This is a genomic window from Photorhabdus namnaonensis (assembly GCF_001684335.1).
GTDB classification, from domain to species: domain Bacteria; phylum Pseudomonadota; class Gammaproteobacteria; order Enterobacterales; family Enterobacteriaceae; genus Photorhabdus; species Photorhabdus namnaonensis.
Window position 1 is genome coordinate 1 of the sequence record NZ_LOIC01000005.1, and the last position, 57,671, is coordinate 57,671.

A 57,671-nucleotide genomic window follows, 5' to 3' on the forward strand; every position below is an offset into this window, starting at 1 on the left:
ATGTTGATGCCTTTTTGGCATCGTTTTCATCACAGCAAAAGCCAGGAAGACAAAAAATGAGTGTAGCACTATTATGAAATCTTATTTAAATAAATGTTCAAAATGACTATATTTGTGATACCCATCTTAATAATAAAATAAAAAAATCCTTATTGCTGAAACATAATTAAAATTGACGAAAAATATAACTATGATTAGGTTAAGTGATGAAAAAAATTCCTTTTGATTTGAATGGTTACGAAATCTCTTTTGGCCATGCACGCAAGACAAGAATTCCAATTATAAAAATAACCCACCCCAAAAATGGGATTTCTATTAAACCATTTTATAGCGTCAATAGAACAAATTTACTTGAGAGAATTCAATATGAAACTGGTTTAAGTGAACAATATATTGAATCTATCAATGAACATTTTCAAGAAATTAATTATCCTTAATAAAGATAAATATATTCTAATTATTATATACCCTGTTTGCTGGTAAAATTGCCTAAACAATTCATCAGCAAACTAGTAAAAGGTATTTATAGACTTCCTGTGATAATACCATTGATAATAAGAAAGCCCTCCCTGAAAAATGTACTTATTAGTCGAATCCACCTTGGTAAAGAATAACTATTCTATTTACTAATTATAACCTATTGGAATAATATGTATTTTTCTTTTATTTTTTCCGTTATATAGTAAAAAAACGCAGAAAGCGCCAAGCATATACCTGCAACTATCACATACTGATATCTATTTTCCAATGTTGACATCAAGGTAAAATAAACTAATCCTATAACTGAAAATACACTCACCGCACCAATTATCCCTTGGATTATATGCATCACGATTTTCATTAATATACTTACTATCTTCATTGATCTAACCCTACAGAGAATTCATCAAATATTTCATTAAATAAATTAAATTTGACATATTCACCTCGTTTATTTTTTCAATACTTCGATGCATACTGCGGTTGGCAGGTCAATATTGTCAAGGGTAAATGGTCTTAAAACACACAATTTCTTATTCCAAGTACTCAAAATGTTAATAACCAATTTCCGATCATGGAGCAAAAAGTAAGAAAATATGTACACAATAGTACTATGATAAATACCAAAATGTTTTGCAATCAGTTTAGCGCCAAGAGTACCTGACAGGAAATACTCAGCAACCTGAATCCTAGAGGCAACGGGATATTTTTCTTCATAGAACAGCCCCCTTAAGTCAGTAATCTGGCGTCCAACTTTTAGGATACAATTCAATAGGACAAGGAACCGTCACATATACCTGCTTCACATTAGCAAAGCATTGCAAAAACATAACAAATTTGTTATTTTTGGCTCATGAAATATACTATTGATTACTATAGCACCGAGATGGAGAATGAGATCCTTGCTCTCCCTGACACACTTCAAGCCCGTTACATCAGGTATTCCGAAAGAATGCGAGAACATGGCGCCAACCTCGGAGAACCACACACAGAAGCATTTGGTAATGAGTTGTTTGAACTCAGACTCAAAGGGGCTGAAGGGATTGCTCGCGTGTTCTATTGCACAATGGTTGGTCACCGTATAGTGATGTTGCACAGTTTCGTGAAGAAAACGCAAAAGACCCCACTTAAAGAACGCAGGAAAGCCGAAATCAGAATGAAAGAGGTAAAAAATGACTGGTAAATATACCCCTCCAACTATGACACACGATGAAATGGTTGCAAAAATGCTGTCAAATCCGGCTGTAAAAGCTGAATACGAGAAACTGGAACAAGAATTTGCATTGCTTGATGAGCTGCTAGCTGCACGCAAAAAAGCCGGGCTAACACAAGCGCAAGTAGCTGAACGCATGGGAACCAAAGCAACGGCCATCACACGGCTTGAAAGTGGACTAGCTTCTGGTACACAAGGACCTTCGTATAATACATTGAAAAAATATGCAGCAGCTGTCGGTAAAAAATTACAGATACGTCTAGTATGACTTTGTAATCTGATAGATGCCTGTATAAATAACCAGACACTATCAGACCTGAATTAACACTAAATAATAAATTACCATTTTATTTGGACATTAAAGCTGATTAAAACCAAACTACGCGGTAAAAAGATAATTAATCAACAACCTTGGACATTGAACAACAGTGAAAAATAGCAGCGAACAACCCACTTTCTACATTCATGACTACGAAACTTTTGGTCAACATCCGGCCTTGGACAGACCGGCTCAATTTGCTGGTGTTCGTACTGATATGGATTTCAATATTATTGAAGAGCCATTAGTTATTTACTGTTCACCCGCTGATGATTACCTTCCACAACCAGAAGCTGTCATGATTACCGGCATTACTCCGCAAATTGCCTTAGAAAAAGGGGTCAATGAAGCGGAATTTGCCCGCCAGATTCATAATGTATTCAGTGTACCGAACAGTTGTATCCTCGGTTATAACAATATTCGGTTTGATGATGAAGTCAGCCGGAATATCTTTTACCGTAATTTTTATGATCCATACGCTTATAGTTGGCAAAAAGGTAATTCCCGTTGGGATTTGCTTGATGTATTGCGTGCCTGTTATGCCTTGCGCCCCGAAGGTATTGTCTGGCCAGAGAATGAAGATGGTCTACCTAGCTTTAAGTTAGAACATCTGACTAAGGCAAATGGCGTTGAACATTCACATGCTCACGATGCTATGTCCGATGTCTACGCCACGATCGCAATGGCAAAATTACTCAAAGAAGTACAGCCAAAGATGTTCAATTATTTCTTTCAGTTAAGAAATAAGCAGAAAATTAGCGCCCTCATCGATATCCCCCAAATGAAACCGCTGGTTCATGTTTCCGGGATGTTTGGCGCTGCTCGCAGCAACCTCAGTTTAGTTGCGCCTCTTGCCTGGCATCCAGTAAACCAGAATGCGGTTATTATGTGCGATTTAGCTGGAGATATTTCACCATTACTGGAATTGGACGCAGATACATTACGTGAACGTCTATATACCCGCCATGACGAATTGCAGCCAGATCAATCACCAGTCCCTATAAAACTGGTTCATATTAATAAGTGCCCGATAATCGCCCCCGATAATACTTTGCGAACAGAAGACGCTGAACGTATTGGATTAGATCGTAATCACTGCGAAAAAAATCTGGCTATTCTACGGAATAATCCACAAATCAGAGAAAAAGTTGTAGAGCTGTTTGCAGAGGCCGAACCTTTCCCTGAATCCGATAATGTTGACGCTAGACTGTATGACGGCTTCTTTAGTAGTGCCGATAAAGCAGCAATGAATATTATCCGTGAGACTCTGCCTCAGAATTTACCGGCACTCGATTTGACTTTTCAGGACCCACGTATTAAAACGCTGTTATTCCGCTACCGTGCCAAAAACTATCCCGCTACTCTAACTTACGATGAACAACAGCACTGGTTACGTCATCGTCAAGATATCTTAACTCAGGATAAACTGAATGAATATTTCTTTATAATTGAACAACTCTTCATTGAACACCAAGGTAATGAAGAAAAATGCCGCCAACTTAAAGCACTCATGGAGTATGCAGCCAAATTAGTTGGATAATTAGATAAATGAAACGGCGAGTCATATATACTCGCCTGAGAATATTGACATTAAGATCCCTCGCCCCAATTTTTCAGCTTGGATGTTTTTCCAATTCCTGGGTTGAGAGTGTTAGTGGGATCAGTCATCCGATAAAAAGCCTTAAGTTGGGGTTTAGCTTGATATACATGCCCCACATTATGCTCTGCCGGGTATTCCGCCCCTCGTTTATCAAGCAGTTCTATCATTCTTTCTTTCAATGCCTGTACATCTACCCCCTTTTTCACAATGTAATCCTGATGGAATACGTAGCACATAAAATGTCCACAATAAAGTCTGTGAACCAATACATCATCAAACTCTGGGGGTAATTGTTCAAACCATTCACGATCATTACGGCGTAGAGCGATATCAAGTGACAGGATATTCTCTACTGTGTTGCTATGCACCGCTTGATAACGGATCGCTGAGCCGCCAGCAGAAAAACGATGCAAGAACGCTTTAGCCCCTTCCTCCGGTGTACAAGCAAAGAAATCGCCTTCTACCTTACTAAAATATTTTTCCAACCAGCTTCTGGCTTCCTCAACCCCATCACCGGACATCTTTAATATCAAATGGTGCTCAAAACGATTACGATATTCTTTCAAACGCTTAGGCAAGTGGGAAGGAAGTAAGCGACTTAATCCCTGCATAATACGATCGACAAGATTGGTAGGCAAAAATGGGACCCGGTTGAAAATAGCGTCCATTTTCCCTTTTAAAGTAAAATAAGCCGGCATTTTATCGGTACCAAGCTTATCAATCATGATGAAAGTATCTTTACCGTAAGTTTCCGCAATATCGAAAATATCCCGGTGCATATATTCACCCGCCACCGGTAAATTATGAAAATTTGCTAATATATGGCGACGTAATTCCGTCAATACGCCAGTTTGGTTGGTACCGATATAAAATACTTGAGACAAGGGTTCTGCCGAAAAAGTATCGAGCCGGACTGCAAACACAACCAGCTTACCCGCACAACCTGAGGCCTCGAATAAACGGCGTTCGTCAGAATTGAAACGAGATGGAGTATCAGCATCTACGTCACGCACTCGTTGGGCATATTCATGATCAGATGCTTTACGCTGCCCCTGTTCAACATCCTGATCACTGTAACGCTGTTCTTCCAGACAAGTGAGGATCTCTTCTGGCGTTTCTCCCAAATAGATACCCAGATGATTAATCAACTCTGGCTTACCGCGCTCATTAACTCGTCCATACAATGCCATTTCGGTATAAGCCGGCCCACGATGAACTAAAGAACCTCCTGAGTTATTACAGATGCCCCCAACCACGGAAGCGCCAATGCAGGAAGAACCGATAACTGAATGAGGTTCACGCCCCAGAGGCTTGAGCGCACGTTCAAGTTGCCATAATGTACTGCCCGGTAACGCAACTACCTGATCACACGATTTTAAAACCTGAATTTTATTCATGCGCAACGTGCTAATGATCACGATGTCACGATCGTAATCCTTGCCATTCGGAGTAGAACCTTCGGTTACCCCCGTGTTGGCCGCTTGCATTAAGATGATTTTATCTGCTTCAACACAGACCTTAAACACACGCCACTGTTCCACTAGTGAACCAGGAAATACGACAGCTAAAGCGTCTCCCTGGCCGGAGCGAAAACCTTTACGATAACGTTCAGTTTTATGGGGGGCAGTCAGGATATGAGATTTACCGACAATATTGGTCAGGGTAGTAATGAATTGTTGATTTTGAGAGGTTTCTGTACCATTCATAGTCTCTTCCTTAATAATAATCACCTCTCAGAGCATAGATTGTTTTTCTCCGTTTACCGTTGAAATTTTTCTTATCTGTAAGCTACCTCGCTGTTTTTTTTCCTAAGCACCCTTTTCTTCACTATTACGGTAAATTGGCAACATAGGAAAAATAATGGCGCCAAATTCGGCGCCATTATTCTTTTACTCGATATTAAACCATTTCAGAGCATTGCGGCATCGGCTGACGGAAGCGACGGGTCAGGAATACCATGTAAATCAGACCAATTGCTCCCCAAGTTAGCCCCAACTCCATAGAACTTTGTTCCAGATTCATCCACAGTACACTAACAGTACAAGCACCTATTATAGGTAATACTAAGAAATTAATTGTATCTTTTAATGTACGGTTACGACGTTCACGGATATAGAATTGAGAAATGACTGACAAGTTTACAAAGGTAAACGCTATCAACGCGCCAAAGTTAATCAGAGCTGTCGCAGTCACCAGATCAAAGGTAATCGCAGATAACCCTATAATACCTACCAGCGACACGTTGATTACCGGAGTTCGCCATTTTGGATGCACATAGCCAAATACTTTCTCAGGAAACACGCCATCACGCCCCATAACATAGAGCAGACGGGAAACCCCTGCGTGAGCCGCCATACCAGAAGCTAAAACGGTGACACAAGAGAACACCAAGATAATGGCTTGGAACAGAGTACCCGCTACATACAGCATAATTTCTGGCTGAGATTCATCCGGGTTCTTGAACCGAGAGATATCCGGAAAATAGAGCTGCAAGAAATAAGAAACCGCAATAAAGATGACACCACCGATTAATACCGTCAGGAAAATCGCTTTCGGGATCACCTTACCAGCATTCGGTGTCTCTTCGGACAACGAGCTAATGCCATCAAACCCCAGGAATGAAAAGCACAAAATCGTGGCCCCAGTAATCATCGGGATTAAATTGGCATCCTCAGAAACGAATGGTTTCGCACTCCATAAAGTTCCCGCGCCTTCCCCGTTGTACACACCGTGGATCAGTAAGCCCACAAATACAACCATAATGGCAACCTGAACAATCACAATACCTGTGTTGAGATTAGCAACAACGTTAATGCCACGCAGGTTAAAAGCTGTCATCAGTAATGCGAAACCCACGACGAAGATCCACGGATCCACGCTAGGAAAAATGGCCTGAAGATAAATTTTCGCTAACAAGACATTAATCATCGGCATGAACATATAGTCCAATAGCGATGACCAACCCACCATAAAGCCAACATGCGGACTAATGGATTTTTGTGCATAAGTATATGCAGATCCGGCGGATGGGAAACGTTTTACCAATTTCCCGTAGCTCAAGGCAGTAAACAAAATCGCGATCAAAGCAATAGCGTAGGATGTCGGTACGTGACCGTCGGTCAAACCAGAAACAATGCCGAAAGTATCAAAGATGGTCATAGGTTGCAGATAAGCAAGACCCATCATCACCACCTGAATCAAAGTCAGTGTTTTTCTGAGTTGAACACGATTGTTCGCACCAGTCTGGTTGGTGCCTAGTGGGATTACAGTATTATGCGACATGAGCGAAACCTCCCATAACTTCGATTCGCGTTATGACACTACTTAATCGACAGTTACTGGGAAGACTTCGCTTCTGCCTATAGGCAGGAGAGTTAGAGGCTGGATTATACGCAGAGCGCAACGCTCCGTAGTCATCAATGCAGCAGCATGTACCGATTGGTACAAGTGCGAAAGAGAATAATTGCTCCATATTAGCGTTCCTCATTACGGCAACCGATCCTCGTTACGGTTGCTCGTGGGCCAATTATCTATCCGGCTCAGAGTCCGGCCTCTGGTATAGTAAAAAATAAGTCAAAGCAAAAAAAATAACCGACACATAATAAACGCATCAGTTATTCTCTAGTGGGCGAATTCTGCACTTGAAGACCTGAAATAGCAATACTCGCCGCACCAAAAGTTCATTATTTTTTACCACACTCATTGATAGCGCTATGGAGCTTAGCGGTGTCATATACATTTCTTTGACATGGGCTAAGTTTTAACACAACACAAAACGGATTGCTATTCAGTTTTTACCGGTATAAGTAAAAAACAAAAATCCCCTCTGTCAGCAACAAACAAAGAGGATTATGACGCTGTTAGTTAGAACACGTTATTAAAAGTCGTAATTGATACCAATGTTATAGCGGCGACCATCCAGTTGTGCCCCATAATTCTCACTGGTCACACGTTTGTCAAATACGTTATACACGCCGCCCAATACACGCAAATCTTTGGACAAATTATAAACAGCACCTATATCCACAAAGGCATAAGACGGCGTTCCTTCACTCATTCTTTCACCACGATCTAAATAATCTGAAGTTTTACCACGGAAATTAACTCGAGTCCAAGTTTGTATTTCGGGTAAGGCTTGCCAATTCAGAGTCGCATTCACCATATGTTTAGGCATTTTATTCAAAGGTTTTCCTTTGTTTTTCCCACTCTTCTGTTCTGAATCGGTGTAAGTGTAGTTTGCAGCCAATGACCAGTTTTCAACGATATCCCAATTCATTGTCGCTTCTACACCACGAATATTAGCTTTTTGTACATTTATACGTTCACTGATAAATGTATATACATGCGGGTCTGTTCCGACAGTGCAAGGTTTTGAACTCCCCCTACTACAAGCTGTGACTTCTGTAATTTTATCTTTAAAATCAGTATTAAATACAGTCAGCCCAACATTAAAATTGTCCCGATTGTTCCAGATAACACTAATTTCTTCATTGACACTTTTCTCTGGTTTCAAATCCGGGTTACCCAGAATAATACCATTTCCAACATAACCACCTGTTTGCTGCCCCCAATCCGCCGAAATATAACGCAAATCCGGAGAACGGTAACCAGTAGATACACCACCTTTAATTGTCCATTGTTCATCTACATGCCACACACCATATAAGCGTGGAGTCCAATGACTACCAAAATTCTCGTCTTTATCCATACGGATACCACCAGTCAAGGAAAAGTCATTGGTCATCTGCCACTCATCCTCAGCAAACAATGCCCAACTCCAGCGAGTCAATTTATCCAAGCCATTAGTAGAAGCTAGTCTATTATCACCACCATGTAAGTTCTCATAACGATATTGTCCCCCGATACTCACAGTATGATCATCTAATAACTGAAAGACGGTTTGGTTATTAAACACCGTATCTCTATACCTCATATCACGCCCAGGGTTACGTGAATCATCATGTTGAATATATGAAGTCATGGTGCCGAAATCATAAATACCATTATGCGTAATAGAATAGTTATTACGATCATAATCATTTTTCGAGTCACTATAACGAGACGATTTTCCTTTAATAGCGTTACGCTTCTGCTCATAACGACCCGCTTCAAAATCAAAAGTATTCTTATCATCAGGTGTCAGAGAAAGAGTTGCTGAACCGTTACGCATTTCTTGCTCGCTAAAACCATCAATAAATTTATCTTCGTTGCGGTGAGAATATAGACCAGTGACTTTCAAGCCGAGTAAACCATCAACAACTGGACCTGCTGAATAAACACTGCTCTGATAACTGTTACCAGAATTTTTACTTTCAGTTAATGTCGTATCGGTACGGAAATTGGTTTTCCACTCTTTCTGAACTTTACGGGTGATCACGTTAATCACCCCGCCCATCGCATCAGAGCCATAGAGGGAAGACATAGGACCACGCACCACCTCGATACGTTCTATCGCGGCCAACGGTGGCAACCAACCCTGCTCAATACCCGAATTATCACTGTTTGGACGAGTACCACGGGTATCAACGCGCTTACCATCGATCAGAATCATAGTATATTGAGACGTCATACCACGAATGCTAATATCACTGTAACTACCACCCCCTGTAACAACAACCCCCGGTACATCTTTCAATGCATCAGTCACATCACGATAAGCCTTAGTTTCCAATTGCTCACGGCTCACCACAGAAATAGACGCTGGCGCATCTTCAATTTTCTGTTGAAAGCCTGCCGCTGTAGTCACAACAATAGTGTCATTATTGCTACCAACCGCAAAGACTGAGCTAGATGAAATTGCAGCAATAACACCTAACGTGATTTTTCTTTTATTAAAAACACCCATTCTCGATTCTCCAAGAGATATAATTTCACTTTATTCATCTATAAAAATGGATAATCAACATGTGCTCAAATAACGAGGATAAAATATTCACCTCTGTGTGGTTTTATTATTTTTTTAGTTTGCTTATATCTTATTAACTTATTCCATTTACTATCCTTTGCGGTTAAAGAGTCAATCTCTGCATTAGCCAGACAAAAACTGTAGCTTTCAAATACAGTTAGCTTTTAAACACACAGTAATATAAGGTAAATAAACCACTCCCCATGTACGATGATGCACATTCTGATCTTTGTGCGCATTCCACGTCTATGCTTTATTAAAAATATAATTTAAACAATAAGTTAAAATTAATCTTCAATCTTTATCTTTAAAATCAATACCTGTAAAATATCCCTCCGATAACTGTGCTTAATTCCTTACCATGTCACAAAACCGTATTAATATCATAAACTACCCAAGATAATAATATTACAACAATATGTTTCCCGTGATACCAACACTATTGCGTGATATTGATCACTGAGATTCAGCTCACTAAGTAGCTCATTTAATAAAAATGAACAATCAGCATATGCTAAGATAACATGAATAAAATATTTATCCCTGTGTAGTTCTATTAGTTTACTGACATCTTATTACCATAAAGTATAAAAATATATTTTTATTGGCTATAATAATCTATCTTATTAAATCATTTTATTTACTACCCTTTACAATAAAGAGAGGCGCTCGGCATTAGTCAGACAAAAAATGTCGCTTTTAAGACATCCTAGTATAAGAAAAATAGATCATTCCCCCACGTACAACTATGTACATTCCGTTTTTGTGCGCAATTTATGCCATATTTTGTAAAAAATATCATTTAAATAACAAGTCAAAATGAATTCTCACTCACTAACTTTGAAACCAATCCATCAACTAATACCTGAGGAATACCCTGAGAACAACGTTCAATTCTGCCTTTGACACCATAAACCTGTGCCAGACTCTCTGACGTAATAACTTGCTCTGGAGTTCCTTCTGCAATTAAATGACCTTTTTGCAACATTAATACATGGTCACCATGACGCAATGCGATATTAATGTCATGAACAACAACCACCGTAATAATATTCCGCCGATACGTTTCTTGCGCCACCAACGCCATTACATGATATTGATAATTTAAATCCAACGCACTAAGCGGTTCATCTAACAATAATAACGTTGGCTTACGAATTAACGATTGAGCCAATCCGACCAACTGTTTTTGACCGCCAGATAACTGATCTAAATAACATAACGCCAGATGTTCAATCCCCAACTGACGTAATAACGACATCACCTCTTCTTCACTGGTTTCAGAATGACGCCATCCGGATGCCCGTTGAGCAACGATAATCGATTCTAGTACATGCAAATGAACACCAGCAGGTAAACTCTGTGGTAAATAAACCACATTTTCCGATCGCTGGGCAAAACTCATCTGCATCAAATCTTGACCATCAAGCCAAAGTTGACCTGTTGCACGATTTAAACCAGCCAAAGAACGCAGAAGTGTTGATTTACCGCTACCATTTGGCCCCAACAGTACCGTAATTTTCCCTCGCGGCAATGGAGCAACATTCAGGTTTTCAATAACCGAATGTTTCGGATAACCCGCAAAAAAATTGCTAATGGTTAATCCCGGGCTCATATATTCCCCCTATGACGTAAAATTATGCTAAGGAAGAATGGAACCCCAACTAACGCAGTAACGATCCCAACCGGAATAACAACACCCGGGATAAGATTCTTCGAGGCAATGGACGCCATAGAGAGCACCAATGCACCAATTAGGGCACTGGCTGGCAAATAGAAACGATGATCTTCACCAAACATCATACGGGCAATATGTGGCGCAATTAAACCGACAAAGGCAATTGGCCCAACGAATGCAACGGCTAAAGCGGTAAGAATACTGATACGCAATAATGTCCCCAAGCGCAGACGATGAACATTGATACCAAAACTGATTGCACGATCTTCACCCAAGCGCAGCGCTGTCAGTCTCCAGGAATTCATCATTGAAATAGGAAAAACAGCGGTAAACACCAACAACATAACACCCAATTTTATCCAGGTCGCTCTGGCAAGACTACCCATTGTCCAGAGTACTAACCCCTGAAGGGTATCTTCCGTTGCGATAAATTGCATCATGGAAACCAATGCTTCAAAGGTAAAGACCAGTGCAATACCAAACAATACTACCCCAGACGTAGCAACGCGGGTCAAACGAGTAATCGTATCCAGCACCAATGCGGCCAACAAAGCGAAAATGAAAGCATTCGCAGAGATGAACCATTGATCAGGCACGCCAGGAATACCAATACCAGATACAATCGCCAACGCAGCACCAAATGCAGCCGCCTGAGCAACCCCTAAAGTAGAGGGACTGGCTAATGGGTTATTTAAGATCGTCTGCATTTCCGCGCCAGCCAGCCCAAGAGACAGGCCAATCACTACCGCCATCAGGGCGTAGGGTAAACGGATATCCCAAACAATTACCCGCGTACCCGCGTCCACACTCTCTGGCGACACTAAAGTCTGCCAGAGAGATGACAAAGATAAACCTGATGGCCCTATCGTAAAATCTAATACCAATGACACACCAATAATCAGCACGATGAATACCATCATCACAATACGGCGGCGTAAAATATATCGGTAATGGACTTTTACACTGCTGTCATCTAATTGTTGTTTCACCATTGGCTCAGTAGTGGCGCTCATTATTCCCGTTACCTGACTTACCAATTATTTCTCACTGATCCAGTAAACCCCTGATGGATCAACCGCCAGGAATTTACTGTGTAATTCATTCAGTGTCTTTTGCGGATCTAAATCTGCAAATTGCTTAGGATAGAACCATTTAGCAAATACTTGAGTCGCGACCACATTATATGGAGAGTTGTAGTAATTATGCCAAATCGCATAATCTCTGCCCTCTTTGACCGCAGTCAACGAGCTAATACCTTTACGTTCAGTCATTTGCTTCAGACTGGCTTTTGCTAATTCAGGCGTAGATTGCGCTCCCAGTTTTACACCAGGTTCATTACTGTCTGGCGCTTTTGCACCACTAGCAATGTAAATATAAGGGTCAACTGCAATAATTTTTTCGAGGTTCATATTACCAAGTACGCCTGGCAGAACACCTTTAGCGATGTTTTTACCACCAGCCAAATCGATAAAGTTACCCATATTACCGTCACCGGCAGTTGCACAGCAGTCTTCAAAAGCACCCGCTCTCAAATCGATAAATACTGTTGGTTTTTTCTCTTCCGGGATTTTATTAGTGATGTCAGTCACCAGTTTTACATTTTTTTCGTAAAAATCAGCATATTCCGCCGCTTGTTTTTCACGATTTAGTACTTTACCTAGCATATGAATGCTCGGCAGCGTATTCTTTAACGGCTCAGTACGAAAATCGACAAATACAACCGGAACACCTGCCTTTTCAAGTTGAGCGACCAATTCGCTGTCTTTACCAGGACCATGACCAGACAAACCAAAAATAGCGATATCCGGGTTGAGAGTTAATACTTTTTCAGAGCTGACACTATCAGCACTGGTATTACCAATCAAAGGAACCTTGTCAATTTCAGGGAATTTAGCTTTATAGACAGCATAAGACTGTGGGTCCAATTTGCGGAAATCACCTTGCCAACCTGCGATACGGGCCAGTGGTTTATCGCCTTCAAGTAAAGCGATAGCGTGGAACAAACGGCCCTCGCCCAACAAAACACGATTTACATTCTCAGGAACTTCAACCGTGCGACCAACTATGTCGGTGACCGTTTCAGCCCATGATGCGAAGCTTGCCATGACTGCCGAACCCGCTAACAGGCCGACACTGATACTCTTTGCTACAGATCGAGATATAAATTTCATTTTGCTAGCCCTTTGATATTAATAATTATGGCATTAACAATAGGCCAAATGAGAATACTTATCAATATGATCTACACAAATTTTGGTAAATTACGTGATTAATTGTATGATTAACTCTATGAAAAATAAAAAACACCCATTTGATCACAAAATGGGGGTTTTCTTTTAATTTCCTATCAATAACGGCTGATCTACTCAGATAAATAAAACATTAAGATAATAATAAATTAACCGCGAATCGAATTAAAAAAACCATAAAAACCAGACGGGCAGGAATTTTTTCAAAGATTCCTGCCCGTCTGCTAATCACGATTTAACATATTCACATTCACTGGTTTGTGATATCAGGAAATTTCATCTCGCTATATTTAATAAAGTGAGTTTTCTTCACTAACTTGTAACCAAACCAAATCAACAGGAATAGTGGAATACCAATATAAGTAGCAATGACACCATACCAATCAACTTTATCTTGTAGAAATGCTTGATAATTCTGTCCTAGTGTGATCGTCAGACACAAAACAAACGCAAAGATTGGGCCAACCGGGAAAAATCCCGAACGATAAGGCAACCTACTTAAATCCAATCCCTGAGCTATATAGCCACGACGGAAACGATAATGGCTGATAGCAATCCCCAACCATGCAATAAAACCGGTCATCCCAGAGGTATTCAACAACCACAGATAGACGGTCTGATTACCGTACATTGAACTGAGGAAACACAATGCGGCAACTACTGTTGTTGCATACAAGGCATTACGCGGTACACCACCTTTGGATAATTTGCTAAAAATCTTTGGCGCTTTACCCTCTTTTGCCAATGTGAATAACATACGAGTTGATGCATACATGCCTGAATTACCCGCAGATAACACAGCCGTCAGAATAACCGCATTCATCATAGCCGCGGCAGATAATAAACCGGCGTTTTCAAATACCAACGTAAACGGACTAACACTGATATCACCGACCTCATTACGCAGTAGGCTTGGATCAGTATAAGGAATAATCAGACTGATAATCAGGATTGCAAAAATATAGAACAACAGAATACGCCAGAATACCTTACGTACAGCACTGGGAACATTTTTCGCCGGATCTTTTGATTCACCCGCTGCAATGCCAATCAGCTCGGTTCCCTGGAAAGAAAACCCAACTATCATTGCCACGCCAATCATGGCTGAGAAACCACCGGCAAAAGGTGCATCATCCACAGTCCAGTTATGCCATCCAGCTCCTTCGGCTCCTTTCATGATACCGGCTATCATCAGCAATCCGACCACAATAAAAACAATAACCGTGCTGACTTTAATTAAAGAGAACCAGTACTCAGCTTCACCAAATCCTTTCACTGAAATAAAATTCAATAGGAAAATCAGCGCGAGAAATAGCGCACTCCAGATCCAACCCGGCATATCCGGCAACCAGTACCCCATAACCAATTGAGCAGCAACCAAATCCACCGCGATAGTCACCGCCCAGTTGTACCAATAGTTCCAACCCAAGGCAAAACCAAACCCTTCTTCAACATATTTGGAACCATACGTTGAGAAAGAGCCGGAAACCGGCATATAAGCGGCCAGTTCACCCAAACTGGTCATCAGGAAATAAACCATCAAGCCAATTAATGCATAGGAAAGTAATGCTCCGCCAGGCCCTGCCTGTGAAACTGTCGCACCTGAAGCCACGAATAACCCGGTGCCTATTGATCCGCCAACGGCAATCATCGCCAGATGCCGAGCTTTCAATTCACGTCGCAAATGTTGCGCTACTGGTTTCCCGGAAACACTTTTTTGTTGTTGAGACATTCTGTTCCTGTTAGCTGCGAATAAATCTGATGGCGGATTGTAACAAATCCTCACTATCAAAATAGCGAGGAAGCGCTGTTATAAGATACCTTCATAATTTAGAGAAAATTATAAGTAACACAGCTAATTCTGGATTTTAGACAGAACGTAAGCCTTACCGGCAATAACTGAGCAATTTTTGCAATGCGTTAGACATGTGCTTTTGCCGATGATGAATTAGGTACAATGTTCTGAAAAGCCTTAATCCAGGCACTTTTAACTCCAATAAAGTATGATTTTGCAATTGTTCTGCAACGACTCGTCTGGATAAGCAACTGATACCCATACCAAATTTGACCGCATGCTTTATCGCTTCAGAGTTTCCCAATTCCATCAAAATCTTGAACCCAGGTAAACGGGCAAACAACAGATGATCCAGCACTTCTCGTGTACCCGATCCGCTCTCCCTTAATATCCATGATGCCTTAACTAAATCATCCAATTTTAAATCCCACTTAGCTAGCGGATTTTCGGGAGAAGAAAAAACAACTAACTCATCCTCCATCCACAGCTGAGTTATCAACTCAGGGCTATGACAGGGACCTTCAATCAAACCAAGATCAACACGGAATTCCAGCACAGAATTGATCACATCCTGCGTATTACTGATATTTAACTCTAACGGCGTATCAGGAAAATCGTGACGATAATTTGCCAGCATTTCCGGCAACATATAATTACCAATGGTACTACTGGCAGCGATACGTAACGCTCCCAACTCCTGTTTAAATAACTGCTGAATTTCCCCTGCCTGCTCTAACAATGCCAAAGCCTTGGGATAAAGGAGGCGGCCATGTTCATTAGTCACCAACCGTTTTCCTACCCGATCAAAAAGCTGTACGCCAAGCTGGTTTTCCAGATCCGTTAATGAGGCGCTCACTGCGGACTGAGATAACGCCAATTGCTGAGAAGCTTGCGTTGTTGAACCGCTTTTCAATACCTCAGTAAAAACTTCCAACTGCCTCAATGTGATGTGCATATTGCCCCGCAAAATATGGTGTCAGTCAAAGTTAGCTTGTTTTAATTTTATACAGTAATAAACAACTTAACAAAAATCCTCTTTTTTACCACTTTTTCAGATTACATATAAAAATATTATCAATTTTAATGATAACTTAGTCTGCTATATGCTTATGTTTAAAACATATAAGCAAAGTGAGAAACATCTATGTCTGATATTCGTGCTGAAAGATTCAACAAACAATCATCTATCCCCGGTATCAAATTAATACCAGGGTTAATATTGGCGGCAATACTGACTGCAATTTCAATATATGCCGGAAATATCCCGTGGTTTATTAATATGGGACTGAGCACATTAACGCTGGCGATCCTCGCGGGGATGATTGCCGGTAATACTGTCTACCCTTTACTCAAACCTTATTGCGATAAGGGTATCCATTTCTCAAAACATTATCTCTTGCGAGCCGGTATTATTCTTTACGGTTTTCGTTTAACATTTCAACAAATTGCCGATGTTGGCATTACCGGCCTTCTGATTGATGCAGTGATATTATCTTCCACTTTCTTTATTACAATCTGGCTAGGCAAATCACTCTTTGGATTAGATCAACAAACGGTAATACTAATTGGCGCCGGTAGCAGTATCTGCGGCGCAGCAGCTATTATGGCAACAGAGCCGGTAGTCAATGCCCCTGCCAGTAAAGTTGCTGTTGCGGTATCGACAGTTGTCATTTTTGGCACTATCGCTATTTTCATTTATCCGTGGTTTTATCAACTCAATGAGTATTATCAGTGGTTACCACTTACTCAGGAAACTTTCGGTATCTTTACTGGCTCTACCATTCACGAAGTCGCTCAAGTTGTTGCTGTTGGACATGCGATTAGCGATCAAACGGAAAACGCAGCCGTTATCAGTAAAATGCTCAGGGTTATGATGTTGGCGCCATTCCTGTTGTTATTATCCCGTTACATTAGCCAAGCCAGCACTAAAAATGGAAAAAACCGTCAGGAAAAAACACCAATGACTATCCCCTGGTTTGCGGTGATGTTTATTGCAATAGCGGGTTTTAATTCTTTCAATTTACTACCTGCCGCAATAGTTCATTTTCTGATTAATATCGATACTATTATGCTTACTATGGCAATGGGGGCGTTGGGTTTAACGACTCATGTGAGCGCCATCCGTCAGGCCGGATTTAAACCCATTTTATTGGCTCTAATTTTGTTTATCTGGCTGATGGTAGGTGGTTTTTTGATAAATCTGGGCATCCAACATTTATTTGGTTAATCAAAGTCCACACGGAGAAATTTCAGCAACATATAACCTCTCCATTCTTAAGGTTCATTGAGTGATTGAACAATGTCATAATGACGTAAAGTAGGAAGGAGAAAAATATGAAATTTGTTGGAGCACATGTCAGCGCTGCCGGCGGAGTTGATCAAGCGGTTATCCGGGCATACGAATTAAAAGCTACTGCCTTTGCCCTATTTACAAAAAATCAGCGCCAGTGGAATGCTCCACCTTTATCCGCTGATGTTATCGATAAATTTAAAGAAAATTGTGAACGTTATGGATATGGCCGTCGGCAAATTCTCCCTCACGACAGTTATCTGATTAATCTCGGCCATCCAGAAAGTGAGGCTCTGGAAAAATCCCGGCTAGCTTTTATTGATGAGATGCAACGTTGCGAACAATTAGGGATCGATCTATTAAATTTTCATCCTGGCAGCCATCTCAATAAAATAGATGTGGATAAATGCCTGGCACGTATTGCAGAATCTATTAACATTGCTCTCAATAAAACCCAGGAAGTCACTGCCGTTATCGAAAATACGGCAGGTCAAGGCACTAATCTGGGTTTCAAATTTGAACATTTGGCGGCAATTATTGACGGAGTTGAAGATAAAAGCCGAGTGGGTGTCTGTATTGATACCTGTCACGCCTTTGCTGCTGGCTATGATTTACGTACGGATGATGTTTGTAAACAAACTTTTCAACAGTTTGAAAAAGTTGTTGGTTTTCAATATCTATGCGGAATGCATTTAAATGATGCCAAAAGTGAATTCTCCAGCCGTGTTGACCGACATCATAGCCTTGGAGAAGGAAATATTGGCAAAACACCTTTCAGTTATATTATGAAAGATGCTCGTTTTGATGGTATTCCACTCATCCTTGAAACGATAAACCCAGATATTTGGCCGCAAGAAATTGCCTGGCTGAAATTACAACAATATTAATTATTCTTTAATTAAAGGCATCATTCAATGGGTATCAGTTCAACGTTAGCCATCATGGCCGCTAATTCGGGGCGATTACTGATACCTACATTAGGCTGGCTAACGGCAAGCGCAGATACAGCCGTCGCCAATCGCAACGTATGTTCACTGGGTTCTCGCATCAGCAAACCATAAACCAAACCACCAACCATTGAATCACCAGCCCCAACAGTGCTGACGACTTTACAATACGGTGGTTTTGCCAACCATGCTCCAGAAGCATTAACCCATAGTGCCCCCTGCTCACCCAAAGATATGACAACATGAGCAATTCCTTGATCCCTAAGTTGATGCGCAGCCATGATGATATCGGATAATTCAGGTAACAGGCGCCCTGCCCATATTTCAAGCTCATGGCGATTCGGCTTAACTAACCAAGGGGATGCTTTTAATCCTGCGACCAATGCTTCACGGCTGCTATCGAAAATAATACAAGGGCAAAGCTGACGCAGACAGGTCATCCAGTCAGTAAACAATTCAGCAGAGACACCAACAGGTAAGCTTCCACTAACAACCACCATATCAAACTGCCCAAGCCATGAAAGCGAATCATTAACAAATCCTGACCATTCAGCTTCACCGACATAAAAACCAGAGAAGTTAAAATCTGTCACTTCGCCGCTTCCTTCTGTCAATTTGACATTAATCCGTGTTCTACCCGGTACTAAATGAAAACGATTGACCATACCATTTTCATTGAAGAATTGTTGAAATCCTTCCTGATTTTCCTTACCCAAAAAACCACTCACCGTGACATCAATACCTAAGTCGCGCAAAACTTTAGCAACATTATTGCCTTTTCCCGCAGCATGTAGTCCGGCGGTTTGCACTCGATTGATCGCCCCCTTGACGATTTCCGGGCACAACCCCACTAAATCATAAGCAGGGTTTAGGGTGATAGTGGCAACTCTACGGCTCATATTCGCCCGATGTCTCCTAAGTAGATAATCATCATTACTACGAATTTTCAGTTCTATTTATACCACTTTATATCACTAAAATTGAATCGTTTCAGTTAAATTCCGTACTTTATTGATCATTGCCTTAAACTGATTTACGGATAAGAATAGCGTTAAGCTTTTCTCAAAATGAGATGTAGATTTGCTGAAATCTAGATGAAGGAATAAACCAAATGTCTGTCATTGTGGGTGTTGGCGTTGTTATTGTAAATGAACATGGACAAGTATTACTAGGAAAACGCAGCAGTAAACATGCACCATACTGGTCAATCTTTGGTGGTCATGTTGATGCAGGAGAAACTTTTGAGCAATGTGCAATCCGTGAAATTGCAGAAGAAATAGGTCTGACGATTCAGTCACCAAAAGTCTACGGGATTTGCAATAACCTTCAAACTTATCAACAGGAAGGAAAACATACTATTTCGGTGTGTTTACTGGCAAAACATGCAGGAGATGAACCGAAATTGATGGAACCAGAAAAATGTGAACAACTTATGTGGTGCAATCCCGATAATCTTCCCGAACCTCATTTTGAAGCCAGTCGGAATGCAATAAAAATGTGGCAAGAAAATAAATTTTATCTGACCGAATAAACTAACTTATGTTAGTTCAGTTTCAAATAATCCTTTATGACATCTATTTACACTCTATAGACAAAAATGTATCTTTAAGCTAGTACAAAGAAACAATATACCAGCAGGAGTTAAATATGTCCATTGAGACAACCCAGAGTTTAAAGCGCCCTCCCATACTGGGAGGTGCAATGATAATTGCCGGAACTGCTGTCGGTGCAGGAATGTTCTCTACTCCTGTGGTAACTTCTGGAGTCTGGTTTACTGGCTCAATTATTTTGCTGGTTTACACATGGGCGTGTATGTATTTTTCCGGCTTGATGATACTAGAAACCAACCTGAACTATCCATCAGGCGCCAGCTTCCATACCATGACTAAAGATTTACTCGGTAAAGGATGGAATGCCATCAATGGTATCTCTATTACATTCGTACTTTATATATTAACCTACGCCTATATTTCAGCGGGTGGCTCAATTATTGTCCACAACTTTAAAGATGTTCTCCCAATATCGCAGACAAATGCGGGCTTTATTTTCGCCTTTATCGTTGCATTTATTGTCTGGTTATCGACTCAAGCTGTGGATCGTCTGAGCACAATTTTGATCGGCGGTATGGTGATTACTTTTTTTATGTCCGCTGGCGGCATGTTTACCGAAGTTAAATCTGTCATCCTGTTTAATCAGACGGATGCTATATCAAACGATACAGCAACAAGTTATATGCCTTATGCTTTAGCCGCTCTACCCTATTTATTGGTTTCATTCGGATATCACGGCAATATTCCAAGTTTAGTAAAATATTATCATAAAGACAGCAAAGCCGTTATTCGCAGCCTATTATTAGGTACGCTAATCGCATTGGCTATTTATATCCTATGGCAATATGTCATTCAGGGAAATATTCCCCGCGAAGTATTCAAACAGATTATTGCTGATGGCGGGAATATCGATGCTTTATTAAAACACATGGATAACACAACAAATAGCGAAGCCGTTCACCTGCTTCTAAATGCCTTTTCTTACATGGCATTAGCAAGTTCATTTCTTGGTGTCTCTTTAGGGCTATTTGATTACATAGCTGACTTCTTCGGTTTTAAAGATAACAACACCGGCCGGTTAAAATCTGCATTAGTGACATTTATTCCACCAACAGCACTAGCTTTACTGTTTCCCAACGGTTTTCTATATGCCATTGGTTTCGCTGGATTCGCTGCAACTATCTGGGCTGTCATTATTCCAGCACTTATGGCTCGGGCAAGTCGTCAGCGCTTTCCAGAAGCCAGCTACCGAGCGCCAGGAGGAAAATTCCTTATTGGGTTTGTCATCCTGTTTGGTCTGATAAATGCTATAGCTCATATTTTGTCCTCCCTTGATTTATTACCTGTGTATCGTTGATATAAAACATTCTTACTACAACCCCAATGTAAAAAAACAGCGGGGTTTTTTAATCCCTACTTGCCTAATGCTCTGACTGCGAGTAATTTTGTCGCCGATTATTCTCTTGCAGTTTTATGGAAGGTTACATATGGCTAAAGCCAACGAAATTAAACGCGGTAGTGCCGTCAGTTATAATGGTAAATTACTGCTAGTCAAAGACATTGATATTCAAGCACCAAGCGCCCGGGGAGCTAGCACATTATATAAAATGCGCTTTACTGATATCCGCACCGGTCAGAAAGTGGAAGAACGTTTCAAAGGCGATGATATCCTTGATACGATAAGCCTAACTCGTCGTAGCGTTAACTTTTCTTATATTGATGGTGATGAATATGTTTTCATGGATGATGAAGATTTCACACCTTATCACTTTAAAAAGGAACAAATCGAAGAAGAGTTATTATTTATTCCCGAAGGTGGCCTGCCGGGCATGCAAGTTCTGACAATAGAAGGACAAGTCATTGCCCTTGAACTGCCACAGACAGTCGATATGGTTATCGAAGAAACAGCCCCTGGAATTAAAGGCGCTTCAGCCAGTGCACGGACAAAACCTGCCAAAATGAGCACCGGACTCACCGTGCAAGTACCTGAATATATCAGTAGCGGGGAAAAAATTCGTATTCATATTGCAGAACGTCGCTATATGGGACGTTGCGATTAACAATAGTAGCTAATTCTGAGTTGCCCGGTATAAAACAGGGTAACTCATTTTACCTATTCCATTAATTAAATCAGTCACCTACTTTCCCTTTAGCATTTAGCATTTAGCATTTAGCATTTAGCATTTAGCATTTAGCATTTAGCATTTAGCATTTAGCATTTAGCATTTAGCATTTAGCATTTAGCGATAATTTAAATTCTCAAATAAAATACAACATAAATTTGTCACTCATTCATTTTAGCAATGACAAATAAAATCCTTACTCCTTTCCTAAAATTTTTCTTAACATCAATTATAGAAAATTGTAACAACACCGATTTTATCTTTTCCTTTTATCCATTTAATCTCTGTTACCCCCATTTGGTGTGGTAAATAAAAATAAATATCATTTTGCAAATCAAGCTTTCGTCGTTGGGTAATTTTATGTCCCTTTCGCCAACAAGTGGTGTCAGCCCAGTTATCACGCCAATCAAAACGACAAGGTGATTCAACGATCGCACCTGAAAAGCGAATAACCCCTGTATTTGATGTTGTTTCTGATCCGCTATTGACAAAACCAGGAATCATCAGAAAAAAGCAACCCATCATAACCCGGAACATAGACATAAAGCCCTCACCATAAAACAACATCATTCGCTACGATTTCCAAAAATGAAATCAACCTAGAAATCGTAAAAATTTATGAGTCTATGTATTGGTAACGGCTATTTTCGTTGTTTATTTATGATTTTTAGCGATTAAAGCTGATTAAGATATTTATATCTTCCAATATTAGAATTATCAGAGATAACTCTCAATAAATTAAGAATTTACAACCTTAAACACCACAACATCACTCAATAAAAACCCGCAGAATTGAACAGATATAATTACCAAAGTAAATAAAAAATGAAGGAAAAAGCACAAAATAGATAAAAAAAACAACAAATTAACTTATGATTAAGAATTGTGACATTATTACTCAATATTTGTTATATTAACCGACATAATTGTAAGTTCAGTTACCACTTATTTTATTTTTAACAAATAGGTCTCCCATGACACGCAGTCACTCATTTACCATATTTATATTGAACCTGTTGGGTATTACTCTGTTTCTCTCTTGGTATTTACCAGAACAGCACGGTTTTTGGTTCAAAATCGACTCTGCAATCTTCTACTTCTTTAATGAGAAATTAATCCCAGGTTCAATATTCACAGAATTTGTAGCATTTGTGAATATCAGGGCTTTCGATGCCATTTCGCTTTTATGTATGGGATTACTATATTACAACGCTTTTCGTAAACAAAATTACGATGGCAAACGCAGATTATTCATGATTGGTTTGGTCATGATAATAAGCGCAATTATACTTAACCAAATCGGTCATCTACTCCCGGTTATCCGTCCAAGTCCAACATTAACCTTTGATCATATCAATCGTATTAGCGAAATGACCAATCTGGCGACAAAAGATGCATCAGGGGATAGCTTCCCAGGCGATCACGGATTAATGCTCCTGATTTTTAGCTGCTTTATCCTTCGCTATATCTCAGGCAGAACATTCTGTACCGCATTATTGATCATGGTAATCTTTGCATTACCTCGTATCATGGCGGGAGCGCATTGGTTTACTGATATTGCCGTCGGCTCTTTATCACTGGTGCTAATCGGAACAAGTTGGCTACTATTAACACCATTAAGTGACATCATGATTAACTGGCTGGATAAAAATCTGCCACAAATTGGTCGCACAATTTAAGATCTTTCCCTTAAGCTCTTTTTACCGAATAATATTGGGGAGATATTTAACCTTCCCAATAGCTCATAAAACCCACATAAATAACATAAATTAGCAACACTCCTGATCTCTCCTACTTAGAAATCTAATTTTTTGTAAATTATGTCATTAAATACTCGCCTTTTCCTGATTGTTTCTGTACTCTCGGTCTGAATGACATTTATTGTAAATATCGTTATAAAACGTGGCATCAGACGCGTTTTTTCACCAAACGCGTTGTTTACTCATTGTTTTTTCTAACACCAAGCTTCGAAGCGTTTGATATTTCTCAATAATAGCGACCAACTAAGGTAAGGATAGCAAGGGAAAACAAAAATAATGGTCAAGTCTCAACCGGCTCTGAGATACATTACGCGGCTGATACCCGCGCTGTTCGTAGCGATCACTTTATCCGCGTGCAGCTCGCCAGATTCATCAAGGTTTCGTAACACACAAACTGATACGCATGCAGTAAACGGTAAGAACGGCTTCTTACTTCAAGCGTCTCAGGATGAATTCGAAGCGCTTGTTCGTAATCTGGATATAAAATCTAAAATTCTTAGCCAATACAATGGCTGGAAGGGCGTTGCGTATCGACTTGGTGGCGATACTAAACGCGGTATAGATTGTTCTGCCTTTGTTCAACGTACTTTCCGTGATCAATTTGGTATGGAACTGCCACGTTCAACATTTGAACAACAAAATATTGGCAAAAAAATCGACCGCTCAAAATTGCGCCCTGGCGATTTAGTCTTATTTAAGACAGGTGCACGAACCAGGCATATTGGCATCTATGTTGGCAATGACCAATTCGTCCATGCTTCTACCAGCAATGGCGTCGTCGTTTCCAGATTAAGCAGCACATACTGGAGTAAACGTTATTACGGCGGTCGTCGAGTCATCAGCAATAGCATGGTACCTAACGGCTAATTGTACCTAACGGATAAAAAGCGCCTAACGGCTAAAAAATTTTTCCCTTGCCCACAAAAAAGCGCCTCCATCAAAGGAAGCGCTTTTCGCGTTTATATCAGAATGGATAAAGCGCAGTTATCTTTTCAGCAATGGCAGCGCCAAGTGTCTTCAAACGACACATAACCGCACTTTCATCTTCACTATTAATAAATAAGCACGGTTGACCTTCCAACTCAATCACAGTGCTTCCGATTTGCATATCAGCAAGTGATTGCTGCAATTTTTGCATGACATTCCACGCAGCCCCGTCCTCGTGGCTGAGTAACTTCAACCCCATCAGGCTGCTCTCTGCATTCACTTCATCAACCGGAAGCGGCTCAACTTTGATACCCACAAAACCGGGTGACCACCTGTAACTTTGCGGCAGCCGATGTACCACCGAAAGCTGAATATTATTCACGAATCATTCCTACCTGAAAGAACATAGATACAAAAGTTAAAGTTAGCGGCTATCTTCAGGTGTTCTACTCGCCAAAACCGAATAACTAACCCCCAAAAAAGGTAAACGAAAAGTTAAATTTGTGTTTATAGTATTACATTAATTCCAAATTTCACCTTAGAAAAAGTGAGATCAATCTCTCATTTCTCATATATTTATACTTTTTTTAAAGAAAACTCAACTAATTTTTATGCAAAAACCCAACTTTATGTTTAATGATTGTTTACATATTTTATTTTTTCAACTCAACACTTTAACATAAAAATCAAATAAGAACTGTAAAAACAAATAGATAACAATGTGTTTTATAAGGTATAATTAACGACAACCTAATAATAACGCCATTTAATATTTGTTAATTTAACAAAAATACAACAAAGACTTATAATTACTATCAATGCATCAACAACAACTTATTCTCATGGCAGAACATTTCGGAATTTCCTTACAGTCAAAAGTTAGCCTGTTAGCCCAACGGGAATACAAAAATCAACAGCAATAATAAAAAACAATGAAGCAACAATAGCTTCACCTCGCCATAAATAGATCAGTACCACTATTTATAGCTATTAAGCACAGCCAACTTTCAATTCCCCCAAATATTCAGGAAAAATACCCTCTTTAATAAAATTATCGTTTTTAATGATAATTCCAATGATACAGAAAATGCTACTGATACCACAAACTTATTACAGCCTCATTACTTAATGGTAAATATTAAAATAAAAAAACGCCATGAAAATAAGATTTAATAAATCATATTAAATCTTACCACTATCAATCAAGAATATATCAATGAAAGAAGGCATACATTTTAGAATAAAATGGTTATTCAATAATCTCTCATAAAATTATAACCGTAAAATATCATCAAAAATATTTTTCGCTTACAATAATTTTCTTTTTAAAGAAAAGGCTGCACATGAAAACAGCCTTCTGTTTTTATTTACCGACTCTTTTTTACATAGATAATAAGTAGCACAGCTAAAATAACAGATAAAACCATAGAGCCAACCATTGGCCAGGCATTTTGTGCTGGTAACATGGCAAGTAATGCACCAACCAAGGCACTAATACCATAACGAATTGTACCCGCAAATGAAGACACCGTTCCGGCCATATGTGGGTAATCATCTAAAACCACCGCCATGACATTAGATGTAATCATAGAAATACCACATATATACGCGGCAACACCGATGACCAGAGCAATAAAGCCAAAATCGAGTATGGTAGACAGTAACAACCAGATCCCCATCACAAACTGCATACTCAAACCAAAATACATCATCTTCAACGCACCAAAACGTCGGACATAGCGACTATTTATTATCGTCATCACAAACAAAAATACGATGTTAAGCGCAAAATAATAACCAAAGTGCTGAGGAGAAACACCATTTAACTCAATATAAACAAATGGCCCCGCACTAAGAAAAGAAAACATTCCCGCAAATGAAAAACCGCTGGCAAGCATATAACAAAATACACGACGCTGGCGAAATAACATAATAAACTGACTTACAGTTGTACGAAGATGAAATTTTTGTCTTTTCTCTCTTGGCAAAGTCTCTCTTATAAAGAAAGCAACGAGGAATACGGTAATAACAGCAGTTACCGCAATACTCCAGAAAATAGCATGCCATGTGAACCAAATCATTATCATGCCACCAAGAATTGGAGCAATTAATGGAGCAATAGTCATTACCAATATTACAAAAGACATGCTGCGTGAGAATTCATCTTTGGTGAACAGATCTCGCATTAGCGCATTAATGACAACCCCTGCGGCGGCAGCGGAGAAGCCATGTAAAAAGCGCATATAAATAAAATCATCGATATTCTGAACCATTGCGCATGCAGCCGAAGCTAGAGCAAATACAGTAACCCCACCCAGAATAACCGGCTTACGCCCCAAACTGTCAGCCATTGGACCATATACCATCTGACCGATAGCAAAACCAAGAATATAACTGCTCAGCGTCATCTGAACCTGCCCGCTATCTACACCGAAATCTTCGGCGACAGTCGGCAAACTCGGTAAATACATATCAATGGCAAGAGGCATTAACATAGAAAGCAGACCAAGGATTAAAATCAGTCCTAAATAGGATGATCGTTGTTGTTGCACGTATATTGCTCCAATAATTTAAAATAACTAACTAAAACTAGAATTAAGAAACATTGACACTGGCAATTTCTTGCTTAGTCAATGGCCGATACTCTCCTGGCGCCAATTCAGGATCTAAGATGATTTCGCCGATTCGCTCACGATGAAGCGCTGTTACCCGATTACCTACTGCGGCAAACATACGCTTTACCTGATGATAACGCCCTTCACTAATCGTCAGGCGGACAACTTGAGGTTCCAGAATTTCCAATTGGGCGGGTTTTGTCAGTGTCTTTTCACCATTAAGTTGCACACCTGCAAGAAATTTATCTGCCGTCTCTGCTGCAACCGGACATTCAAGTGTGACTAGGTATGTTTTTTCACAATGATGTTTTGGGAAAGTAATGCGATGAGACCATTGACCATCATCAGTTAGCAAAACCAGACCGGTGGTATCCATATCCAACCTACCAGCCGTATGTAATTTATGCGCTGCCGATTCATCAATAAAATAGAGAACCGTCGGATTTATCGGATCATCAGTGGAACAGACATACCCTTGCGGTTTATTTAGCATAAAATAACGAGGCCCTTGCTGCTGTTCCAATAACGAACCATCAAACATGACCTGTTGCTCTGGAGTTAATTTATAAGCTCCGGTTTTTATAATCTCATCATCAACAGTGATACGCCCCGCACGCAGCTCGCGTCCTACGTCATTTCGACTGATACCAAGCTGTTGTGACAAAAATTTATCCAATCGCATGGATGAAGACACCTGTATTAATTAATTTAAAAATGAACGTAATCCACGACTATTTTGGCGCTACCTCGGCACTACAACACAATGTCATCAAACAGTGCCACCAAACCGTGCCACCAAAAAAGAAGATGTGAAATTAACCCAAAAAATTTGAAAGCTAATCATAACCATGTTTACTATAAACAACAATTATCTATTTGTTATAACCAGTTATAGTTTCTCTCAATCAGATAATTATCTTACCTTGACTTCCGCCCACAGCAAATTAATAAGAAAAATGTTACTCTTTTACGAATATTTTTCTGTTACGGAACGATCATGACTTTTACTTTACGTCCCTATCAGCAAGAAGCCGTGGATGCCGCTGTTCATCACTTCCGGCACCATCATGAACCTGCGATCATTGTATTACCAACGGGAGCAGGTAAAAGCCTGGTTATTGCTGAACTGGCAAAATTAGCGCGTGGGAAAGTATTAGTATTAGCTCATGTAAAAGAATTAGTTGCACAGAACTACAGCAAATATTGCGCATACGGTTTACCCGCAGATATTTTTTCCGCCGGATTGCAGCAAAAACAAAGCGCAGGAAAAGTGGTGTTTGGTAGTGTTCAATCTGTCGCCCGTAATCTTGAGCATTTTGACAATCAATTCTCGTTGCTGATAATTGATGAATGTCACCGTATCAGTGATGATGAAAACAGTCAATATCAGCAAATTATTCATCACCTTCGGCAAAATAACCCTCAACTACGTATTCTTGGCTTAACAGCAACACCTTATAGACTGGCTATCGGCTGGATATATCAATATCACTATCACGGAATGATCCGTGGTGATGAAAACTGTTTTTTCCGTGATTGCATATATGAATTGCCCCTGCGTTATATGATTAAACACGGTTTCCTGGTCCCCCCAAAGCGGTTAGATATGCCGGTTATGCAATATGATTTCAGCCAAGTTCGCTCCAGTCAACAAGGTATTTTCAATGAAACTGATTTAAATCACGAAATCAAACGACAAAAACGCATCACACCTCATATTATAAAACAAGTCATTGAATATTCCGCTGATCGCAAAGGCGTTATGCTTTTTGCGGCAACTGTCGAACATGCCAAAGAGATTTTTCAATTACTCCCTTCCGGCCAAGCCGCATTAGTCAGCGCCGATACATCAACCACTGATCGCGATCTGTTCATCGAAGCCTTTAAAACTCAGCAATTGCGCTATATGGTTAACGTCGCCGTATTGACAACTGGATTTGATGCTCCCCATGTTGATCTGATAGCCATTCTGCGTCCTACTGAATCCGTCAGTCTATATCAGCAAATTATCGGTCGTGGTTTACGATTATTTCCCGGCAAAAAAGATTGCCTGATTCTCGATTATGCAGGAAATCCTCACGATCTCTACACACCAGAAGTTGGCAGCAATAAACCGGATAAACAGAACCAACCGGTTCAAGTATTCTGCCCTATCTGCAACTTCGCCAATATATTTTGGGGAAAATGCACCTCCGACGGTGAAATTATTGAACACTTCGGCCGCCGCTGTCAGGGTTTGGAACAGGATCAATATGGCAAACGCCGTCAATGTGAGTTCCGTTTTCGTTTTAAACTTTGCCCTCATTGCGGTGCAGAAAATGATATCGCCGCACGGCATTGCCACAGTTGCCAAGAAGTGCTGGTTGATCCCGACGATATGCTGAAAGCCGCATTGAAACTCAAAGACGCTCTGGTGCTGCGTTGTGGTGGTATGCAGCTCATCCCTGAAATTGACAGTAAAGGAGAATGGCTGAAAATCATCTATTACGATGAAGATGGCGCTGACGTTGCCGAACGTTTTCGGTTGACAACCCCTGCCCAACGACGGCTCTTTGAGTACCAATTTCTTCGTCAACATCAGCGTGCTCCGGCTATACCTTTTAACTGGAAAACAGCCTCAGATATCGTTCACCAGCAACCTCTATTACGTCATCCAGATTTTGTTGTCGCTCGTAAAAAAGGTCGATTCTGGCAGATTCGTGAAAAAATCTTTGATTACCAAGGACGTTTTCGGCGAGCGGACGAATTATATTAATAGGTTCCGATTGGCCTATTCTATTTGCTGTAACCGCCATTTTTCGCTAGAATGCCGCCCGCTTGACGCTTTGCTACTATGTTAAATGTTAAGCCAAATCTCGAACCTGCTGCTGGGTCGCCTGTAGCAGGATTTATTTTCTTCTTAAAGAGAAAAAATAATGTTTACTATTAATGCAGAAGTACGTAAAGAGCAGGGCAAAGGTGCGAGCCGCCGCCTGCGTAGAGCTAACAAGTTTCCAGCTATCGTATACGGTGGCAACCAAGAGCCAGTTTCTATTGAACTGGATCACGATCAGGTTATCAATATGGAACACAAAGCTGAATTTTATAGCGAAGTTCTGACCCTGGTTATCGACGGTAAAGAAACTAAAGTTAAAGTGCAGGCTGTACAGCGCCATCCGTTTAAACCAAAACTGGCACACATTGACTTCCTGCGTGCTTAATTAGCCACAGCCGAGCTTTTCGGGACGCCGAGTAAATAACGCCGCAAATGCGGCGTTATTTATTTTTTGGCCTTAATGACCACCACTCTTAATGATCATTACTACGGCGCTGTAACTGGTCACGTAAATTTGGCGGCGTACCTTTAATGGTTAAAGTATCCGTTGCCGGGTCCCAGAAAATTCTTTCACCAAATAACATCGCATCAAAATTGATTGTTAATCCGCCACCACTGCCGGCAAATTTAGTTAACTGACGCAACGTACTGCGATCTGCCGGAAAACTCTCTTCCAATTCATATCCCTGCTCCTGAGAAAACTGCTGGAAATTCTGTTCTCCAAACGCAGGTAATGCCTGAGACAACTCCTTAATTTCGATTTCCTCTCCCGCCTGCAATTGCTCATTGCAATAGCTGTATACTTGCTGGCGATACTCCTGACGCTCATTCTTATCAAGCTGACCTGATTCACAATAATCATCAACTGCTTGTAACAAGCCTTTATTCTGAACTTTCGCATTCATACCTTCACTGGCGGCAAGAAAATCCATAAAGAAATCTGAAACTTTACGCCCTACTCGGCCTTTCAGGAATGTTAAATAACGGCTTGATTCAGGATTAGTTTCCCACTCCGTCAAATCTATACGAGCAACAATATCAGCGTGAGGAATATCCAGATAATGCGTCGTATTTAAATCCAGATTATCGTTAACAGACATACTGTTACAGCTATTAAGCACAGCAATCAATAAATACTCTACCGCCAGATAGCGATACTGACAAAACAGGACCGTTCCTCCCTCGGCAAATGGATATTTCGCCAGTTCATCCCGCAAACGTGCTGTTGCCGCGCGACTAAACCCAAGAAAATCTTCATCACCTTTACGCTGATGCCTGAGCGCTTCTGCCAATTCACTCTCTTCATTAAATAAGCCGTAAGCTTTACTTTTTGCGCTGTATACCCGGTGTAATTCAGCCATCATATCTTCCACCACTTGATCGGTGGCGAGTAAAGAATCACGCAACACGACATCTAATGTCTGTTCATCACGCTTGATTAATTGATGCAAGGCAATCTGATCTATTTGCAGACTCATTCTTTCTACTCCTTTCGCGGCTGACTTCATGCGTTTTTAAACACGCATTCAAACACCGATAACACACGACTGCAATAAAAAACCCCGAAAGAAAACAACGTTTCGTCATCTGTCATCAACTATAATTTACTGGCAGATATCAAAAAATTGCTAAAAATAGGTTATTACTGCAACATAATCTTAACCGTGAATTAATTTGCCACAAAAGAGCGGAAAATCACGCATCTATACGGTAAGATAATGTGCTTTGTTAGTTCAGGAAGTTTAAATCTATGCCACAGTCATCTCGTTACAGTGACGAACACGTTGAACGCTTATTAACAGAACTCGTTAGTGTTCTGGAAAGAAACCGTACGCCGACAGACCTTTCTTTAATGGTACTGGGCAATATGGTGACAAATTTAATCAATACGAGTATATCTCCTGCACAGCGCAGACATATTGCTGACTCGTTTGCACACGCGCTTAAATCTTCGGTAAACGAAGATAAAGCCCATTAATTTTTAACTAAGACGACAATGTAAACAAAATATGGTAACTAGCCGTCAGCGTTATCGTGAAAAAGTTTCCCAAATGATTAGCTGGGGGCATTGGTTTGCCCTATTTAATATTCTGTTCAGTCTTGGATTAGGTAGTCGTTACCTGTTTGTTTCTGACTGGCCGAGCTCACTGTTCGGCCGAGTCTATGCTCTGGCGAGTTGGCTTGGGCACTTTAGTTTTATTGTTTTTGCCGCTTACTTGCTGATCCTATTTCCACTGACATTTATTGTCATGTCACAGCGCCTGCTAAGGTTTCTTTCAGCCATTTTCGCCACAGCCGGGCTGACGCTGTTAATATTCGACATTGCCATATACAACCGTTTCCATCTTCACCTCACACCGTTAGTGTGGGATTTAGTGATCAATCCTGATCAAGGGGAACTCGCGCGAGAATGGCAACTCATGTTCATCTGTATTCCAGTTATTTTTCTGATACAGATGTTATTTGGCACCTGGAGTTGGCAGAAACTACGCAGCCTGAATCGGCAACGGTTTGGTAAACCACTGGCTGCCGTCCTTATTTCGGCTTTTTTAGCTTCCCATTTGATATATATCTGGGCTGACGCTAACTTTTATCGTCCGATTACCATGCAACGTTCTAACCTGCCGCTCTCCTATCCAATGACAGCGCGTAAATTTCTTGAAAAACATGGTTTGCTCGATCAACAAGAATATCAGCGCCGCCTTATGCAACAGGGTGATCCTGCCGCGCTGACAGTGGAATATCCACTTAACGATCTGATTTACCAAGATAAAGGAAGCGGACACAACCTGTTAATATTGGTCGTCGATAAGCTGGATAATAGAGATATTGTGGAGAATATGCCTGCGCTCTCTCATTTCAGAGAAACCAACATTCAGTTCAATCAACATTTCAGTACCGGGATTCAAAATGATACTGCCCTATTCGGGTTGTTTTATGGCATTTCCTCAGGTTATCTGGATGGAATACTGGCTGGACGTAAATCATCAGCTCTGATTGACGCTCTGACTCATCGGGGATATCAATTTGGCCTATTCTCTTCTGTAGGGTTTGATACTCCACTTTATCGTCATGCATTACTTTCCGATTATTCATTACCTACCGAAGTTAACCAAAGCAACCAACTCACGGTGGAACAATGGCAGCAATGGCTAAATTTACCCAATACTAACGCTCCTTGGTTCTCCTTCTTGAGGCTAAATGGCTTGGATAACGTGGATGCAGTAGATAATGCCGCTGCGCTTGATGTTCAAATTAATGCTGTACTAGAGACACTAAAAAACAAAAACGCATTGAACAATACTGTCATTGTTATTACCGCTGAACATAGCGAAATCGCCGCGACACATCCACCTAGATGGATAAACAATGGCAGATTTAATCGTGCGCAAATGCACGTTCCACTGCTGATTCATTGGCCAGGAACACCATCACAGACAATTAATAAACTGACAAGCCATCAGGACGTCATGACAACATTAATGCAACGTTTGTTGCATGTCAGCAATACTCCTGCTGATTATTCTCAAGGCCAGGATCTATTCGCGGCACAACGTGATAATCCGTGGGTAATTACCGGTGATGATGGTTCCCTAATCATTACAACCAGCGAAAACACCTTATTCCTGGATAAAAATGGTGACTATCACCTATATGACCTGGAAGGCAACGAAATCAAAGATGCTAAACCCAATCTGGCGCAATTGTTACAGATACTAACCGAGGTTAAACATTTTATAGCTAATTAAATGCTTAAAAATCAATCGGTCACAAAATTCAGCACTTGCTTTTAGATAAAAAATCAGTACTATAATAGGAATTATCGGCATGTAGCGCAGCTTGGTAGCGCACCGTCATGGGGTGTCGGGGGTCGGAGGTTCAAATCCTCTCATGCCGACCAAATTTCCCCAAAAAAACCAACCTGTTAGGGTTGGTTTTTTTATGGCTAGGATTCAGTTGGGGCAAAATTAGAGAAAAACTGGGGGAAAAACCCAACTTCAAACCTGATATTTACCGCCATTAACAAATCAGTTCCTCTCACCCCAAAATATAAAATTATCTAATTATTACTGTCCATCACTTCGGCACTCGCGGCCACTCAACATCAGGAATAAATAAAGTATTTTGTTAATAATAAATATCTACTCACTATTACGGTATTTATCCTCAAAGAGGAACAATATATTTTTAGTATCCAATAGCCATCCAATGGATCGCTCGTGGAAAGAAATCAGTATTGTATGCCCGAATAGTTCTTGCTACAAAAGATGTTGGTTTAATATCACCAACTTCAATAAAACAGCGATGTATGCTAGGAGAGTGATATTCTGCATCGGCTGCCGCAACCACAGATGTACATACATTAGGAAATCTAATGGGAAAGTTAACCAAATAATTATCACGTCCTCCTACAAAACCCCACTGGTAGACTATCCCTGTATCACCACATTTCCACCATCCATTAACATCCTTATTCGCTGTATTCATATTAACTTTAGTATTAACCCGGCTATCTACTTCCGCTTTAGTATACGCTCCTACATCCCCAGCACTCAGACTAATATCTGTACTTAACGCTTTTCCATTCACCTTCCGGGTATTAGGTACTCTATTATTAATATCTTCACGCAATAAATTTATTATTTCCTGAGCAAGCTTTTGTGTAACCGCCAATGTATCGCTATTACCCACCACATCCGTAAGCTGAACAACGCCCTTTTGGGTTAACGAAGCATCTGGAACTTTTGTTGTGGTTTTTTGTTCTAAAGCTCTATTGAATTGTGCGGTGAGTTTAGCTATATTCCCATCATCGAGAACATCCTCGCCAGATTGTGTCGAGATGAAATCAGCCAAGACAGATGATATGGTTGATGATTGACGTAACGCCTTATTTAATAAGTGGGTGGGAACATCATTTGATGGAAACCCAGTCAGTAAATCCTTACTTTCTTCATATAATCTCTGACTCACGACATTAGCATTATTACTAATAGAAAAAGCCTTAAAATCATTCTTCTGACTCATATATCCCCCTGGAATTAAATAATGTTATTTCATAGACGACTTATCACAATTCAGTGTATTTCAATAAAATAATAATAAAACACCCTTATAACTCAGAAGGCTAATTATTTTTATATAATTCAAAGAGTAAAAGATATAATATTCTCAACCAAAAAAACACTAAATCCATTTATATTTAACATCTGGAAACTATTTTTCTCTTATTCCTTATATCTTTCCCTGCAACTCTCTCTGTTTAACGCTTCACACTGAATCTTTACCCTAATACCTAATCTACCGTGTTCAAGAATATCGAAATTTCATAAATGAACTTGAGTTTCCGGTTCTGAAAATAGGTGGTAAGTAAGAGCGCTGTCTGTGAAAGGTTTCAATGATAATAGAGCCATCACATTGAACATGGCCATCAACAAAAATCAGTTCAAGATTGCTATTGTCTTCAAGTACTCAGATACCACTATCCTTGAATCGTAAGACTGTTCTTGAACGAAACTAGTTTGTCGATCACCGAAATGTGCTTTGTAAACTGTGTTCATAACGTCCCTTCTCATCGCTTACTACCGTTTGGTAATAATAGTCCACACAATAAAGATGATTATTAAAACCATCCGTGGAGTGGTCATTTTACCAACGATTTTCTATATTCATAAGGTCGTTTTTATGAATGATAAGATAACCAGCCTTCTGAGCGAGAAACATGAATTCGTTAAACGTTAAGAGACGCTAATCGTCCCTAAGTTCCTCAGCTTTAACTGTTACGCCGTTTTCGATAGTTGAAAGAATTTCAGCAAATAATGACCGGTAATAGCTTCCCGTCTTACTAATTACCGGTAGTACTTCGCCAGTTACCTACTGTTATTACTTCCAAATTATTTAGCAGCTTCAATTCGTTGGGTTTCAAGCATTATCGGTGTATGGTGATGTCCAGTAACCGCGTACATAATGGTTCCGGTTACGCGCACGCGGTGCCCAATAAGGCTTCGATACACGGTATAAAACTCATCCTCAACCACCAGTTGCATCAGACTACGATCCCCCCATTCTGGGGCCCCTGTAGCGCATTTTATCGCCTTATCCGGTTGCAACACCCAATAAGTTTCAGGGCTATCCCCGTTTTCCACGCTTTCGTAATTTGGTGGGCCGGGATAGGTAATCCTTAACAATGTGCCATCAAGAGTAATTTTTTGCCTTTCTTTATAACAGTTCTCTGTTGCTTTATCTGCGGCAATCTTTCTGTACATTTCCGATGACCGGTGATACCAGTCTTGAAGACATTCAACTGCCACGCATTTTTCTCGAAGTTCCCAATTCTGCTTTACCAGAGCCTTAAAGTCCGCATCGTTGTTTGTGGCCAGTTTGGCCTGAAGGTAATTAATATATAAGTTGTCATCAGCTTGGGATAATACCGGGGTCGAGCAGATTAACTTTTCAGCCTTACTGGTAGCTTTTGCGCAATCAAAGCTCGCACCGAATGATAGGAATGACACACCACACAATATTAATGCCAAAAAACCTATTAGTGTTCTCATACACTACTCCTATTGGTGATTTCTCAGCATTATTTTAAATACATTAAAGTTAAAATCACAACCTGAATTTTTGCTAATTCGTCATTCCCTCCTCAGGAGATTAATTGTGTTTTCAACTCTTGATTTCCTCGAAGTTATCCGGAAATAATCAGCCAAATTCTACACGACTGTGAATAATCCGAGCACATCTATTTACGCCCGCGCTACGGAATTAGATAAGCTCTTCAAGCACCGCTAATTCGATATTAAAATTAAAAAATCCGAGTCCTGTTAAATACAGAACTCAGACTTTGATAACAATTTGATTTAAAATATCCAACTTCTGGTATCATTGTATGAATAGTCTACTTACTCAGACCATTCTCGTTATTTTGGCTGTTCCGGCCATTCAATACCGGGAACCTGTGAAATATCAATCCTGTTCAGCATTACTCTATATTTCTTCCATACCAATAAAGCCGCGTCCTCTTCTTTAGTTGCAATCCCTAAATCAACAGCATCTTGTAATGGTGCTATTTTCTGGCTAGCTTCCAAAATAAATTGTTGCTTTTTGCTTTCAACATATTGCTGCAATTCTTCCTTCGTTGGTGGAGGAATATCTGCCCATTCTGGTAAACCATTCTGACCTGCTATACGATACTTTCCTTCTGGCGCATTATTCGCGGCGTATTCTTGATAAATATCAAGACTAACCTCAATAATATCATCGGGCAATGAACCAGAAGCAATATAATTTTGTTCCAATTCTATAGGATAGAATGAATTTGTCTTCGCGCTATAAAAATACATAATTAATACCCTATCGCCAAATATCTTACAAAATTACCTGCTAACTGGGATGCACCATTTCTGCATGTTATAATAAATTGACTTGCAGAAATAGGTAAAGCAGCAACTCCAGCGCCAGCATTTTCAAACTCAGAATATGTTGCAACAATCTGGAAACAAGCATTAGGGAATGGAATCGGAAAATTTCTATAATCATTTATATTCATAGAGCCGTTTGCCTGGCCCCACTGGATAATTATTCCAGTATCACCACATTTCCACCAACCATTCACAACCTTGTTAGCCGTATTCACATTAAGATTACAACATTTGGCAATTTTTTGTTCTAATACGCTTTTGAAGCGTGAGGTGATTTTGGGTACATTACCATCATCCAAAACATCAGTGCCAGATTCTGTCGCAATAAAATCAGCTATAGCAGATGATATAGTTGATGTTTGACGCAATATCTTATTTAATACGTGATTAGGAATATACTGATTGTCTGGAAACCCAATTAACAACTCTGGATATACTTCATAGCCTTGTTGACTCAACACATTAGCGTTATTACTAATAGCAAAGGCTTTAAAATCATTTTTGGCACTCATATATATCTCCTTAAATTAAATGACATTATTTCATAATAAACATATTGAACTATCACTAAAGATGATTTCTCACAATTCATATCGATAATAGTCTAGTTTAGAAAAACAATAATGAAATATTTTTATAACTAAAAGGAGTAACTATTTTTATATAATTTCCAACAATAAATAATACGATATACTGCAATCAAAAACATCCCTAAAATCATTATATTCAACATTCTTAATTATTATTTTTCATATCTTTATTTTTTCCTGAAATTATTTTATCTTTAAATCAAGAATATAATTTTACAATATTTTAATTATAGCAACAAAAAATGGCCTGAATAAAAATCCTATTTATTCAGGCCCGTTAACAGAGATTTTTCTTTATAACTTTCCATATTATTAATATATAGCCAAAATCCATATTTAAATTCTGGCTATATTCTTAGGGCATTTATCAAAGAATTACTGCATCAGACTAACCAATAAATAAGTGCTAGCTTATACTCTACACACCCAAATAAATTACCGGTATCATATTAACCAATTTCTATGTCTCTTCATAATTAGCATTATTACTAGTATAAAAAGCCTTAAAATCATTTTTTATGGTCATATCTCCCCCTTAAACTTAATGATATTATTTTACAATTAATATATTAAATTGTTACATAGATGATTTACTTAAATTCACGCCTATTAGACCAAAATTTCTTATTACAGATTTTTCATTTCAAGTTTTAGACTGAATATTTCAATATCTTACTCCCAATATCAACAAAACCATTGTATGAATAACCTATTTATTCAGACCATTATTTTGGCTGCTCCGGCCACTCAACATTAGGAGCCAATGAAATATCAGCTTTGCTCAACATTACCCTATATTTCTTCCATTCCAGTAGAACTGCTTTTTCTGCTTCGGTGGCAATGCCTAAATCAACAGAGTCTTGTAGTGGAGCGACAAGATTATTAGCTTTAATCAATAACCGAGACTTCTCATGTTCTGCTTGCTGTATTAATTCCTCTCCAGTAGCAATATACGTATTATCAGATTCTACTGCCGTATTTTCCCCAACAACCTTGTCAGAGGGTTTATTCAACGAGTTATATTCTTGCGCCCAAGGCGTCCACGGACTATCGTGGAATTGGCTACGCGTATATACCCGACTACTGTTATAAACAAAATAACGCTGAATAACCCCTGCTGCTTTTAACACAATAAGTGAACCAGCGAACGGCTCAGGATAGTTCGCGCCATTTTTGGCATGAGCATTATATTCTTGATAATAAATTCCTGGTGTTTTATAGCTATTTAAATCCGCGTTATCACCTAAATTAATCGACTGTCCTGCGAAGATATCTTGAGAAGTAATATTGATATCCGCAGCTAAAGCTTTTCCATTAATTTTGCGGAGCCCTGTAATATATCGAGAATCAGACTCTGCTTTTGCATATGCTCCAACCTCTCCGGCAGTAGGTCTATTCAGTGTGTTATATTCTCTCGTCCAAGGCGTCCACGGGCTTTCATGAAATTGACTACGTGTATATACCCGACTGCTGTTATAGACAAAATAACGTTGAATAACCCCGGCCGCTTTCAATACAACCAGCGAACCCGCGAACTGCTCAGGGTAATTATTACCATTTTTGGCATGAGCATTATACTCTTGGTGATAAATCCCCGGTATTTTATAATTATCCAAATTCGCATTATCACCTAAACTATGCGCCTGTCCAGCAAGGATATCCTGAGAAGTAATATTAATATCCTCAGTTAATACTTTCCCATTAACTTTTCGGGTATTTGGTATTCTGGTATTAATACTTTCACGCAATGAATTGATTATTTCCTGAACCAGTTTTTGGGTAACAACTAATGTGTCACTATTACCCACGACATCAGTAAGCTGAACAATTCCTTTTCGTGTTAATGAGGCATTTGGAACTTCTGTTGCAATTTTTTGTTCTAAGGCCCTATTTAGTTGATCGGTAAGTTTAGCTATATTACCATCATCCAAAATATCATTGCCAGATTGGGTCGCGATAAAATTAGCTATCACAGATGATATGGTTGATGATTGACGCAATACCTTATTTAATAGATTAGCAGGAATATTATCGGATGGAAATCCGGTCTGCAAGCTCTGGTTTTCTTCATACTTCGCTTGGCTCACTACATTAGCATTATCACTAACAGAAAAAGCCTTAAAATCATTTTTGGCACTCATATATAATCCTCAAATTGAATAATATTATTTACAAAAAACACAGTTAATTATTGCAAAATAAACCTATCGCAATGCACACCGAAAATAATCTAGTTCATAAAAATAGCAAAAAATTATTATCAATCAGAATATTGACTATTTTCGTATAAATTAAAAAACAAAATCAAAAAGCCTGACCCTCGTTAAATACAAAATTCAGACTTTAATAGCCACTCAGTTTAAACTGTTCAAGTTTTGAGAAGCAATGCAAAAATAAAAAACACTTATTTTTACATTATAAATTACATATTAATATCCTACCGCAAACCAAAACGCAGAGTTTTCAGTCTCATATGCCCAATAACTAAATCCTGTCACAGACAATTGTCTGGCAACAACATTATGTGATGATGATAAATCAGACTTATCACCCAATGTCAACGAAACATTTACACAAGCATTAGGAAACTGGATAGGAAAATTAACCGGTGTATCATATGCTGCCCAGTTTACAATCCCCCACTGATAAATCACTCCAGTATCCCCACATTTCCACCAACCATTCACTGATTTCAACGCTGTATTTTTATTTCCTTTAGCATTAACCAGGTTATCTACTTCTGCTTTTGTATATCCGCTAATAACCCTGTCAGCGGGTTTATTCAATGTGTTATATTCTTGGGCCCAAGGTGTCCAAGGATTATCATGGAATTGGCTACGTGTATATACCCGGCTGCTATTATAAACAAAATAACGTTGAATGATCCCAGCGGCTTTCAACACAATAAGCGAACCAGAAAGAGGTTCAGGGTAATTGACGCCATTTTTAGCATGAGCATTATAATCCTGATAATAAATCCCGGGTGTTTTACAGTAATCCAAATTTACATTATCACCTAAACTAATCGCCTGCCCACTCAAAATATCCTGAGAAGTAATAGTGACATCCGTAGCTAAAGATTTTCCATTCACCTTGCGAATTCCTGCAATATACCGAGAATCAGATTCTATTTTTGTATATGCGCCAATATCCTCGGCAGTAGGTTTATTCAGCGTATTATATTCTCTCGTCCAAGGTGTCCACGGATTATCATGAAACTGACTACGTGTATATACTCGACTACTATTATAGACAAAATAACGTTGAACGGTCCCTGCCGATTTCAATACAACAAGAGCACCGGCGAGAAACTCAGGATAATTAAGGCCATTTTTAGCATGAGCATCATACTCTTGATGATAAATTCCCGGTGTTTTGTAGCTATTCAAATCTGCTTTATCACCTAAACTAATCGCCTGCCCGCCCAAAATATCTTGAGAAGTAATGGTGATATCCTCAGACAATAATTTCCCGTTAATTTTTCGAGTGTTGGGTACCTTGGTATTAATACTTTCACGCAATGAATTTACTATTTCCTGAGCAAGCTTTTGTGTAACAGCTAATGTGTTACTATCGCCCACCACATTAGTAAGCTGAACAATACCTTTTTGTGTTAATGAAGCATTGGGAACTTCTGTTGTGATTTTTTGTTTTAATGCCTTATTTAATTGCTCAGCAAGTTTAGCTACATCGCCATCATCCAAAATATCACTGCCAGATTGTGTCGCAATAAAATTAGCCACGACAGATGCTATTGTTGACGATTGACGTAATACTTTGTTTAGCAGATTACTAGTAATATTATCTGGTGGAAATCCAGCCTGCAAACTCTGATCTTTCTCATATTTCTCCTGACTCACTACATTAGCATCATTACTAATAGAAAAAGCCTTAAAATCATTCTTAGTACTCATATACACCCCTTAGATTAAATATTATTAATTTATATATTTAATTATTATTAAAGAAACTCATCATAATTTACGGCAGCCATAGTTTAATTCATAAAAATAATAATAAAATGTTCTTCTAACTTAGAAGAATAATTATTTTTATATCATTAGAGGAAAGAAAAAAAACCAACAAGTTTCAATCAGAAATATATTCAAACCACTCATATTCAACATTTAAAATATTTCACTTCGTCATTATTTATTCTTATATCTCAGACTGAATTTTCCAATATTCTAAAAGCGCTGACTATTTAGACAGCGCTTTGTCAATAATATGTCAAGACCATATAACTTTGTTTTTACTTTGGTTGTTTCAGCTAATTAACATCAGAAATGAGGTAAATACCTTTGTTAGTAGTGGAAATATCGGCTTATTCTGATAAACCATTTTTATTCCCTATACAGTATTCACCCCTCAGAAGAATAATGTACTTTTAGTATCCAATAGCCATCCAATGGACTGCTCGCGCCCGGAAATCAGTGTTTAATGCACCAATAGTTGTTGCTGTAAAAGATACTGCTGTAATATCACCAACTTCAACAAAACAACGATCGAAGATCGGAGACGAAGATTTTCTTCTACCATCAGTTGTCGCAACCACAGTTGTACATGCACTAGGAAAGCTAATAGGAAAGTTAACCAAATAATTATCGCTCCCTGTTACAACCCCCCACTGATAGATTATTCCTGTATCACCACATTTCCACCAGCCATTTGCAGATTTTAAGGCTGTGTTTTTATTGCCATATCGAACATCAGATTCAGATTTAGTATAACTCCCTACATCCCCAGCATTGAGGTTAATATCATTCGACAGTATTCTTCCATTCACCTTGCGGCTATTAGGTACTCTGGTATTAATATCTTCACGTAATGAATTTACTATTTCCTGAGCAAGCTTTTGTGTCACTGCCAATATATCACTGTTACCAATGACATCAGTAAGCTGAACAACACCTGCCTGAGTTAATGAAGCACTGGGGGTTTCTGTTGTGATCTTTTGTTTCAATGCTTTATTTAGTTGCTCGGTAAGTTTAGCTACATTTCCATCATCTAGAATATCACCGCCCGATTGTGTCGCAATGAAATTAGCCACAACGGACGATATGGTTGACGATTGACGCAATACCTTATTTAATATGTGAGGCGCCATAGAATATGGTGGAAAGCCAGTTTGCAATTCCACACTCTCTTCATATCCTTGCTGACTTATGACATTAGCATTATTATCAATAGAAAAAGCCTTAAAATCATTCTTTAGATTCATATATTCTCCTTGAGTTAAATAACATTATTCTATAATTAACATGTTAAATTATTGAAGGGTAATTTATCGCAATTCACATCAATAATAGTCTAGAAAAAGTATAATGAAATGTTCTTATAACTAAAAGGGGTAACTATTTTTATATAATTGACATTAGTAAATAATTTAATATCTAAAAATCACCCTTATCTATTTTCAATTTATTTATATATTTCTTGAGATTTCTCTGATAAACGCATACTCTTTAGTTTCATTAAGTAAATAGCCAGCATTTTGCTGGCTATTAAATATCTACTAATCCTGAAAAGCCAATTAAATTTTCATTTTTTTCATTAGTTGATATAATAAATATATCTAATTTCATCTCTATATTTACCATATCAAATTACGCCTAAAGTAAATTAGCTCTCTAGTGTAGATTGGAATTTCCCATTAATATCTGAAATCCTACTCATGTAATAGGCGTCAGTATATCGACCATGACGAAAAGCATAACGTTTAGCCGTTCCTTCAATCTCAAATCCAAATTTTTTATATAACGCGATAGCAGCATCATTATCTGTATATACTTCCAACTCTATACGTTCAATGTTCAACCAATTATCACACATGTCGAGCATAGCCTCCATTAATTCACTACCAATACCCTGTCCCTGGTAATCAGCATGTACCCCCATGCCAAAAGTAGCAACATGGCGACGCCGCAAGTTTTGGCATATTTCAATACCAACCTGACCCACAATTTCCCCATCAATACAAGCAACTAAAGAGAAACATCCAGCCGAAAGATTTGTAATACGCTTTATCCATGTCTCCAGAGAAGGATAAGGTAATTGTAAAGTACCACAGTAAACTTGTGGGTTAGCGTATAACTGACGAATTTGTTCACAATCGCCTTCTTCAACATGGCGAATCACTATATTCTTCACTTAAGAACTCCTAACTTTTAGCTTGAATATTGAGATTAACATAGATGTTTTACTAAAAGTATGGAGAAAATATCGATATTTAGTTTGAGGTTAATCTTCGGAGGAAATCCAAGATGGTTGATAGCGCACAGCGGTGAATGAAAATAAATAGAAAACCAATAAATCCTTTCAGTACGGTTTTGTCTCGCTAGATTTGCGCCAAACCGATAACGACGGTTAGCTATCATGTACCATTGCTTTCTCATGTAACGACTGACGGATTATGCCAACTAATATGCAATCTTACGCTCAGTACCTTCCTCTGCAAGATTTGCTCACTTTATCATCTAAAACACCGATGCAAAATTATTTTAATCTTTAAAATAATTTTTAAAACTGCTTGACTCTGAAGTTTTTCTGATTAAAATCACAGCCATAATTTGGATTTTCGTGAAACAAATCACATTTTACCAATAAAGAGAGTTCATCATGAAATCTGTTACATCTTTCATCTCAAGTGTTCATAGCGTTGTTGTCTACCTGTCAACACCTCGCTTTCTTTAAGTCTATTTTTTTACCCGATACGTGAACAGCCAGTTTCCGAGCTGGCTTTTATGTTCAGGGCTTAACCCCTGTTAAATTAACCGGCTAATCCGTTTTTCTATTTCCTGGGTTATTTTTGTTGCTTACTTAATAAGATGTTAGCAAGAAAACATCTCAAGATGAGTCTGTTTCGGGAATTATCTATGCTCCCGGGGATTCACTCCCTTGCCGCCGCGATCCATCTTGAAATCCATAGGGTATATTTCCTGATTTCGTTTCAACTTTCTGCTAATGGTTGATGAACTTCAGTGCATTTTCCTTTGGAGAAGGAAAGAGGCTAAGATAATAGCAACTAACCTCCCCCCTGAAAATGCACTTATTAGTTTAGCCGAATCCATTTGTTATTAATAATCCAATACGTTAAGAGTTCATTTCTTCAATAAAGCAACTTCATCCGCATTTTTCTGACACAGAAGAGTAAGATTAGTAATAGAACGGGTAAGATTATTTATCGTATTCTCCAGCTTTTTAATATCCATTTCCAGTTGCTTGTTTTTTATATCCAATGCACCCATTCTTGTCAATTCAGCATATAATTGCTGACCATTCACCGCCTCCGTACTATTTCTAGAAATATCTCCGGCAGCAACATTCACAATCTTACGTTGATTACCCGGTCTTCCTACAGAAACAACATTCGATTTGCTGGCAACAGAATTTACGCCTAATGCAATGCCCCCACTTGCTGTTACAGAGGCGTTTTGCCCAATCGCAATTCCCTGAGACGCACTAATACTAACCTTTTGCCCCACAGCAATAGAAGACGAAGAGCTGGATTGACAGTCTGATCCCAATACAATACTCCTACTTCCTGTTACAGAGGAGTTTTGACCAATCACAATTGCTTGAGACCCACTAACAGAAACCTTTTGCCCCAGAGCAATAGAAGACGAGCCGCTGGATTCAGATCCTTCTCCTAGTGCAACGCTCGAACTTCCTGTTGCAGAGGAATTTTGACTAATTGCTACTGCCTGATTCCCCCTGGCAGTCGCTTTTTTCCCCAGAGCAATAGAAGACGAGCCGCTGGATTGAGAATCTGCTCCCACTGCAACACTCGAACTTCCTGTTGAAGTGGAGTTTTGACTAATAGCTACTGACTGAATCCCACTAGAAACAACCTTTTGCCCAAGGGCAATAGAAGCTGAACCACTGGATACAGAATCAGCGCCAATCGCAATTGGCCATATGACTTTATAATTCTGATTTTGATTCTCTTCTCTACCTGCCAGTTGATTTTGCCCAATAGCAATAGCACCCTCACTAATTGATTTAGAAATAAGTGGTGAAGCACCAATTGCTATAGCATATATTGCTGGTGCTTCTGCATTCCCAACAACAACGGAATCTTTACCCGCTTTTTGATCAGTTATATTCATATCCTCTGTAGACATATATACCCCCTAATTCAGAAATTAAATTATTATAACTCATTGTTAGATTAATAAACCCAATAATATAGATTAGTATTTTTCATCAGAAACAACCAAATAATACATAATAATTTCTTTTCAAACTTGTCACCGTAGAATATTAAACAAACCTAACGTAATTTAAAAACATCATTATACCCCTCCCCAACTTTTCACTCAGACCAAAATTAACACCACCATCGTTAGAATGAATTATTATACGAAAAATGCAATTTGTAAATAAATTAAAACCATGTGGTTACGAAATATATTTCATGGGTTTATTTAATGTATTATGTAGCTTCACTAAATATAATGGCTTATCTAGCCCATCAAATACAAACCGACACTATGTTATTTGTATATATTTTCACACCCTTCAACACAACCATTTATATAATTTACCCAAGCAAATGCAGTTAGTATGTGAAATCGAGCAGGGAAATTATTCTGTTATTCATTGTAATATACCCCATAAATCATTATCAAATAATAATCCTGCCACTAAATCATTTATCATATATTCTCAGCCAGCCTAACAGCCAAGAATATATGAAATAATAATCAACGAATATTAATAATTCAATGCATCGAGAAGTCGTTTCTTCAATGATGCAACATCATCCACACTATTTTGAAGTAGCAAAGTAAGATTAGCTATATCACTTTCCAGAGATTGAAGTTTCTCTTCCAATTCCTTATTCTTTGCATCCAATAATATATCAATCCTTGCCGATTCAGCATATAACTGCTGACCATTAACCGCCTCGGAGCTGTGATTTGAAATCTCCCCAGCCGCAACATGTATAATCTTACGTTCATGGCCGGTTTTCCCTACAGAAACAACATTCGGTTTATTAGCAATAGAATCCGCACCTAATGCAACGCTTCCTTTTTCTGTTGCAGAAGAGTGTTGACCAATCGCCACCGCCTGAGCCGCACTAGCCGTCACCTTCTGTCCCAAAGCGATAGAAGCCAAACCATTGGATACAGAATCCGCACCAATCGCAATGGGCCAAACTACTTTCGTATCACCTTGTTTACCCGCAATTTGATTTTGCCCAATGGCAATAGCCGCTTCACTGATTGTTTTAGAATTTCGGGGTGAAGCGCCAATTGCGATAGAATGTATTGCCGGTGCTTCTGCATGTCCAAGTACAACTGAATCCTTACCTGTTGTTTGTTCAGCTACATTGGTATTTTCAATAGACATATTAAACCTCTTAATTTATAAATTAAATAACTATGCGTTGTTTGAAACTTAATAAAATGTGCAACAGAATATGATATGGATTACGCGTACTCGTTTCACATATCAAAACTTAAATTGACGTTATATTTATTCCGTCGACAATATTAGATATAAATCCTAGCTTGTAAATAAATTTAAATTATTGGATTGTGGAATATATTACATGGAATTTGATTTAATGTATTGTCACGCTTTATAGAATATATACTCAATAAAGTTCATCACAACCAGTGAATTAATTACCTCAATATTAATTGGCTTTTATATACTTAATCTAAGCAAACATAAGTGGAAATTTTATTATTAATTTCAAATTATTTAAAAAATAATTATCCGGTATGTTTTTAATACTACAGAAATATAATTACATTCGGCTAACTATAATTTTAATAATAAATACTCTTAATGAAAATTTTTACCACCGATGATTTCTCAGCTTTCATGGACGACAACTCACTAACTAAAGACATTCCCAATAAGCTGTTGAAAGTTTATAATCTATTAGCCAAAAACTTTCTTAATATCAATGACAAGAATCTTGAAGGCAACTTATTCATCTGGTCTACTAATCGAGGTAACATTAATGAATAATAATCGACTCATCAAAATGCAGAAAATGGCAGAGCGTTTTCATAAATCTGGCACAGTATCAAATATCACCATGAGAGAAATTAATACACTGGTTAAACAAGATAAAAAAGTAAATCACTCTTCATCTGATGTGATAACTGGAAAACGCATAATTAAGTGAAAGCATATTTTACCGGACGCATTTCACTAACCGTATCTGCCAGTTCAATTAATTCAGCAGGGTAATCTTGTCCGGTAATTATCACCGTCTGATTAATTGGCCGCCCGTTTAATGCTTCGATAATTTCATCGAGTAATAGATAACCGTTGTTGATCGCGCAAGCCAATTCGTTAAGCACTACCAATGATAATTCAGGATCACGCATCATGCGCAACGCATGCTGCCAAACCTCGGTACAAGCGGCAATATTCTTAGCACGATTGTGCATTTCTCCGGTCAAATTCATTGATATTAATTGAAATTCTACTCCATGCCGCTGCAACAAAACACGTTCACCGACTGACCATTGATCTCTAATAAATTGGATAACGCCGGCCTTTAATCCATGACCCAACGTTCGTGTAACCGTCCCCATCGCCGCGGTGGTTCTCCCTCTGCCGTTACCGGTATAGATAATGACAATCCCCCGGCTTTCCTGGGCGGCTGCAACTTGTGCCATAAATCTCTCTTTTTGCCGCTGTTTTCTCTGTTTATATCGCTCCTCACTCATTGGTCTGGCTCCAATATCTTAATCAGTTCGTTTTGTCTGTATTTGTTTGAGTTGACTCAGAGAATAATGTTTCTATTACCCGATCGACTTGTTGACGATCTTGACTCACCAACGATTGCATTAATCGCTCATTAGTGAAAAATCGCTCCCAAAAGTGACGACGTGCCGCCAAATGATGAAAATGTCGTTTTACCCGCTGACGAAGTGTTCCACCGTAAGCGGCAAGACGGCCAAGATGCATCGGTAACAATCGTTCGAGTTTTTCACGCCATAATCTGACCAATACCGGCGCATTGCCGCCGGAGGAGATAGCAATCACCAGTGGTGAACGATCAATCACTGACGGTGTAATAAAACTGGCTTGTCGTGGCTCATCCACCACATTGCAAAAAATGCGGCGCACCGTCGCACAATCACTCACATAGCCATTCACCACCGCATCATTAGTGGCGGCAATAACCAGCCAACAATGCTCAAGCCAGTAAGGTTCAAACTCTCCATGAATGAGTGTCACTTGGTCAGTCTCCCCCCATAGCTTAAATTGAGGGGTGAATTCCCGTGCGTTAACTAATAGATGCGCGCCGGCATCTAATAACAGACGTGCTTTACGCTCCGCTACCCGACCTCCCCCAACTAACAGACAGGTTTTATCCCGGATCTGACAAAACATCGGCAAATAATCCAACATAAGTCCCCTCCTACAGTTAACGCACACCACCCGGTATCATGGTCAGCAAGTGCTGACGAGGATAAAAACGCGTTATGCCTCGGTGTTTCAACCACCAGCATAGATATTCAACATCATGATGGCGGCGATCGCACAATAACCCGACAATACTGCCACTATGAGCAACATTCAGCCCGTAGATCCCACTCCGTTCCACTAGTTCCAACAAACTGTCAAACGCCGGTTTTACCAACAACTTTTGACTGGCCTGTGCACTGAGTGTTGTGGCTTCTCCCAATCGCCAACAATTCTGGGTAGTAACAGCCTGACAAAATAGTCTCCAGGCATGCTCTAGCACTGCGGCATTCTCCAGTAATACCGGATGGCGATCTAAACGGTGATAATCAGCCGTGATCAAAGTTTCCCTGCTTTCCAATAACAAAATATCGATAGATGGCTGCCAGTCACAAGCAATCTGAGTAGCAGCCGTTTGATGATCAAACAAGGTAAGTTGGCTAAATAACGTGCTATCAGTAGGCTCAAGCTGTACGCAAAAGCCAGCCAAGGTCGTTTCATCAAGTGTTTCCCCAAAATAACGCGCCGTCGCCAACGCCGTGGCGGCAATATCAGCGGTACTACTTGCCAGCCCTTTCGCTACTGGGATCGTAGAAGTAAAGGAGAGCCGTAAACCTCGCGCCATCTCCACCGATAAACCAAAATACGCCAGTACAGTTTTCATCATTTGGCGCATGCGGGGACGTTCATCTTTTCCCGGCACGCCATCGGTAACAGACACCTCGCTGAACCAATTCACCGGACAAGAGATCAATTTCTCACCACCAAGTATCCATCCTTGGATAAGTTCACCACACGATGCGGGACAACGCGCTTTAGCCATAATTGAATACCTGATGTAACGCCGATACCAGACGGCGATTATCATGTTCACCCTTGATGGCGACCCGATAATAAGCCGCGTCCAAGCCGGGATAGTTAGCACAATGGCGAATCAGTATTCTCTGTTTCAACAATGCTTGTTGAAGATTAATTTCCGGGCGCAGACAATGCAGGAAGATATAATTTGCCGCAGGAGGCCAAACACGCAATGCCGGTAATGCAGTCAACGCCTGATAAAGCCAACGTTGTTGTTCAGCTAACCAGCGGTGTGTTGCTTGAATGTAATCCTTATCATTAAGAACAATTTCACCGGCCAATGCCGCGAAAGCATTAATCGTCCACGGTTCCCGCCAGCGCTTCATTGCCTGAATCCCCGTTACATCACTACTGACCAGATAACCAAGGCGCAGCCCCGGAATAGCAAAAAATTTCGTGAGTGAACGCAGAATATAAAGACGAGGAACATGCGCTATCTGAGGAATAAATCCAGCAACACCCGGGAGGAAATCGATAAACGCCTCATCGACAATCAATGCAATATTATGCTGACGACAACGTTCAAATACCGCTTGCAATAGCACAGTATCTGGCATTAAACCCGTCGGATTGTTCGGTGTAGCAAGAAACAAGCAATCAGGGCGACATCGATCCAATGCCGCCAATAAACGCTGATTAGGCTGATAACCATCAGCTTCACACATTACATACTCATCAATCTGGCAATCAACCCGCTGTAAGGCTTTCCGATATTCAGCAAATCCCGGTATTAGCAACATGGCTCGGCGCGGCTTAAGATAATTCACCACAGCATAAATCAATTCAGTGGCGCCATTACCCGCCATCAGGTTTTCAACAGCGCAATGATGAGCCTGCGCTAACGCTGCATGCAATCGGCGATATTCGGTATCGGGGTAGCACTCTGCGCACTGCAATTGGTTGATAATGGCCGCTTTCAAGGACTCCGGCATCCCTAATGGGTTAATATTCGCGCTAAAATCAACCATCTCTTCTACCGCAACACCCATTTTCAGCGCCATTTCCAGCGCATTCCCGCCATGTTCGCTCATCAAATCCTCTCTCCAGATATTAAATAGAGCATCAAAGCGCCATCAATGATGGAACGGAAGAGAGCAATAGACGATCCCGACTAAAAGCCAATGTTTCCCGCAGACGCACCACATCACCAATCACAATCAACGCTGGCGCAGTCAATCCCTGAGCCGCCACCCGCTGAGCCAGAGTTAACAGGGTTGCACTGGCGACCTGCTGTTGCTGATGGCTGGCATACATTACAACCGCCGCCGGCGTTGTCGGCGCTTTACCGCCTGCGATCAATTGCTCACAGATACTCGCCAGTTGGGTCATGCCCATTAAGATCACCAGCGTACCTTCCAGCTTTGCCAGCGTCGCCCAATCCTGTGATTCATTTCCCTGACGCAAATGGCCGGTAATAACATGAAAACCTGATGCATAATCACGATGGGTGACCGGGATACCGGCACAAGCCAAACCACCAATTGATGAGCTGATGCCCGGTACCACTTCAAAAGGGATTTTCGCCCGTGCCAAAGCTTCCGCCTCTTCGCCACCACGGCCAAACACATAGGGATCTCCCCCTTTCAGCCGGACGACATTTAACCCTTGTTGCGCACACTCTACCAAGATCTGATTAATTTGCCGTTGCGGCACCGGGTGATAGTTCGGCGTTTTACCGACATTAATCATTTTGCAGTTATCAGGCGCTTCGGATAACAGGTCCGGGCTAACTAATCGATCATACACCAGCGCCTCAGCCTGACGGATACAATGTAATCCTCTGACAGTAATCAGCGCCGCATCGCCTGGACCAGCGCCTACCAACCAAACTTTTCCGCTATTCATCATTTTTCTCACCCTTAACGAAAGTCTGTTAGAAGATATATAACCGATAGCCAGCAACGCGATCTGGTGTAAGATCAACAATTATTCATTTTTATTAATGTATTGATGATAACCCTCTGTCCTGACACATTGCAGCTTTATCTGCTTGTTTCCCTTAGCAACTTCGCCGTGCATCTTATCTATACCCTATGGATTTCAAGATGCATCGCGGCGGCAAGGGAGCGAATTCCCGGGAGCATAGAGAACTATGTGACCGGGGTAAGTGAGTGCAGCCAACAAAGAGGCAACTTGAAAGATGACGGGTATACGCCATTTTTATTATAACCCTTAATACTTTTGTGACTACCGTTGACTTTTCAACCAAATTGACGACATTTAATACTGATTGATAAAAAAAAATGCCAACATACGCCTTATTACAGACAAGAGGCGTAGCGATGGAATCCAAGGAATTATTCAGTGTCGGAATTGACATCGGCACTACCACCACACAAGTGATCTTTTCACGTCTGTCACTGGTGAACCGTGCCGCGGTATCACAAGTGCCACGCTACGAGTTTGTTAGCCGCGAGATTATCTGGCAAAGCCCGGTGTTATTCACCCCCGTGGACTTCGCCGGACAATTGCGTGAAGACGAGCTGTTCAACTTGATCCTGGCACAATATCAGGCAGCCAACATCGATCCGGAAAGCATTGATTCCGGCGCGGTTATCATTACGGGTGAAACCGCGAAAACATGCAATGCACGCCCTGCGATTATGACACTGGCGCAAAAATTAGGGGATTTTGTTGTCGCGACAGCGGGACCACATCTGGAATCAATGATTGCCGGTTTTGGTTCCGGCGCTCAGGAACTGTCACAGCAAAAAATGGCGAGGGTACTCAACATTGACATCGGCGGCGGCACAGCCAACTATGCGCTATTTGACGCCGGGCGACTTATCGCCTCCGCTTGCTTAAATGTCGGCGGCCGCTTATTGGAGACCGACCCTCAAGGGAAAGTTTTACGGGCGCATCCGCCCGGATCGCTCATCGTTGATTCATTATTTGGCGAAAACACAGATATTCAACATCTGACAGCCACGCAATTACAACAAATTGCTACGCGGATGTCCCAATTGCTGCGGGAAGTCGTCACCGGGCAACTCACACCACTGACACAACAATTACTAATGACCGAACCGCTGCCAAATTGTGATGAACTCTATGCAGTTACCCTCTCCGGCGGGGTAGGCGAGTGTTACCGTGAAGCATCGGATCATGATCTATTCCGTTTTCACGATTTAGGGCCATCGCTGGCGCAAGCTATCCATCGTGATAACGATTTCACCAAACTACCGCTGCAAGTGCCAAAACAAACCGTGCGTGCTACCGTGATTGGCGCCGGCGCTCATACATTATCGTTATCCGGCAGCACCATTTGGCTCGATACACTATCACTACCACTGCGCAACATTCCCGTCGTCCATCCTGACACAGAAGCCGCTGAATCGCTGGCAGAAGCCTGGCAACATGCACTCACACAAATGGATCTGAATGCCGAACAGGATCTATATGCATTGGCCCTACCCGATGCCCTGCCGGTGAATTATGCCGCCGTACAGACATGCATTACCGCTTTACAGAATTTCACCGCCCGCTATCCCTCTTCTTACCCGCTGCTCATCGTCGCCGGTCAAGATTTTGGTAAGGCATTGGGTATGCTGTTACATCCTCTGATGAGAGAACGGCCGCTGGCGGTTATCGATGAAGTTATCACCCGCACCGGGGATTATATCGACATTGGCACGCCACTATTTAATGGCACTGTGGTTCCCGTCACTATCAAATCACTGGCTTTTCCTTCCTGAGAGAGCGTAAACATGAAATTGAAAACTCAGCTTTTTGGTAAGACCTATCAGTTTAAAGATGTCAAACAGGTGCTGGCAATGGCTAACGAATTGCGTTCTGGAGATATGCTAGCCGGGGTGGCTGCCGAAAGTTCCCAACAACGGGTAGCGGCTAAACATGTCCTTTCGGAAATGACGATTGCGGATATTCGCATGAATCCGATTATTCCTTATGAAGAGGATTGCGTGACTCGCATTATTCAGGATGACATTAATGAAATTGCCTACACCCGCATAAAAAACTGGCGTATCGGTGAACTGCGTGAATACATATTAAGCGACGATACCAGCGTGGATGATATCGCCTTTCTGCGTAAAGGGATAAGCTCCGAAGTCGTTGCCGCCGTGGCGAAAATCAGCTCCAATGCGGACCTGATCTATGGCGCGAAAAAAATGCCGGTGATCAAAAAAGCCAATACCACCATCGGGACGCCGGGAACGTTCAGCGCCCGGCTGCAACCTAACGATACCCGCGACGATGTACAAAGCATTCTGGCCCAGATTTACGAAGGGCTATCGTTTGGCGTTGGCGACGCGGTTATCGGCGTTAATCCGGTAACTGATGATGTGGAAAATCTCACTCGCGTGCTGGATACCCTCTATGAGGTGATCGACAAATTCGCTATCCCGACTCAAGGCTGTGTTTTAGCCCACGTCACAACCCAGATAGAAGCTATTAAGCGTGGCGCGCCGGGTGGTTTAATTTTCCAAAGTATCTGCGGCAGTGAAAAAGGGCTAAAAGAGTTTGGCGTAGAATTGGCTATGTTAGACGAAGCGCGTGCCGTTGGCGCGGAATATTGCCGTCTTGCCGGCGATAACTGCCTCTATCTTGAAACTGGACAAGGCTCCGCTCTCTCCGCCGGCGCTCACTTTGGCGCTGATCAAGTGACGATGGAGGCACGAAACTATGGCTTGGCGCGCCACTATGACCCATTTCTGGTGAATACCGTTGTCGGCTTCATCGGGCCGGAATACCTCTACAATGATCGCCAGATTATCCGCGCCGGATTAGAAGATCACTTTATGGGAAAACTCAGTGGCGTCTCAATGGGATGTGACTGCTGCTATACCAACCACGCAGATTCCGATCAAAACCAGAATGAAAACCTGATGATCTTGCTGGCAACCGCAGGGTGTAACTTCATCATGGGAATGCCGCTCGGTGATGATATTATGCTCAATTACCAGACTTCCGCTTTCCACGATACCGCCACTATTCGTCATCTGCTTAACCTGCGTCCGTCACCCGAGTTCGAACGCTGGTTGGAACATATGGGGCTGATGGTAAATGGTCGCTTAACATCACGTGCGGGCGACGCGTCATTCTTTTTCTGATTCTTTGCTGAGATAAATCACCATGAACCAAAAACCAATTGAAGAGAATGTAAGCGATCTGGTATCTGACCTGACCCCCCATGCATCCCCTGAAATCATTGACGAAACTGAAAACTGTACGCCGGATTTAGGCTCCTTAGAGGCCAAGCAGTGGATTGGCGTCCAAAACCCGAACCGTATGGAAGTCTTACAGGAATTACGCCGTAGCACTGTGGCGAGAGTCGGTACCGGCCGCAGCGGTCCACGCCCCCGTACTCAGGCATTACTGCGTTTTCAGGCCGATCACTCCCGTTCTAAAGATACGGTGTTAAAAGAAGTCCCGGTTGAATGGATAGAAAAACGCGGATTGCTGGAAGTGCAATCTCAAGTCAGCGACAAAAACCTTTATTTAACTCGCCCGGATCTGGGAAGAAAACTCAGTGCGAATGCGGTAGAAACCTTGCTGACACAGTGCAAAACTGGTCCCGATGTACAGGTTGTGATCTCTGATGGCCTTTCTACTGATGCCATTATCACCAACTACGAAGATCTTGTACCACCACTGTTAAAAGGGTTGGAACAGGCAGGAATGTGCATCGGCACACCATTTTTTGTGCGTTATGGTCGCGTCAAAATCGAAGATCAGATTGGCGAGTTACTAAAAGCTAAGGTAGTTGTCTTATTGATTGGAGAACGCCCCGGATTAGGGCAATCAGAAAGTCTCTCCTGTTATGCAGTTTACCAACCGACTGTAGAAAAAACGGTTGAAGCTGACCGAACTTGTATCTCGAATATTCATCGTGGCGGCACACCACCCATCGAAGCTGCGGCAATTATTGTCGATTTAGCTAAAAATATGCTGGCACAACAAGCTTCCGGTATTGCGCTTAGTCGTTAAGTAGAATAGTAGATATATACCCGTCATCTTTCAAGCTGCCTCTTTGTTGGCTGCACTCTCTCACCCCGGTCACATAGTTATCTATGCTTCCGGGGATTCGTTCCCTTGCCGTCGCGATGCAACTTGAAATCCATATGGTATAGATATTGGGTTCATTGCCAAAGAATGTGATAAAACTCATGATAAGGGAAATTTAGCCAATCCTTTGGTGTTATAAATAACATTTAATTGCTGACAATATTCCACTTAAATTAAACTTGAATAAATTTTTAATCCAATACGATTAAGTATAATGAAAGTCATTGGCAATCAAATATTACGAGATATATTTACTAAAAACGCTTAAAATTATTACTCAAGAATAAGTCAATCTAAAAAAAGAAATTAAAATAAAGGATGGCAGGTTAAAACCTGCCTCCCATTTAGTTTGGTAGATAGTGAAATTCTTAAAATAGGGTTCATGAAAGATCAACTACCAATTCCAAAACTGCGATGTAACTTCAATTTCTGCGTTGTAAATAGTGCTGAGATTGGTGACTATAATTTTATAAAAATAAACAGCGTTAACAGGTGCGAGAAATGTTTTCTCCTCACCGGGGTAAACATCAATATAACCATACTGGTTATAATCTCCAATCGGGGGAGCCCAGTAATTTACCGCCCTAATCGGTGCCATACCATTGTTTTTTATAATCGCCAAAGGATAATGATTGGGAAATATTACATTTCCATGCTTAAAAATCTCAAACGATTGACCAGGGTTTATAGCTATAACTTTCGATGACATTTTATTCCCTCCTTATTTTAACTGTTATTTAGTGAAATATATAATAGGTGATTTCACCTATGAAATTTAACTTAACACTTTCCGTGAACAGTTAAATATTGAAATTTGTCAGTGAAGTAAAAGAAATACGATAAACGAACTCATCGTATATAAGTCTCATTCAACGGTAAGATTAGTAGAATTCCAGACCTGACAATATTCAGGTCTGAATATAATTATTTTATTTTCTTATTAATGCTGGTTATCAAATTATCCTAATAATTAAAATGGCAACACAATATTACTTTCAGTAAGTAGTCCCATATTGTTATACATAGCACAAGCCGCATCCACCAGATGCATAGCCAATGCAGCGCCGCTACCTTCCCCT

At 40.3% G+C, this 57,671-nt stretch carries 50 protein-coding genes, 1 tRNA gene and 2 pseudogenes (1 of these 53 running past the window's edge); 20 read left to right on the plus strand and 33 right to left on the minus strand.

Going from position 1 to position 57,671, the window contains the following annotated elements; translation table 11 throughout:
• The first annotated feature begins 206 nt into the window (after positions 1-206).
• A complete protein-coding gene (locus Phpb_RS00415) occupies positions 207-437 on the plus strand; it encodes a hypothetical protein (protein ID WP_065388688.1) in 231 nt (76 codons plus the stop codon).
• Between the two features lie 200 nt (positions 438-637).
• On the opposite strand, the gene Phpb_RS00420 is transcribed toward Phpb_RS00415, so the two are convergent.
• The gene (locus Phpb_RS00420; RefSeq protein ID WP_065388689.1) at positions 638-862 is read right to left on the minus strand and encodes a hypothetical protein; all 225 of its coding nucleotides are present in this window, start codon (positions 860-862) and stop codon (positions 638-640) included.
• A 471-nt stretch (positions 863-1,333) separates the two neighbouring features.
• On the opposite strand from Phpb_RS00420, the gene Phpb_RS00425 reads away from it, so the two are divergent.
• From Phpb_RS00425 to sbcB, 3 genes are all read left to right on the plus strand, one after another.
• Positions 1,334-1,663, plus strand: a complete 330-nt coding sequence (locus tag Phpb_RS00425; protein ID WP_065388690.1) for a type II toxin-antitoxin system RelE/ParE family toxin — start codon at positions 1,334-1,336, stop codon at positions 1,661-1,663.
• Entirely contained in the window at positions 1,653-1,961 is a 309-nt protein-coding gene (locus tag Phpb_RS00430) for a helix-turn-helix domain-containing protein (protein WP_065388691.1), read from the plus strand. Before Phpb_RS00425 ends, Phpb_RS00430 begins: the two co-directional genes overlap by 11 nt.
• A 160-nt stretch (positions 1,962-2,121) precedes the next feature.
• Positions 2,122-3,552, plus strand: coding sequence for an exodeoxyribonuclease I (gene sbcB / locus Phpb_RS00435; protein ID WP_065388692.1), 1,431 nt, complete (start codon positions 2,122-2,124; stop codon positions 3,550-3,552).
• Positions 3,553-3,602: 50 nt separating this feature from the next.
• On the opposite strand, the gene dld is transcribed toward sbcB, so the two are convergent.
• The 8 genes from dld to yieE form a co-directional block, all read right to left on the minus strand.
• Positions 3,603-5,318 (minus strand): D-lactate dehydrogenase, encoded by a 1,716-nt coding sequence (dld, locus tag Phpb_RS00440; RefSeq protein WP_065388693.1) that lies wholly within the window; start codon positions 5,316-5,318, stop codon positions 3,603-3,605.
• A gap of 193 nt (positions 5,319-5,511) precedes the next feature.
• Positions 5,512-6,894, minus strand: a complete 1,383-nt coding sequence (locus tag Phpb_RS00445; RefSeq protein ID WP_065388694.1) for an APC family permease — start codon at positions 6,892-6,894, stop codon at positions 5,512-5,514.
• Positions 6,895-7,489: 595 nt separating this feature from the next.
• Positions 7,490-9,457 (minus strand): ligand-gated channel protein, encoded by a 1,968-nt coding sequence (locus Phpb_RS00450; RefSeq protein ID WP_065388695.1) that lies wholly within the window; start codon positions 9,455-9,457, stop codon positions 7,490-7,492.
• A gap of 874 nt (positions 9,458-10,331) precedes the next feature.
• The gene (locus Phpb_RS00455; RefSeq protein ID WP_046394920.1) at positions 10,332-11,132 is read right to left on the minus strand and encodes an ABC transporter ATP-binding protein; all 801 of its coding nucleotides are present in this window, start codon (positions 11,130-11,132) and stop codon (positions 10,332-10,334) included.
• A complete protein-coding gene (locus Phpb_RS00460) occupies positions 11,129-12,208 on the minus strand; it encodes a FecCD family ABC transporter permease (protein WP_065388696.1) in 1,080 nt (359 codons plus the stop codon). The genes Phpb_RS00455 and Phpb_RS00460 overlap by 4 nt, the downstream gene beginning before the upstream one ends.
• Before the next feature lie 24 nt (positions 12,209-12,232).
• Complete coding sequence (locus Phpb_RS00465) at positions 12,233-13,366, minus strand: ABC transporter substrate-binding protein (RefSeq protein ID WP_065388697.1); 1,134 nt, start codon at positions 13,364-13,366, stop codon at positions 12,233-12,235.
• Positions 13,367-13,694: 328 nt separating this feature from the next.
• Positions 13,695-15,176, minus strand: coding sequence for an amino acid permease (locus tag Phpb_RS00470; protein WP_065388698.1), 1,482 nt, complete (start codon positions 15,174-15,176; stop codon positions 13,695-13,697).
• 154 nt (positions 15,177-15,330) lie between these two features.
• Positions 15,331-16,194 carry a DNA-binding transcriptional regulator YeiE gene (yieE, locus tag Phpb_RS00475; protein ID WP_065388699.1) on the minus strand — a complete coding sequence of 288 codons (864 nt, stop codon included), beginning with the start codon at positions 16,192-16,194 and terminating at the stop codon, positions 15,331-15,333.
• 189 nt (positions 16,195-16,383) lie between these two features.
• Here yieE and Phpb_RS00480 point away from each other — a divergent pair, with 189 nt between their 5' ends.
• A complete protein-coding gene (locus tag Phpb_RS00480; protein WP_065388700.1) occupies positions 16,384-17,466 on the plus strand; it encodes a YeiH family protein in 1,083 nt (360 codons plus the stop codon).
• A 107-nt stretch (positions 17,467-17,573) separates the two neighbouring features.
• Complete coding sequence (gene nfo / locus Phpb_RS00485) at positions 17,574-18,416, plus strand: deoxyribonuclease IV (protein ID WP_046394926.1); 843 nt, start codon at positions 17,574-17,576, stop codon at positions 18,414-18,416.
• A 20-nt stretch (positions 18,417-18,436) separates the two neighbouring features.
• Here the strand turns inward: nfo and fruK are convergent, their stop codons facing one another.
• A complete protein-coding gene (gene fruK, locus Phpb_RS00490) occupies positions 18,437-19,375 on the minus strand; it encodes a 1-phosphofructokinase (RefSeq protein WP_065388701.1) in 939 nt (312 codons plus the stop codon).
• A 212-nt stretch (positions 19,376-19,587) separates the two neighbouring features.
• Here fruK and Phpb_RS00495 point away from each other — a divergent pair, with 212 nt between their 5' ends.
• The 3 genes from Phpb_RS00495 to yeiP all read left to right on the plus strand — a co-directional run bounded on the left by Phpb_RS00495 (position 19,588) and on the right by yeiP (position 22,086).
• Positions 19,588-20,007 carry a nucleotide triphosphate diphosphatase NUDT15 gene (locus Phpb_RS00495; protein WP_065388702.1) on the plus strand — a complete coding sequence of 140 codons (420 nt, stop codon included), beginning with the start codon at positions 19,588-19,590 and terminating at the stop codon, positions 20,005-20,007.
• Between the two features lie 116 nt (positions 20,008-20,123).
• Positions 20,124-21,383 (plus strand): tryptophan permease, encoded by a 1,260-nt coding sequence (gene mtr / locus Phpb_RS00500; RefSeq protein ID WP_065388703.1) that lies wholly within the window; start codon positions 20,124-20,126, stop codon positions 21,381-21,383.
• A 130-nt stretch (positions 21,384-21,513) separates the two neighbouring features.
• Complete coding sequence (gene yeiP, locus Phpb_RS00505) at positions 21,514-22,086, plus strand: elongation factor P-like protein YeiP (RefSeq protein ID WP_036777297.1); 573 nt, start codon at positions 21,514-21,516, stop codon at positions 22,084-22,086.
• A 288-nt stretch (positions 22,087-22,374) separates the two neighbouring features.
• On the opposite strand, the gene Phpb_RS00510 is transcribed toward yeiP, so the two are convergent.
• Positions 22,375-22,719 carry a hypothetical protein gene (locus Phpb_RS00510; RefSeq protein ID WP_235200984.1) on the minus strand — a complete coding sequence of 115 codons (345 nt, stop codon included), beginning with the start codon at positions 22,717-22,719 and terminating at the stop codon, positions 22,375-22,377.
• Positions 22,720-23,123: 404 nt separating this feature from the next.
• Between Phpb_RS00510 and Phpb_RS00515 the strand changes: the two genes are divergently transcribed.
• Together Phpb_RS00515 and mepS are read left to right on the plus strand one after the other, a co-directional pair.
• Positions 23,124-23,828, plus strand: a complete 705-nt coding sequence (locus Phpb_RS00515; protein ID WP_065388704.1) for a phosphatase PAP2 family protein — start codon at positions 23,124-23,126, stop codon at positions 23,826-23,828.
• 357 nt (positions 23,829-24,185) lie between these two features.
• Positions 24,186-24,776 (plus strand): bifunctional murein DD-endopeptidase/murein LD-carboxypeptidase, encoded by a 591-nt coding sequence (mepS, locus tag Phpb_RS00520; protein ID WP_065388705.1) that lies wholly within the window; start codon positions 24,186-24,188, stop codon positions 24,774-24,776.
• Positions 24,777-24,873: 97 nt separating this feature from the next.
• Here mepS and Phpb_RS00525 read toward each other — a convergent pair whose 3' ends face one another.
• From Phpb_RS00525 to rsuA, 3 genes are all read right to left on the minus strand, one after another.
• Positions 24,874-25,218: a YejG family protein gene (locus tag Phpb_RS00525; RefSeq protein WP_036777304.1), complete on the minus strand. Its 345-nt coding sequence runs from the start codon at positions 25,216-25,218 to the stop codon at positions 24,874-24,876.
• Between the two features lie 985 nt (positions 25,219-26,203).
• Entirely contained in the window at positions 26,204-27,388 is a 1,185-nt protein-coding gene (locus Phpb_RS00530) for a Bcr/CflA family multidrug efflux MFS transporter (RefSeq protein WP_065388706.1), read from the minus strand.
• Between the two features lie 43 nt (positions 27,389-27,431).
• The gene (gene rsuA / locus Phpb_RS00535; RefSeq protein WP_065388707.1) at positions 27,432-28,133 is read right to left on the minus strand and encodes a 16S rRNA pseudouridine(516) synthase RsuA; all 702 of its coding nucleotides are present in this window, start codon (positions 28,131-28,133) and stop codon (positions 27,432-27,434) included.
• A gap of 315 nt (positions 28,134-28,448) precedes the next feature.
• On the opposite strand from rsuA, the gene radD reads away from it, so the two are divergent.
• Together radD and rplY are read left to right on the plus strand one after the other, a co-directional pair.
• Positions 28,449-30,206, plus strand: a complete 1,758-nt coding sequence (gene radD, locus Phpb_RS00540; RefSeq protein WP_065388708.1) for a DNA repair helicase RadD — start codon at positions 28,449-28,451, stop codon at positions 30,204-30,206.
• A 160-nt stretch (positions 30,207-30,366) separates the two neighbouring features.
• Positions 30,367-30,651 (plus strand): 50S ribosomal protein L25, encoded by a 285-nt coding sequence (gene rplY, locus Phpb_RS00545; RefSeq protein ID WP_036777310.1) that lies wholly within the window; start codon positions 30,367-30,369, stop codon positions 30,649-30,651.
• Between the two features lie 88 nt (positions 30,652-30,739).
• Here the strand turns inward: rplY and yejK are convergent, their stop codons facing one another.
• Positions 30,740-31,744 (minus strand): nucleoid-associated protein YejK, encoded by a 1,005-nt coding sequence (yejK, locus tag Phpb_RS00550; RefSeq protein ID WP_065388709.1) that lies wholly within the window; start codon positions 31,742-31,744, stop codon positions 30,740-30,742.
• 272 nt (positions 31,745-32,016) lie between these two features.
• On the opposite strand from yejK, the gene Phpb_RS00555 reads away from it, so the two are divergent.
• The 3 genes from Phpb_RS00555 to Phpb_RS00565 all read left to right on the plus strand — a co-directional run bounded on the left by Phpb_RS00555 (position 32,017) and on the right by Phpb_RS00565 (position 34,167).
• On the plus strand, positions 32,017-32,244 hold the full coding sequence (locus tag Phpb_RS00555) for a YejL family protein (RefSeq protein WP_011147091.1): 228 nt from the start codon (positions 32,017-32,019) through the stop codon (positions 32,242-32,244).
• A 31-nt stretch (positions 32,245-32,275) separates the two neighbouring features.
• On the plus strand, positions 32,276-34,015 hold the full coding sequence (gene yejM, locus Phpb_RS00560) for an LPS biosynthesis-modulating metalloenzyme YejM (protein ID WP_065388710.1): 1,740 nt from the start codon (positions 32,276-32,278) through the stop codon (positions 34,013-34,015).
• Between the two features lie 75 nt (positions 34,016-34,090).
• A tRNA-Pro gene (locus Phpb_RS00565) sits at positions 34,091-34,167 on the plus strand.
• A 287-nt stretch (positions 34,168-34,454) separates the two neighbouring features.
• Here the strand turns inward: Phpb_RS00565 and Phpb_RS00570 are convergent.
• The 11 genes and pseudogenes from Phpb_RS00570 to Phpb_RS00615 all read right to left on the minus strand — a co-directional run bounded on the left by Phpb_RS00570 (position 34,455) and on the right by Phpb_RS00615 (position 47,628).
• Complete coding sequence (locus tag Phpb_RS00570) at positions 34,455-35,291, minus strand: gp53-like domain-containing protein (protein ID WP_065388711.1); 837 nt, start codon at positions 35,289-35,291, stop codon at positions 34,455-34,457.
• Positions 35,292-35,573: 282 nt separating this feature from the next.
• Positions 35,574-35,717, minus strand: a pseudogene (locus Phpb_RS27630) (hypothetical protein); the annotation flags it as partial.
• Positions 35,718-36,157: 440 nt separating this feature from the next.
• The gene (locus tag Phpb_RS00575; protein WP_065388712.1) at positions 36,158-36,817 is read right to left on the minus strand and encodes a DUF4431 domain-containing protein; all 660 of its coding nucleotides are present in this window, start codon (positions 36,815-36,817) and stop codon (positions 36,158-36,160) included.
• Positions 36,818-37,183: 366 nt separating this feature from the next.
• Positions 37,184-37,606 carry a tail fiber assembly protein gene (locus Phpb_RS00580; RefSeq protein WP_065388713.1) on the minus strand — a complete coding sequence of 141 codons (423 nt, stop codon included), beginning with the start codon at positions 37,604-37,606 and terminating at the stop codon, positions 37,184-37,186.
• A gap of 2 nt (positions 37,607-37,608) precedes the next feature.
• Positions 37,609-38,196 (minus strand): gp53-like domain-containing protein, encoded by a 588-nt coding sequence (locus Phpb_RS00585; RefSeq protein ID WP_036814462.1) that lies wholly within the window; start codon positions 38,194-38,196, stop codon positions 37,609-37,611.
• Between the two features lie 803 nt (positions 38,197-38,999).
• Positions 39,000-40,415, minus strand: coding sequence for a tail fiber assembly protein (locus Phpb_RS00590; RefSeq protein WP_065388714.1), 1,416 nt, complete (start codon positions 40,413-40,415; stop codon positions 39,000-39,002).
• Between the two features lie 288 nt (positions 40,416-40,703).
• Complete coding sequence (locus Phpb_RS00595) at positions 40,704-42,188, minus strand: gp53-like domain-containing protein (RefSeq protein ID WP_065388715.1); 1,485 nt, start codon at positions 42,186-42,188, stop codon at positions 40,704-40,706.
• A gap of 473 nt (positions 42,189-42,661) precedes the next feature.
• A complete protein-coding gene (locus Phpb_RS26435; RefSeq protein ID WP_240492363.1) occupies positions 42,662-43,495 on the minus strand; it encodes a gp53-like domain-containing protein in 834 nt (277 codons plus the stop codon).
• A gap of 401 nt (positions 43,496-43,896) precedes the next feature.
• Positions 43,897-44,424 carry a GNAT family N-acetyltransferase gene (locus Phpb_RS00605; RefSeq protein WP_065388716.1) on the minus strand — a complete coding sequence of 176 codons (528 nt, stop codon included), beginning with the start codon at positions 44,422-44,424 and terminating at the stop codon, positions 43,897-43,899.
• Positions 44,425-45,374: 950 nt separating this feature from the next.
• A complete protein-coding gene (locus tag Phpb_RS25795; RefSeq protein ID WP_075489353.1) occupies positions 45,375-46,397 on the minus strand; it encodes a hypothetical protein in 1,023 nt (340 codons plus the stop codon).
• Between the two features lie 592 nt (positions 46,398-46,989).
• Entirely contained in the window at positions 46,990-47,628 is a 639-nt protein-coding gene (locus Phpb_RS00615; protein ID WP_065388717.1) for a hypothetical protein, read from the minus strand.
• A gap of 622 nt (positions 47,629-48,250) precedes the next feature.
• Here Phpb_RS00615 and Phpb_RS00625 point away from each other — a divergent pair.
• Complete coding sequence (locus Phpb_RS00625) at positions 48,251-48,418, plus strand: hypothetical protein (protein WP_205634719.1); 168 nt, start codon at positions 48,251-48,253, stop codon at positions 48,416-48,418.
• Here the strand turns inward: Phpb_RS00625 and cobO are convergent.
• The 5 genes and pseudogenes from cobO to cobA all read right to left on the minus strand — a co-directional run bounded on the left by cobO (position 48,411) and on the right by cobA (position 52,413).
• Entirely contained in the window at positions 48,411-48,968 is a 558-nt protein-coding gene (gene cobO / locus Phpb_RS00630) for a cob(I)yrinic acid a,c-diamide adenosyltransferase (RefSeq protein ID WP_065388719.1), read from the minus strand. The two genes, Phpb_RS00625 and cobO, sit on opposite strands and share 8 nt — an antisense overlap.
• Before the next feature lie 55 nt (positions 48,969-49,023).
• A pseudogene (locus tag Phpb_RS00635) lies at positions 49,024-49,653 on the minus strand (NAD(P)-dependent oxidoreductase); the annotation flags it as partial.
• Positions 49,654-49,672: 19 nt separating this feature from the next.
• A complete protein-coding gene (locus tag Phpb_RS00640; protein WP_065388721.1) occupies positions 49,673-50,533 on the minus strand; it encodes a GHMP family kinase ATP-binding protein in 861 nt (286 codons plus the stop codon).
• A complete protein-coding gene (gene cobD, locus Phpb_RS00645; protein WP_065388722.1) occupies positions 50,526-51,599 on the minus strand; it encodes a threonine-phosphate decarboxylase CobD in 1,074 nt (357 codons plus the stop codon). The genes Phpb_RS00640 and cobD overlap by 8 nt, the downstream gene beginning before the upstream one ends.
• Before the next feature lie 31 nt (positions 51,600-51,630).
• On the minus strand, positions 51,631-52,413 hold the full coding sequence (cobA, locus tag Phpb_RS00650) for a uroporphyrinogen-III C-methyltransferase (protein ID WP_065388775.1): 783 nt from the start codon (positions 52,411-52,413) through the stop codon (positions 51,631-51,633).
• A 437-nt stretch (positions 52,414-52,850) separates the two neighbouring features.
• Between cobA and eutA the strand changes: the two genes are divergently transcribed.
• Genes eutA through eutC form a run of 3 tightly spaced genes read left to right on the plus strand, consistent with a single transcriptional unit; the run spans position 52,851 to position 56,514 of the window.
• Complete coding sequence (eutA, locus tag Phpb_RS00655) at positions 52,851-54,263, plus strand: ethanolamine ammonia-lyase reactivating factor EutA (RefSeq protein WP_065388723.1); 1,413 nt, start codon at positions 52,851-52,853, stop codon at positions 54,261-54,263.
• 12 nt (positions 54,264-54,275) lie between these two features.
• On the plus strand, positions 54,276-55,637 hold the full coding sequence (locus Phpb_RS00660) for an ethanolamine ammonia-lyase subunit EutB (RefSeq protein WP_065388724.1): 1,362 nt from the start codon (positions 54,276-54,278) through the stop codon (positions 55,635-55,637).
• 22 nt (positions 55,638-55,659) lie between these two features.
• Positions 55,660-56,514 (plus strand): ethanolamine ammonia-lyase subunit EutC, encoded by an 855-nt coding sequence (gene eutC, locus Phpb_RS00665; protein ID WP_065388725.1) that lies wholly within the window; start codon positions 55,660-55,662, stop codon positions 56,512-56,514.
• A 472-nt stretch (positions 56,515-56,986) separates the two neighbouring features.
• Here eutC and Phpb_RS00670 read toward each other — a convergent pair whose 3' ends face one another.
• Together Phpb_RS00670 and cobT are read right to left on the minus strand one after the other, a co-directional pair.
• Complete coding sequence (locus Phpb_RS00670) at positions 56,987-57,301, minus strand: hypothetical protein (protein ID WP_036777367.1); 315 nt, start codon at positions 57,299-57,301, stop codon at positions 56,987-56,989.
• Positions 57,302-57,562: 261 nt separating this feature from the next.
• Positions 57,563-57,671 carry the 3' end of a nicotinate-nucleotide--dimethylbenzimidazole phosphoribosyltransferase gene (gene cobT / locus Phpb_RS00675; protein WP_065388726.1) on the minus strand. The gene runs 941 nt beyond the window's last position, so 109 of the gene's 1,050 nt are visible here — the last part of the coding sequence; its start codon lies off the right edge, out of view — the gene reads right to left on this strand; the stop codon is at positions 57,563-57,565.

Bases quoted from the DNA above. Each gene is read 5' to 3' on its own strand.
- Phpb_RS00460 (WP_065388696.1), bottom strand. From the start codon at position 12,208: ATGAGCGCCACTACTGAGCCAATGGTGAAACAACAATTAGATGACAGC.
- Phpb_RS25795 (WP_075489353.1), bottom strand. From the start codon at position 46,397: ATGTCTACAGAGGATATGAATATAACTGATCAAAAAGCGGGTAAAGAT.
- Phpb_RS00575 (WP_065388712.1), bottom strand. From the start codon at position 36,817: ATGAGAACACTAATAGGTTTTTTGGCATTAATATTGTGTGGTGTGTCA.
- Phpb_RS00570 (WP_065388711.1), bottom strand. From the start codon at position 35,291: ATGAGTCAGAAGAATGATTTTAAGGCTTTTTCTATTAGTAATAATGCT.
- Phpb_RS00425 (WP_065388690.1), top strand. From the start codon at position 1,334: ATGAAATATACTATTGATTACTATAGCACCGAGATGGAGAATGAGATC.
- yejK (WP_065388709.1), bottom strand. From the start codon at position 31,744: ATGAGTCTGCAAATAGATCAGATTGCCTTGCATCAATTAATCAAGCGT.
- eutA (WP_065388723.1), top strand. From the start codon at position 52,851: ATGGAATCCAAGGAATTATTCAGTGTCGGAATTGACATCGGCACTACC.
- radD (WP_065388708.1), top strand. From the start codon at position 28,449: ATGACTTTTACTTTACGTCCCTATCAGCAAGAAGCCGTGGATGCCGCT.
- Phpb_RS00430 (WP_065388691.1), top strand. From the start codon at position 1,653: ATGACTGGTAAATATACCCCTCCAACTATGACACACGATGAAATGGTT.
- Phpb_RS00480 (WP_065388700.1), top strand. From the start codon at position 16,384: ATGTCTGATATTCGTGCTGAAAGATTCAACAAACAATCATCTATCCCC.
- cobO (WP_065388719.1), bottom strand. From the start codon at position 48,968: ATGAGTGAGGAGCGATATAAACAGAGAAAACAGCGGCAAAAAGAGAGA.
- Phpb_RS00555 (WP_011147091.1), top strand. From the start codon at position 32,017: ATGCCACAGTCATCTCGTTACAGTGACGAACACGTTGAACGCTTATTA.
- Phpb_RS26435 (WP_240492363.1), bottom strand. From the start codon at position 43,495: ATGAATCTAAAGAATGATTTTAAGGCTTTTTCTATTGATAATAATGCT.
- cobD (WP_065388722.1), bottom strand. From the start codon at position 51,599: ATGAGCGAACATGGCGGGAATGCGCTGGAAATGGCGCTGAAAATGGGT.
- Phpb_RS00640 (WP_065388721.1), bottom strand. From the start codon at position 50,533: ATGGCTAAAGCGCGTTGTCCCGCATCGTGTGGTGAACTTATCCAAGGA.
- Phpb_RS00470 (WP_065388698.1), bottom strand. From the start codon at position 15,176: ATGTCTCAACAACAAAAAAGTGTTTCCGGGAAACCAGTAGCGCAACAT.
- rplY (WP_036777310.1), top strand. From the start codon at position 30,367: ATGTTTACTATTAATGCAGAAGTACGTAAAGAGCAGGGCAAAGGTGCG.
- yejM (WP_065388710.1), top strand. From the start codon at position 32,276: ATGGTAACTAGCCGTCAGCGTTATCGTGAAAAAGTTTCCCAAATGATT.
- Phpb_RS00515 (WP_065388704.1), top strand. From the start codon at position 23,124: ATGACACGCAGTCACTCATTTACCATATTTATATTGAACCTGTTGGGT.
- Phpb_RS00595 (WP_065388715.1), bottom strand. From the start codon at position 42,188: ATGAGTACTAAGAATGATTTTAAGGCTTTTTCTATTAGTAATGATGCT.
- Phpb_RS00445 (WP_065388694.1), bottom strand. From the start codon at position 6,894: ATGTCGCATAATACTGTAATCCCACTAGGCACCAACCAGACTGGTGCG.
- Phpb_RS00660 (WP_065388724.1), top strand. From the start codon at position 54,276: ATGAAATTGAAAACTCAGCTTTTTGGTAAGACCTATCAGTTTAAAGAT.
- Phpb_RS00510 (WP_235200984.1), bottom strand. From the start codon at position 22,719: ATGATGTTGTTTTATGGTGAGGGCTTTATGTCTATGTTCCGGGTTATG.
- Phpb_RS00585 (WP_036814462.1), bottom strand. From the start codon at position 38,196: ATGAGTGCCAAAAATGATTTTAAAGCCTTTGCTATTAGTAATAACGCT.
- Phpb_RS00420 (WP_065388689.1), bottom strand. From the start codon at position 862: ATGAAGATAGTAAGTATATTAATGAAAATCGTGATGCATATAATCCAA.
- Phpb_RS00495 (WP_065388702.1), top strand. From the start codon at position 19,588: ATGTCTGTCATTGTGGGTGTTGGCGTTGTTATTGTAAATGAACATGGA.
- Phpb_RS00615 (WP_065388717.1), bottom strand. From the start codon at position 47,628: ATGTCTATTGAAAATACCAATGTAGCTGAACAAACAACAGGTAAGGAT.
- yieE (WP_065388699.1), bottom strand. From the start codon at position 16,194: ATGCACATCACATTGAGGCAGTTGGAAGTTTTTACTGAGGTATTGAAA.
- Phpb_RS00580 (WP_065388713.1), bottom strand. From the start codon at position 37,606: ATGTATTTTTATAGCGCGAAGACAAATTCATTCTATCCTATAGAATTG.
- Phpb_RS00625 (WP_205634719.1), top strand. From the start codon at position 48,251: ATGAATAATAATCGACTCATCAAAATGCAGAAAATGGCAGAGCGTTTT.
- Phpb_RS00670 (WP_036777367.1), bottom strand. From the start codon at position 57,301: ATGTCATCGAAAGTTATAGCTATAAACCCTGGTCAATCGTTTGAGATT.
- Phpb_RS00415 (WP_065388688.1), top strand. From the start codon at position 207: ATGAAAAAAATTCCTTTTGATTTGAATGGTTACGAAATCTCTTTTGGC.
- Phpb_RS00590 (WP_065388714.1), bottom strand. From the start codon at position 40,415: ATGAGTGCCAAAAATGATTTTAAGGCTTTTTCTGTTAGTGATAATGCT.
- eutC (WP_065388725.1), top strand. From the start codon at position 55,660: ATGAACCAAAAACCAATTGAAGAGAATGTAAGCGATCTGGTATCTGAC.
- mtr (WP_065388703.1), top strand. From the start codon at position 20,124: ATGTCCATTGAGACAACCCAGAGTTTAAAGCGCCCTCCCATACTGGGA.
- rsuA (WP_065388707.1), bottom strand. From the start codon at position 28,133: ATGCGATTGGATAAATTTTTGTCACAACAGCTTGGTATCAGTCGAAAT.
- Phpb_RS00455 (WP_046394920.1), bottom strand. From the start codon at position 11,132: ATGAGCCCGGGATTAACCATTAGCAATTTTTTTGCGGGTTATCCGAAA.
- mepS (WP_065388705.1), top strand. From the start codon at position 24,186: ATGGTCAAGTCTCAACCGGCTCTGAGATACATTACGCGGCTGATACCC.
- dld (WP_065388693.1), bottom strand. From the start codon at position 5,318: ATGAATGGTACAGAAACCTCTCAAAATCAACAATTCATTACTACCCTG.
- yeiP (WP_036777297.1), top strand. From the start codon at position 21,514: ATGGCTAAAGCCAACGAAATTAAACGCGGTAGTGCCGTCAGTTATAAT.
- cobA (WP_065388775.1), bottom strand. From the start codon at position 52,413: ATGAATAGCGGAAAAGTTTGGTTGGTAGGCGCTGGTCCAGGCGATGCG.
- nfo (WP_046394926.1), top strand. From the start codon at position 17,574: ATGAAATTTGTTGGAGCACATGTCAGCGCTGCCGGCGGAGTTGATCAA.
- Phpb_RS00450 (WP_065388695.1), bottom strand. From the start codon at position 9,457: ATGGGTGTTTTTAATAAAAGAAAAATCACGTTAGGTGTTATTGCTGCA.
- fruK (WP_065388701.1), bottom strand. From the start codon at position 19,375: ATGAGCCGTAGAGTTGCCACTATCACCCTAAACCCTGCTTATGATTTA.
- Phpb_RS00465 (WP_065388697.1), bottom strand. From the start codon at position 13,366: ATGAAATTTATATCTCGATCTGTAGCAAAGAGTATCAGTGTCGGCCTG.